The following is a 56,322-nucleotide window of genomic DNA, read 5'->3' as shown; positions in this document are numbered from 1 at the left end:
GCGCCGCCAGGACCAGGCCGGCGGCGTCACGCCGATGTCCACCGAGGACGAACGGCACTACGCCCGCGCGGTCATAGCCCAGATCCTGGAGGAGTACGCCCGCGCCGAGATCAACGCCGGGCGTACGCCGCTGGACGCGGAGACGGAGGAGGCGTACGCCGCCGCCGTGCACGCCGCGCTGTTCGGCGTCGGGCGGCTCCAGCCGCTCCTCGACGACCCCGAGGTCGAGAACATCGACATCAACGGCTGCGACCACGTCTTCGTCGGCTACTCCGACGGACGCGAGACGCGCGGCGAGCCGGTCGCCGAGACCGACGAGGAACTCATCGAGCTGATCCAGATCCTCGGCGCCTACTCGGGCCTGTCGTCCCGCCCCTTCGACTCCGCCAACCCGCAGCTCGACCTGCGGCTGCCGGACGGTTCGCGTCTCTCGGCGGTCATGGACGTCGCCCGGCGCCCCGCGCTCTCCATCCGCCGCGCCCGCATGGGCAAGGTCTTCATCTCCGACCTGGTCGGCAACGGAACCCTCGCGCCCGAGCTGGGCCACTTCCTGGCCTGCGCGGTCCGCGCCCGCAAGAACATCATGATCGCCGGTGCGACCAACGCCGGAAAGACGACGCTGCTGCGCGCCCTCGCCAACGAGATCCCGCCGCACGAGCGGCTGATCACGGTGGAGCGCGCGCTGGAACTCGGCCTGGACACCTTCCCCGACCTGCACCCCAACGTGGTCGCGTTCGAGGAACGGCTGCCCAACTCCGAGGGCCAGGGCACCATCAGCATGGCGGAACTGGTCCGCCGCAGCCTCCGTATGAACCCCTCCCGCGTCATCGTCGGCGAGGTGCTCGGCGACGAGATCGTGACCATGCTGAACGCGATGTCGCAGGGCAACGACGGCTCGCTCTCCACGATCCACGCCAACAGCTCGCACGAGGTCTTCAACCGCATCTCCACGTACGCCCTCCAGGCGTCGGAGCGGCTGCCGATCGAGGCCAGCCAGATGCTGGTGGCCGGCGCGGTGAACTTCGTCGTGTTCATCCAGCGGCGCAACAACTTCCAGAGCGGCGGCCGCCTCCAGCGCGTGGTCACCTCCGTCCGCGAGGTGAACGGCGTCGACGGCCGCGTGCTGTCCAGCGAGGTGTTCGCCGAGGCGCCCGACGGCCAGGTCGTACCGCACGCACCCATAGCCTGCCTGGAGGAACTCATCGCCTACGGCTACCGGCCCAACGGAACGTGGGGGTGACGCGGCGATGCAGATGAACACCCTCGCGGCCCTCGACTCGCTCGGCTCCATGGGCGGCCTGTTCTCCACCACGGTCCTCTACTCGATCGGCTGCGGAGTCGCCGTCGGCGGCGGCCTCGCCCTGTTCCTGGTCGCCGTACGCGGACTGCCCGTCAAGCCCGAGCACGAGAAGCGGCAGGCCAGCGAGCGGGTCAACGAGCTGATCCGCTGGGCGGGCCGGCGCGGCTCGGCCGCCGCCATCGTCGGCCTCGTCGTCCTGCTGCTCACCCGCTGGGCGGTGCTGGGCATCGCGGCCGGCGTCCTCGTCTTCTTCTGGGACCGCCTCTTCGGCGGCGCCGCCGAGGAACGCGCCGCCATGAAGCGGGTGGAGGCGCTCGCCTCCTGGACCGAGTCGCTGCGCGACACCATCGCCGGAGCGGTCGGCCTGGAGCAGGCCATCCCCGCCTCGGCCCGCGCCGCCGCGCCCGTACTCCGCCCCCACCTGGACTCCCTGGTCGACCGGTTGCGCTCGCGCACCCCGTTGCCCGACGCGCTCCAGCACCTGGCCGACGAGATCGACGACGCGTCCGCCGACATCATCGTCGCGGCGCTGATCCTCAACGCCCGCCTGCGCGGCCCCGGTCTGCGGCAGGTCCTCGGCGCGCTCGCCAAGTCGGCGCGCGAGGAGGTCGACATGCGTCAGCGCGTGATGGCGCAGCGCGCGTCGACCCGCCGCTCGGTGCAGATCGTCGTCGCGGTGTCGGTGCTGTTCGTCCTCGGCCTGTCCGTCTTCAACCGTGACTTCGTCGAGCCGTACGGTTCGCCCGTCGGCCAGCTCGTGCTGGCCTGCGTGTGCGGGCTGTTCGCGCTGGGCTTCTGGTGGCTGCGCAAGCTGTCGACCATCGAGACGCCGGAGCGCTTCCTGGTCCGGGACGGTTCGGATGTGCAGTTCGTACGTCCGCGCACCACGGGTCAGCCGGGTCCGCAGGGCCACCCGGGTCAGCCCGCGCAGCGACTGCCGCAACCGGCACAGCCGTCGCAGGCGTCTGGGGACGAGGGGGTACGACGATGAACCTGACCATGCCGGTCCTGGTCGGCGCCGTCATCGGCCTGGGCATCTACGCCCTGGTCCGCGCACTGATGCCGAGCAGACGCAGCCCGATCCAGCAGGTCGCCCGCATCGACGCGATGCGGGCGCGCGGTGCGGCGTACGGGTCGTCGCGGGCGGCGCAGGACACCAGCCGCCTCGGCTCGCTGCGGGCCCAGGTCGGCGCGCGCGTCGCCGAGCTGTACCTCCAGCAGGGCTGGGAGCAGCGCTCGCTGCGCGCGGACCTGGCGGTGCTGGACCGCAGCTGGGAGAAGTTCCTGGCGACGAAGGCGCTGCTGGCGGCGGGCGGTCTGTTCTTCGGCCCGTTCCTCTTCGCGATCGTATGGACGCTGGGCTTCGGCGACAGCCCGATCATCCCGGTCTGGCTGGCCCTGCTCTGCGCGGTGCTCTTCTTCTTCCTCCCCGACCTGGAGGTACGCAGGGACGCCGCGGAGAAGCGCCGTGACCTGCGGCGCGTCATCGGCGCCTACCTGGACCTGGTCTCCATGAGCCTGGCCGGCGGACGCGGTCTTCCCGAGGCACTGATGGCGGCGGCGGAGGTGTCGGACGGCTGGGCGACCCACCGGATCCGCAACGCCCTGGCCGACGCGCGCATCACCGGCATCAGCCAGTGGCAGGCGCTGGGCCAGCTCGGCGAGGACCTGGGCGTCGAGGAACTCAAGGACCTCTCCGCCTCGCTCGCCCTGGTGGCGGACGACGGCGCGAAGGTCCGGGAGTCCCTGGCCTCCCGCGCGGAGACCATGCGCCACCGCGAACTGTCCGAGATCGAGGGCAGCGCGGGCGAGAAGTCCCAGTCGATGCTCGTGGCGCAGCTCCTGCTGTGCGCCGGGTTCCTGGTGTTCCTGATCTACCCCGCGGCGATGCGGGTGTTCCAGGTGTGACGCCGGCGAAGCCAGTGACGCCAGCCGCAGGCCACTCCGGGCCGCATCGCTCCCAGAACCGACACGAGAGGACAGACTCACCATGAACGGACGCAACCTCCGCACCGGCACCACCGGCATCGTGCCCGTGGACTTCCTGATCACCTTCCTGCGGGCCCGCGTGGACCGCGCCCGCTCCGGCGAGCTGGACCGCGGCGCGTCCGCGGTCGAGTGGGTCATCATCTCCGCGGTCGTCGTCGCGATCGTCGGCGTGGTGGCCGCCATCATCAACGCCGCGCTCAGCGACGGCGCCAACAAGGTCGGCGACTGCATCAAGGGCGCGGACGCGGGCAAGACCTGCTGACCGGCCGACGTACGGCGCTGACGGGGACGATGTGACGGGACGGACGGGGACGGGGATGCCGGGTGCCGCGCGCGGCGTACGCGGCGTGCTCGGCGGCGCCTTGGGGGGCGTACGCAGACGGGTGGGCCGCAGGGTGGAGACGGCGCGGAACGCGGCGGCCACCCGCGGCGACGACTCCGGCATGACCGCGATCGAGTTCGTGCTGCTCACGCCGGTGCTGTTCTTCATGATCTTCGCGACGGTGCAGTTCGGGCTCTACTTCTTCGCCGACCACGTGGCGCAGGCGGCGGCCCAGGCGGGCGCGCGCAAGGCCCGCGCGACGGCCGACGCCCAGCCCGGCGGCTGGCGCGGCGAGGCACAGGACGTCGTCGACAGCTACATCCGCCAACTCGGCCCGCAGCTGGTCCTGTCGCCGGACGTGAAGCTGCTCCAGCCGGAACAGGACACGGTGGGCGTGGAGATCACGGCGCGCATCCCGACGGTGTTCCCGGGCCTGGACCTGACGGTGCACGCGCAGTCGATGGGCCCGGTGGAGCGCTTCGTGCAGGAGGGGGAGAACTAAATGGACGCGACCCCCTTGGCGGGACCGGGCCGCCGCCCTGGCGGCGACGAGGGCCTGTCCACCATCGAGGTGGTCATTCTCGCCCCCGTGATGATCCTCTTCATCCTGGTCCTGGTCGCCTTCGGTCAGTTGGTCGACGGCCGTGGCGCGCTCGACGGCGCGGCGCGGGACGCCGCCCGCGCGGGCTCGATCCAGAAGGACCACGGCACGGCCATCGCGGAGGCGAGGAGGGCGGCCGAGTCCAACCTCACCGACGTCTGCTCCGGCCCCGTCTCGGTCGTCCAGAAGAGCGCCGGCTTCGAACCGGACACCCTTTTCACGGTCGAGGTGAGCTGCGAGGTACGCGGTCTGGCCTCGATCGGCCTGAACGTCCCGACGACCCTGTCGGCGACCTTCAGCTCCCCGCTGGACCCGTACCGGAGGACCGCGTGAGATCTCCCGTACGGCAGTGGCTCGCCGCCCGGCGCGCCCACCTGGACGACCGCGGCTCGGGCGCCGGCGCGGTCATCATCTTCGCCCTGGTCTTCCTCTCCCTCTCCGCCTTCGTCATCGACGGCGGCATGTCCATCTCGAAGCGCGAACGCGCCGCGGACATCGCCGAACAGGCCGCGCGCTACGCCGCCCAGGACATCGACCGCGAGGCCCTCTACGACGACGTGGGCGGCCCCGCCCCCATCAACTACGAGAACTGCGACGCCCGCGTGAAGGCCTTCGCCGCGGAGATGGACATGACCGGCGCGGACATCGCCGCGACGTACTGCGTCACGGCCGACGCGGCCCAGGTCGAGGTCGAGGTCCAGCTCACGTACTCCCCGGTCTTCACCGGCATGTTCTACGGCGGCGACGTGGTGGTCCACGGGCAGGCGGTGGCGGAGAACGAGGTGGGGTGAGGGGACGGGGCGCTCTCAGTCGGGCAACGGGAGCCCTTCGGCCCGCGCGATCTCCAGCGCCTGTTCGACACTGACCTCCGGGGCCGAGAAACGGAGCGAAACCGCGCGCCGGACGAGTTCCGCCGGCGGCGCCACGTGGTGCTGTCGGACGTGGTCCGACCAGGCCAGGGACCAGACCCAGCGGCCGTCGGTCATGATCCCGACGCGTACTCGCATGCTCGCCGAGTCGGAGAACGGATCTGGCAGAGTGCCCGGTGAGATCAGTACGGGTTCAGCCTCTTCCAGGAATCTGGCCAGAGACTCGGCCAGCCCGTCAGGGAGCGTGCCGGGAGAGAAGTCGGCTTCCAGCTGTGGCTCGCCGACGAGATGAGGCACCTGAACCCTGGCCATCCGTTACTTTTCGCCGCCCTTGCCGCCCTTCCCACCCCGCTTGTCCTCCGTCTTCACGGCCTTGTTGACCTGCTTGGTCAGCTCGTCGTCGAGCTTCTTGAACTCGCGGACCACGGCGTCCGACATGTCGCCGAGCGCGTCGAGCTGCTGGGTGATGTCCTCGCGGCCGTCCTCCCAGTTGGACTCGAAGTCGCCGAGGGCGTCGTTGACGCTGCCGTCGCCGATGTCGTCCTTGTACGACTCGAAGAGCTTCTTGGTGTGGTTGAGGCGGGTCTTGAGTGACCGCAACTGGCGCCCGTAGTCCTCCAGCTCGGTCAGCGGGATCGCGAGGTCGCTCTTGGCCATGCGCGAAGTCCTCTCTGCGGTCGGGTCAGACGAACCGGAACGTGCCGGTCACAGCGTCGAAGACGTCGTGGAACGCCTCCGCGAGATCCAGCACCGGGCTGGCCCCGGAGACGAGCACGACCTGGTCGGTGGTTCCCGGGACCGGGATGTACGTCTGCGTCAGCACCATACGAAGGGTACGACTGTCGCCCTGCGCGACGGGCACGTCCTCCACACCGTAGGTCCGGGCGGCCGGCCCGACATCCGGGATGTCGACGGTCGTCACCTTCCGCCAGGCGTCGCCCTCGCGGCGGGGGGTGACGGTGCGCAGGCTTTCGGCGATGGCGCGGGGGTCGGTGGACAGGGCGGCGCCATGGTCGCTCTTGGCCCCGACGATGGACACCGTGACGGTCGCGGACAGGGGTACGGCCTCGAAGTTCTCTGCCATGCACCCCATGTACTGAGCGCCTGATTCGTGTGCGTCGTTGGCCATCTTGCGGAGCATCGTGGTCAGATCGGCCCGGTACGGTGCCAGCTCGGGAAACATCCGTGAGCGCTCGTCGACGAGTCTGCGAATGGTTGCTTCACGGCCTTCTGGGCGAATATCGAACTCCCACCACGTATCCGGAACGGAAAGAGAGAATCCGTCTGGCGGACTTGACTTTGAGGTCATGGCTGCTCTTCTACTGGAACGGTGATGGATCAGGAAAAGAACTTCCGGATTTCAGCCGGTGCCTTACCTTGCTTCCTCCACTGGGAGACGAGGTGTGCTGCCAGCAGCTTGAAGTCCTCGACTGCGAGGGAAGTGGATCCGGCCGGGTTCTTCTCGCCCGCGAGCTTGAATTGACCGCCCGGAATCGACAACTGCATGCCACCCGAGATATTTCCATCCCGATCTGCGAGGTCCACGGTTGCAGACTCCTCGTTCAGGATGAGGAAGGCTTCCGTGGTGCCGTCGACAAGCGCCCGGTAGAGATGCGGAGACGTTCCGTCTGACGTCAGCTTCAGTTGGAAAGAGTGAGCCATCGTCATTCTCCTAGTCCGACCGGTCGCCCGTGACCGTCACGGGCTGCGGCTGCTTGGTCCCAAGTGTAGCCAGCATCGATCGTGGCTTTGTGGGCAGTGCTGTAGCTCTGGTTTCCGGTGTCCCGCATGTAGTTGGACTCGTGTAGCTCGTGCCGCAGGAGATCGATGTCAGCAGGGTGCGGATTGCCGCTGTCGAGTCGTTGCCAAGCCTCTGCAATTCGTGGATTGGCGTCGAATCTCGCCGTGAAGGCGTCGCCGTAGCTGTCGAGGAGATGCTCCTCGTGAAAGAGATGATTCTTGATCTGTTCGACCTCGGATCGGGAGAACCCGTGATCGGCCGCAGTCCTGGCGATGTTGTCGATGTCGTCGGAACCACGAATTACATCGTATGCTTCATCCGCCCAGTCGGTGACGAAGTCCACGTCGCCACGTACGCGACGCAGGGCTCCTCCCGTTTGTAGGAGACGCTCGACTTGTACCAGCCGCGTGACTCCATCGCGCATTCCCCGGAGTGAGGCCGCCAAGTTCTTGAGGCCGCCGATTCCGCCCATGAATCCGGCGCCGAGTGCCTTGAGCCCGCCCGCCTTCCACAGCTTTCCCAGCTTGGCGAGGCTGGTGAAGCCCTTCGTGGCAGGTATGCAGTCCAGGGCGGCCCATAGGAGATCGCCCCAGCCCGCCTCGCCCTTGATGACTTTTCTTATCGTGTCCGCCATCACGACGAGCGCCGCCGCGAAGACCAGCCACCCCAGCGGGCCCCCGACGATCATCACGATGATGCCGACGATCGTGACGACCCACTTGCATATGGTGACGATCTCGTCCCAGTTGTCGGTGACCCAGTCGCCGATCTCCTCCCACCAGTGCCGGTTCGGAATTCCGGCGTCGGAGGCTTCCCGGAGTTTGGTCACGGTCCGCCGGGCGGCCTCCTCGCGCAGGCCCTTGGCCTGACCGGCGAGCTTCTTGGCCGCGTCCAGCGCGGTCTGGGCGCTCTCGACGTTGCGCTCGGCCGCCGCATGGCGGGCCTTCGCGTGCTGGGCGTCCCGGGTCGCACGGCGGACGTCGGCCTCGTCGGGCTTGGGGACGTCCTTGCCGCCGTTCTTGGCGGGGTCGTACGAGTCGGTCTTCTCCGTCGCCCTGCGGACCCAGTCGTCGGCGCCGGTCAGCGCGGTCTGGGCGGTGGTCAGTTCCTCACGTGCCTTGCGACCGTCGCGCAGCGCCTTGTCGGCCTTGTCCTGGGCGTCCTGGAGGTCGGGGTAGAACGTCGTCAGCGCGTCGCCCGCCAGGTTGTACGACTTCTTCAGCTTGCGCAGCTTCTTCGGCGCGTCCCCGAACTCCTCCGCGAACACGGCCGCGGTCTTGCCCGCCCAGGAGAGGATCTCCTCCTCCTTGGCGATGCCCTTGAGATCGCGCAGTACGTCCCCCACGTCGTCGGCGAAGTCGTGCAGCGTGCCGGCGAGTTTGCGTATGCGCTGCGGATCACCCGGCGTCGGGTCGCTCTCCAGGTCGAGTACGTGCCAGTCCGTGGGCCTGTGCGACACCGTGTTCTCCCCCGTACACGTGCGAGGCGTTGCGTTCAGAACGCGCGTATGAACTTAGCGCACGTGTTTGTGGGGGGGTCAGGTGGCCGGTGTCTTGAGGCTCCGCACGAGCGCGGTGAAGGATGCGAGCGGGACGGTCAGGGTGCCGTGGGAGGGGTTCTTCGAGTCGCGTATCGCCACGCGGCTGCGCAGTGGGGCGATCTCCACGCAGGTGTTGCCGTCGCCGCCCCCGGAGAACGACGACTTTCGCCAGCGCGGAGTTTCGGTCGTGGATCGCCTCATAGTTCCTTCGTCAGCCGGTGGATGAAGTCCCGCGACGCCGTGGGGCTCAGCGACGCCTGCTCCACCTTACGGAACAGTGTTCGAAGCTGGTTCAGGTGTGGTTCCGCATCGATGAAGGCGGTGCCGGTGGGGGAGTCGCGGAGTGCGGTATCCAGCTGGGGCACGGGGCCGCAGGCCTGCATCATCGACGCCTCGGCGCCCGCGAAGCCGTCTTGATCGGCTGGAATGACCCGTACGTTCGCGTGACCGTCTTCGATCTGCGCGAGGATTTGACGCAGCTGAGCGTGTGCCACCGGACGGTCGGCCACGCGGACCCTGAGTGCGAATTCGTGCACGATCGTGTCGTACGGAGTCGGCTTGTCGCCCTCGATCACGGATCGCCGCCGCATCCGGTGCTCCACACGGGGGAGCAGCTCGCTGTCGGGCAGGCCCGGCATCATGTACGTGTAGACCGCGCGGGCGTAGTCGGGGGTCTGGAGCAGGCCGGGTACGTGCGTGATCACAATCTCGCGCAGCGCCGTCGCATGATGTTCGACCTCGGCCGTGTCCAGGAACACCGGGGGAAGCACGCCCCGGTAGTCCTCCCACCATCCACGGGTTCGGTCGGTCGCCATGGCCTCGAGAGCCTCGATCAGGCCTTCGTCCGTGCAGGCGTAATGGGCCGCGAGCCGACGTACGCGTTTCGCGCTCACTCCGGCCACCCCGGACTCGATCTGACTCATCTGGACCGAGTCGGCACCGAGCAGCTCGGCGGCCTCTCGGGACTTCATGCCCATGGCCTCGCGGAGTTTGCGAAGTTCAGTGCCCAGTCGCACCCTGCGGGCCGTGAGATGTCTCTTCGGCGGCAACCCGACGCCTCCTGGCTTCAACTGTCCCAGCCGCGTAGCTCGTTCGAGGGGCAGAATACGGCAGCGGCTTGCACCTTCCTAAAACTAGGAAATACCGTCGGTGACGTCGCGCACACCGTGTGACGTTGACGAGTGCCGGAAGTGCACCGCTTCGTCCTGCCCTGACGAGCGGCGATGCCACCGGTCGACGCCCCCTGACCCTGCAGGAGTTCACGCATGCCCGAAGCCGATCCAGTCGCCCCGGCCGCCCCCTGGGAGTACACCCTGTACATCCCGAACGACCTACGTGCCGTCACCGTCTGCCGCCGCACCCTCCGCCTGATCCTCACCATGCACGGCCTCATCCGCCTCGTGGACACCGCCGAACTGCTCGCCACCGAGCTGGTCTCCAACGCCGTACGGCATACCGAGGGGCCGGCGGCGCTGCGCGTGCGATGGGTGGCCGGCGTGCTGCGGATCGGGGCGTGGGATGCCGATCCGGGGCCGCCCGAGCCGCCGGTGCCCTTCGAGGCGCTCGCGGACGCGGAGGAAGGGCGTGGGCTGGCGCTCGTGCGGGCGTGCGCCGACCTGTGGGGGTGGCAGCCGCTGGCCAGGGGCGGAAACCGGGGCAAGTACGTGTGGTGTGACCTTGTCGCGGCGTAGCGCGTTGATCGCTGCGTACAGGAAGGAGAGCTGATGGTCAGCTCGTCGCACGAGGCGTTGCACTGGGTCTTCCAGAAGGACCCGGCGCTGCTGACGCGGGCGTTCCAGAACGTGCTGCGTGTTCCGTTCCCCGAGCCGCGTGACTTCGCGGTGCTGAACACCGATGTCACGGAGATCGAGCCCGTCGAGCGGCGGGTGGACACGCTGATGCGGGTGGAGACGGACGAGGGGGCGTACCTCCTCGTCGTCGAGGCGCAGGGGAAGAAGGACGAGGAGAAGCGGAGCAGTTGGCCGTATTACCTCTCGTACCTGTACGCGAAGTACCGCGTCGAACCCGTCCTCCTCGTGATCACGCAGAGCAGCGCGACCGCTCGCTGGGCGGCGCAGCCCATCCGGCGGGGGCTGCCCGGCTGGGATTCGCTGACGGTGCGGCCGTTGGTGATCGGTCCGGACAACGTGCCGGTGATCGCGAGTGAGCGGGAGGCTGAAAGGGACGTCCCGCTCGCCGTTCTGTCGGCCATGACGCACGGGCGAGGGCCACAGGCCGCCGCCATACTGGAACCGTTGGCTTTCGCCCTGCGGACCGTCGACGGCGAGAGCGCGGCGGTGTTCGGACAGCTCATCGAATCGTGCCTGGGCGATCCCCGGGCCAAGGACCTCTGGAGGGACCTGATGTCGGAGATCCGCTACTTCTTCAACAACCCGGTGGCCGAGAAGGTCCGTGAGGAAGGCCGTGTGGAGGGTCGTGAGGAAGGGCGGGCCGAGGATCGTTCCGAGATCACGCTGGAGATTCTGGAGTGGCGGGGCATCCCCGTGTCCGGCGCCGTGCGGGAGCGTGTGCTCGCCTGCACCGACCTGAGGCAGCTCAAGGTCTGGTCCCAGCGGGCTGTGCAGGTCACGCGGGCAGAGGATCTGTTCAGCGAAGGGCGGGCCTGATGCCCAGGGAAACCGCTCCTGGGCGCGTGCCCTGAGCGGCGTCACGGTGGAGTCGGCCGAGGGTGCCTTCAGCGGTTGATGGACTGGATTTCCTGGACGTTCATGTCCTGCGTGGTCTCGAAGGTGCCGTCCGGCAGGTCGCCCACCGCCCCGCCCGTGCCTTGCCAGGAGATGTCCCAGGTGATCGACGCCTTCAACTGGTACGGCTCGCCGTTGGAGGCGCGCAGGTAGCGGATGCCGCAGGGCGGGGTCTCGTCGGACTTGCCCTTGGCGTACGGCGTGCCGATGGAGCCGTCGGCGTTGATCTCGCAGTCGCCGGAGGCGGGGAAGGTCTCGGCGTCCTTCGTGCCGGGCTCCAGGTGGAGGGCGACGGGCTTCGCGGTCGTTTCCGCCCACAGGCCCGTGTTGGGCAGCTCGGCGCGGACCTTGACGTCCTTGAAGGTGCCCTTGTCCAGCCAGACCCACGTGGGCAGGTTGACGGTGGACTTGGCGGCCGGCTTCGCCTCGATCTTGGTGGCGGGGACCTCGACCTTGTCGTAGGCGTACTCCGCGAGGGTCCGCGGTGTCGGGGCGTTCGGCACATCGGGGATCTGGCCGGCGTCCTGCCAGAACATCAGCCGGTTGCACAGCGACGTGTCGTCGAGAGCAGACAGGCTCGGCGCGACGCCGCGCCAGAAGTAGCCCTTCTCGCCGAGGTTGTAGTCCTTGTAGCCCTTCGCGGACGACGGAGTGCCGAAATAGTTGGGCGCGTCCTTGCCGTCCTTGAAGTGGTCGGTCCACAGCTTGGAGCCGTACCAGCCCTGGCGGATGCTGACGTCGCCGCCGCCGTCGTTCTCCGCGAAGTCCTTCAACTGCTCGGGAGTGAACACCGGCTCGTACCAGCACGGCGGGGGCTCCCAGTTGACGTCGGTCGCGCTCAGGCTTCCCCGCTTGCCGCCCGTGGGGCCGCTCACCTGTGTGACCTTGATGCTGGTGTGCTGGGCCGAGGCCGTCAGCTCCTTGCCCTCGGCCTCGCCCCTCGTGTCGGAGCCGCCGAAGGCGTTGGCGGGTGCGGTACAGCAGAGTGCCGTTGCCACGGATGAGGCGAGCACGGGCAACGCCTTGTGTCGAGCCCTCACTTCGCGCACTTTCCCCTCTCCGAGCGGACGGACGCGTTCTGCCATACCCCCTGGCTGCTCTTGCGCAGCGTGACCAGGTAGTAGACCTCGGGGTCCATCTCCGGGGGGTTGCCCTCGACCTTGCCGGTCTTCCGGTGCTCGGTGCGTGCCTCGCTCTCGTCGGTGCAGTAGCCGAGGGACGCCGTGGTGCCGTCCTCGAGCAGGGTCACCTTGGGGTCGAAGACCGGCAGCTTGCCGATGACCGTCACGTTCTTGTCCGTGTACGACTTGATCCACTTCTTGCTCTGCGCGCGGCCGGAGTCGGTGTCGTAGAACGAGACGGCTTCACTGTCCGGATCGTTGGCGATGATCGCCGCGTATCCCGCCCGCAGTTCTTCCTTGGCGTCGTTGAGTACGGTCTGCTCCTGAGCGTCTCCGCTCGTCCAGCCCTCGAAGGTCAACTGGAAGCTACTGGGCAGCTTGACCACCGGGCGGTCCACGCCGGGCGGCGTCGACGAGGACGCCGACGCCGAAGCCGAAGGACTCCCACCCCCCGCCCCCTTGATGTCCTCCGGCGAGGACTCGTCGCCCCCGCCGCACGCGGTCAGGAGCAGGGCGGCCGTCGTGGTGAAGGCGGCGGTGGTCATGGTGACGGCTCTGCGGGCCACGGTGTTCCCCCTGGGTAAGGCGTTGCGACAGGGAACGAAGCTATCAGTGGGGCGTGCAGGGGACCTGACCGGTTTCGGGGGTTTGTGTGGGGGATGTGAAGAGGCGTGCGACGAAAGGGCGTAAAGGGCGCGGAGCGGGCGGAAGTTGTTCCTCCCTCTTCCACAGGGCCTTCGACGCTGTCAGCGGCAGTCCATAAGATCTCTGTAGGCTCAGCACACCCCTCATACCAACGCCCCGGCGGGCCTCGCCGCCCTCGACCACGACCCAGGACTCCGCCCATGCCGCGACGCCGCACCTCAAGCTCCTCCAGCAGCTCGACGGCTCCCTCGGCTGCCCCGGCGGCGCCGAGGAACCGCACGCCTCAGCCGGTGCGGGTGCGGCGGCGGTCGTTCGGGGACTTCGTCAAGGCGTTCCTCGCCTTCGTCGTGCTGCTCGCGCTCGTCGTCGGGGTGCCGCTCGCGCTGGCCGTGGCGATCGGCTGGCCGCTGCCCAACGGGGCGCCCGGCCTCGACTGGCTCCAGCGCGAGATCACCGTGCAGACCTTCCTGCACATCCTCACCGTCATCGTCTGGCTCGCCTGGGCCCAGTTCACCGCCTGCGTGCTCGTCGAGGTCAAGGCCGCGCTGTCCGGCGTAGGGGTGCCGGGGCGGGTGCCCGGATCCGGGCCCAGCCAGCTGCTGGCCCGGCAGCTCGTCGCCGCCCTGCTCCTCGTCGGCGCCACCGCCGCGAGCCTCACCCCGGGCCTGTCCCAGCTCGGCCAGAGCCTGGAGGGCAACCAGAAGCCGGCCGTCGCCGCCGCCCAGCAGACGCCGGGACTCTTCGCCCAGCAGCAGGAGCAGGCCGCCTCCACCGCGAACGCCCTCGCCGAGCAGGCCGGACAGGCGGGGCAGGACGCGGCCCGTGCCGACGGTGGTGGCTCCGCCGCGCACGGCGACACGAAGTACTACCGGATCCAGCCGCCCGAGGGACGTCACCACGACTCCCTCTGGGAGGTCGCCGACCGGCACCTCGGCGACGGACGCCGGTACAAGGAGATCTTCGAGCTCAACAAGGACCGCGTGCAGCCCGACGGGTCCAAGCTGTCCGAGGCGTCCCTCATCCGGCCCGGCTGGATCATGGAGATGCCCGGCGACGCCCGCGGCGGCGAGCTGGTCGAGATGCCCGACGAGGCGCCGAACGTCTCGGAGCAGGTGCAGCAGCAAATCAGCGACTACGCCCGGACCGGCGGCGACCGCGCCCAGGGAGGCGGCGGAGCCCAGGGAGGCGGGGACGCCCACGTCTCGCTCCCCGAGCAGCGGCCCGCGCCCACCCCCGCGACACCCGTCACCCCGGCGACCCCGGCACCCGGCCCCGCCACCGGCGGGCAGCACGCCACCCCCGCCGCCGAGGAGTCCGGGCGCTCCTTCGGGCTCCCCGAGGCCCTGCTCGCCGCCCCGCTGCTCGCCGCCGGTCTGCTCGGCGCCCTCGGCCGCCGGCGCCGGCAGGCGCTGTGGCACTCGGCGCTCGGAGCCGTCGGCGGACGGCGCGGCATGGAGCCGCCCACCCCGACCGGCGACGCCCAGGACGCGCAGGACGCGCTGCTGGTCGGCGCCGACCCCGACGGCGTACGCCTCCTCGACCGTTCGCTGCGCGGGCTCGCCGCCTCGCTCGCCGCCGAGTCGCGCGCCCTGCCCGTCGTCTACGCGGCCTGGATGGGCGGCAACGGCGACCTCCACCTGCAACTGGCCCAGCCGGCCGGGAAGCCGCCGACGCCCTGGCAGGTCGGGCAGGACCAGACCTTCTGGATGCTGGCCCGCGCCGACGCCGAGCGGTACGAGGACGCCGAGACGGCGGCCCCGTACCCGGGTCTGGTCAGCCTCGGCACCATGGACGACTCCCGGCTGCTGCTCAACCTGGAGGCCGTGCCCGGCCTCGTCTCGCTGAGCGGCGCCGAGGCCGACCGGGCCGCCGTGTTCGCGTCGGTCGCCGCCGAGCTGGCCACCAACGGATGGTCGGACCGCATGACCATCACGCTGGTCGGGTTCGGGGACGACCTCACCCCGCTCGCGCCCAACCGGATACGGCACCTCGACGGCTTCGAGGACCTCTTCGAGACCATGTCCGCCGAGACCCGGCAGCGGCGCGGCGCGCTCGGCGCCGCCGGGCACGACTCCGTGCTCACCGGCCGTACCGGGCCCGCCCAGCACACGCGTTGGGCACCGCACCTCGTCCTGCTCGCCGCGCAGCCCTCCGACGAGGACGCCCTGCGGCTCGCCGAACTCGCCGCCGACGCCGGCCGCCTCGGCATCGGCTACCTCGTCGGCACCGAGGGCACCGACCTGCCCGGCGCCGCCTGGGAGATGGAGATCACCGGGGACGGGAAGCTGCTCGCCCCGCTCCTCGGGCTCGAGCTGGAGGCGCAGCTGCTGCCGGCCGCGCAGCAGCGGGCCGTGGTCGAGCTGTTCACCGACGCCGACCCCGAGCGCGGGCCCGGCGGACCGGCCAACACCCCGCCGTTCCTCGTCGACATCAGCGAGCAGGGGCGGCCCGCGGTGTACGCGCGCCTCGTCGGGTCGTACGAGATCATCGGGCTTGACGCCCCCGACGGCGACCGCAGCGCCCAGCTCCACGAGGCGCTGGCGCTGCTCCTGCTGCACCGCGAGGGCGTCCACCCGCGCGTGCTGGCCTCCGCGCTCTGGCCGCGCGGTGTGACGGAGGACGTGCGCGACGCGCTCCTGGAGCGGCTGCGGGCCTGGCTGGGCACCGACCCCGACGGCACGCCGAGGCTCGGCACCGACGCCACCGGGCGGCTCACCCTCGCCAAGTCCGTCGTCTCCGACCTCGACGTCCTGCGCTCCCTCTACTACGAGGCCACACAGGGCCGCGGCGTCGACAGCCGCCAGGTCCGCGGCCGGCTGCTCACCGACGCGCTGGTGCTGGTGCGCGGGCCACTGCTCGCCGACCGTCCCGAGGGCCGGTACCGCTGGCTGACCCACGAGATCATCGACGCCCAGCTGCCGCTGCTGGTCGCGGACACCGGGCTCGCGCTCTCCGAGTTCCACCTGGAGCGCGGCCGCGCGGAGAAGGCCATCGAGGCGCTGAACGCCGCGCTGCGCACCGCCCCGGCCGACGAGCGCCTGTGGCACGAGCTGCTCCGCGCCACGCACGCCACCGAGGACGCCGACCGCCTGCGGGCCCTCGCCGCCGACCTGATCGGCCGCAGCGGGGCGCGCGGTCTGCCGCCGCGCACCGAGGCGCTGCTCGACGAACTCCTGCCGACCTGGCGCGACGGCGTCGCGGCAGCGGGCTGACCCGGGCGACCGGCGTGCTCCGGACGGACATCGGCATGGACCCCGGCCTCCTGGCCGTCCTCGTCGCCGCGCTCTGGGGCGCGGCGACGGGCGCGCTGCTGCCCCGGGCCGCCTACCGGTTCTCCGCCCCGTCGGGGGAGGCATGGCGCGAGCGGTGCCCGCGGGAGCATCCGGTGCGCGGCTGGCTGGGGCGGGCCCGGTGCGGGCGGTGCCCGGCCGACGAGCCGTCCTACGGCCACCGCGCCGTGCCCCTCGCCCTCGTCACCGCGCTCGTCTGCGCCGCCCTCGCCGCCGCCACCGGCACCCGGCCCGAGCTGGCCGTCTGGCTGCTGCTCGCGCCGCCCGGCGTGCTGCTGGCCGTCGTCGACCTCCGGGTACGGCGGCTGCCCGACCCCCTCACCCTGCCGCTGGCCGGCGCCGCCGTCGCCCTCCTGGGCCTCGCCGCGCTGGTGCCCGAGCACGCGGGGGAGTGGACGACCGCCCTGCTGGGCGCCCTCGCCCTCGGCGCCGGCTACCTCGTCCTGTTCCTCATCAACCCGGCCGGCATGGGCTTCGGCGACGTGAAGCTGGCGCTCACCGCGGGCGCCGTCCTCGGCTGGTACGGCTGGCCCACGCTGATGCTGGGCACCTTCGCCGGGTTCCTGCTCGGCGCGTTCTACGGCGGCGCCCTCCTCGTCGCACGCCGCGCGGGCCGCAAGACGGCGATCCCGTTCGGTCCGTTCCTGATCGCGGGCGCCTTCCTCGGCGTACTGGCCGGGGCCTACGCGGCCTGAGCGCGGACGCCCGAAGGCCCTGGCGTACGCTGGTCAGGTCTGTCCACAACCCTTACGAACCTTGCGAAAGGGACGCCGGTGACCGAGAAGGCCGACCTTCAGCCCATCCTCGACCGCGCCGCCGCCGGTGGGCGGATCACCCCCGAAGAGGCGCTCGACCTCTACCGCGACGCCCCGCTGCACGCGCTGGGCGCCGCCGCCGACGCCGTACGCAGGCGCAGGTACGCCGGTACCGAGCACATCGCCACGTACATCATCGAGCGCAACATCAACTACACGAACGTGTGCGTCACGGCGTGCAAGTTCTGCGCCTTCTACGCGGCCCCCAAGGACACCAAGAAGGGCTGGAGCCGCGACCTCGACGACATCCTGCGCCGCTGCGCGGAGACCGTCGAGCTGGGCGGCACGCAGATCATGTTCCAGGGCGGCCACCACCCGGACTACGGCGTGGAGTACTACGAGAAGCACTTCGCGGCCATCAAGGCGGAGTTCCCGCAGCTCGTCATCCACAGCCTGGGGGCGAGCGAGGTCGAGCACATGGCGCGGATCTCGAAGGTCTCCGTGGAGGAGGCGATCCAGCGCATCCACACCGCCGGTCTCGACTCCTTCGCCGGCGCCGGTGCCGAACTGCTCCCCGAGCGCCCCCGCAAGGCGATCGCGCCGCTCAAGGAGTCCGGCGAGCGCTGGCTGGAGATCATGGAGATCGCGCACGGTCTCGGCGTGGAGTCGACGTCCACCATGCTGATGGGCACCGGCGAGACCAACGCCGAGCGCATCGAGCACCTGCGCATGATCCGGGACGTGCAGGACCGCACCGGCGGCTTCCGCGCCTTCATCCCGTACACCTACCAGCCCGAGAACAACCACCTGAAGGGCCGCACCCAGGCGACGCTCTTCGAGTACCTGCGGATGATCGCCATCGCCCGCCTCTTCATGGACAACGTCGCCCACATCCAGGGCTCGTGGCTGACCACCGGCAAGGAGGTCGGCCAGCTCTCCCTGCACTACGGCGCCGACGACCTCGGGTCGATCATGCTGGAGGAGAACGTGGTGTCGTCGGCCGGCGCCAAGCACCGCTCCAACCGGCTGGAGATCATCGACCTGATCCGCAAGGCCGGACGCGTCCCCGCGCAGCGCGCCACGACCTACGAGCACCTGGTCGTGCACGACGACCCGGCCAACGACCCCGTCGACGAGCGCGTGGTCTCCCACATCTCGTCCACGGCCATCGAGGGCGGCACCGCCCACCCCGAACTGAAGCTCCTCGCGCCCAACTGAGGCCGCCGTGCTGACGATCCACGCGGCCGACCAGGTCCGCGTCACCTGGGACTCGGTCCCCGTCGAGGACGGTGCCGTCGCCGTCGAGGGCTCCCGGATCGCCGCCGTGGGACCGCTGGCCGAACTGGCCGAGCGGTTCCCGGCCGCGCGGGTGCGGCGCTGGCCCGGCGTCCTCGGCCCGGCGCGCGTCCACGAGGGCCCGCTGCCGGACGCGCCCACCCCGCGTGAGCAGGTCCACGCCGTGCTGAAACTGGGCGCGGTGGCGGTGCTGGCGGAGCACGCCGATGCGCCCGGACTGCGGGCCGCGGCCGAGCGCAACGACGTCGTGGTGCTGACCCGGCCCCGCGCGGCCGCCCTCGCCGACCTCGGCCGGGCCGACCTCGCGGTCCTGGACGACGGCGGTGACTGCGTCGCCACGGTGTGCGCCGGGCGCCTGGTGCACCGCCGGCGCTGAGCACCGCTCCTCAGCCGCCGAACGCCGCCCCGAACGCCCCCGCCTCCTGCGCCACTCCGCTGCACTCGGTCGCCGCGTCGCCGGTGCCGTCCGTGCCGGTGCCGTCCGCGCACGGCTGGTCGCGGAAGGTCGCCCACACCGACACCCAGGCGATCCCCTTCTCCGCCGCGAAGGCCCGTACCTCGGCCGCGTCCGCGAGCGTGAACGTCTCCCCGGCGACGTCGTTGACGCCGAGCATCGACGTCAGCGCCATGCCCCGCCAGGCGTCCGCGTCGGAGGTCCCGAAGACCTCGCGCAGTTGGGCGTGGGCGGCCCGCGCCGAGGCGAGGGCGTAGTCGCCCATGTCACCGGTGTACGACTCGCCGTAGTTCATGGTCATGAGGTTGACCGCGCCGACCCGTACGCCGTGGTCGTTGGCGGACGCCAGCAGCGCCAGGGAGTCCGAGTCCAGGCCCGAGGGCATCACCGGGAGGGTGAAGGAGACCTCCAGGTCGCTCCGTTCCTCCTGGAGCAGCGCGATCGCCTGTGAGCGCAGCGCGACGGAGCCGGCGTCGGTCAGTTCGTCGCCCTCGATGTCGAAGTCCGCCCGCGTGGCCCCGGCCGCGTCCAGCGCCTCGCCGTAGGCCCGCGCGAGGTCGGAGGCGTCGTCGCAGGCGGCCGCCAGCTCCGTGCCGGAGGCGCCGCCGAAGGAGACCCGGACGGTGGCGCCGGACTCCGTGAGCTTCTGGGCGCGGGCGGTGGCCGAGGCGTCGTCGATGTCCTGGACACCGTTCCAGCGCGGGACGCAGTCGTCGCCCGAGGAGAGGACGAACGCCAGGTTGTACGTCGTCGGGTCGCCCGCCGTGTCGTTGGCGGACGCGGTGGTGGCGCTGACGTAGGGGGCGTAGGCGGTGCCCGGTGCCGAGGACCCGGACGGAGCCGCGCGGGCCGCGTCCGTCGTGCCGTCCTGTCCGGCGCACCCCGTGGTGGCCAGGGCGATCAGCAGGGCGCACCCGGCCGCCGCCTTCCGGTGAGCCCTCATGCGCGCACACTCCCGTTCTCGTCGTCGGACGGGTGAACGTCTCACGCCTTGCTGGGCCTTTCCTGAGGAAAGAGCGCGGTTTCCCGCCGTCCCACAGGACGCGGACAGGCTGCGCCGCATTTCACCGGGACCTCACAAGCAGCTCCGAGTTTCCGACAGGCAAAGCTCCCTAGCGTCCGGGTAATGCACTCCGAGCCAGACTTCGCCCCCGCCGCCGCCGTGCGTGGCCGCCGTCGCAAACGCGGCACCGCGCCGGCCGCCGGGCCCGTGTTCGTCGACAACTCCGGGCGCCGGGCCAGGCTGCTGCGCCGGCTCGGCCTGCTGATGGGGGCGGTCTGCGTCGGCTACGCGGCCGTGCTGGGCCTGGCCTTCATGGGCATCGGCACGTCGGTGAACCCTTCCTCGCTGCTGCCCTTCGCGGACGGCGGGGGCCAGGGCGGCCCGGGGCCCGGCGGAGGTGGCGCGCGTCCCCAGGGCGGCGTCGCCCCCACGGACAGCCCGCCTAGCCCGGCCGGCCCCGCGCGCCCCACCACCTCCGCTTCGCCCGCCGCCGCATCCTCTCCCTCTCCCTCCGCTTCCCCCGCCACCGCCACCGACTGACCGGACGCCCCCACCTCCATGACCACGCCCACGCCACCCCCCGCCCCGCCCGCACGGGGCCGCCGCCGCGCCCCCTCCCGCATCGAGCGGGCCGCCGGCCGCGCGGCCGCGCTGCAACGCCCGCGCGTCCTGCTGGCCCTGCTGCTCCTGCTCGCGCTGACCTGCGTGATGCTCCTCGACGGCTATCTGCGCGCGGAGGTCGGCGGCGACCAGCGCGTCCGTACCGGCGCGAGCGCGAGCGACGTACCCGACGACGTCCTCGACGGCGGGCCGATCCTCACCTTCCCCGGCGGAGAGGCCACCACCGTCTCCGTCCCGGACAAGACGATCGTGCTGACCTTCGACGACGGCCCGGACCCCACCTGGACGCCGCAGGTGCTGGACATCCTGGAGGAGTACGACGTGCCCGGCACGTTCTTCCTGGTCGGCTCGATGGTCGCGCGCCATCCGGACATCGTGCGGGACCTGGTCGAGCAGGGCAACGAGGTGGGCGTGCACACCTTCACCCACATCGACCTCTCCTACCAGAGCGAGGCCCGTGTCACGCGGGAGATCGAGCAGACCCAGCTGGCCCTCGCGGGCGCGGCCGGCATCACCACCACGCTGTTCCGGGCGCCGTACTCCTCGCAGACGGACGCGATCGACGACTACAGCTGGCCCGTATACGAGAACCTCGGCGAGGACGGCTACACCAGCGTCTTCATCGACACCGACAGCGACGACTGGAAGCGGCCCGGGGTCTCGAACATCGTGAAGTGGGCCACGCCCGAGGACGGCGAGGGCGCGTCCGTCCTCTTCCACGACGCGGGCGGCGAACGGTCGCAGACGATCGAGGCGTTGCCGAAGTACATCGAGAAGATGAAGGCGAAGGGCTACACCTTCACCACGGTCAGCGGAGCCATGGCCGGACAGCGGCCCACCGACGGGCCCGCCGACGGTCTCCAGGCCGCCCATCGCAAGGCCACCCTCGCCACCCTCTACGAGGGCAGGGCACTCGTCGCGGCCGTCGCCGTGGCCGAGTGGACGGTGCCGGCGCTGTCGGCCGGGCTCGTGGTCGTGGGCGTCGCCGTCCTGGGCCGGTTCGCGCTGATGCTGGTCCTCGCCCGCCGCCACCGCCGGCAGCGCAACAGACCCCGATTCCGCTGGGGTCCGCCCGTCAGCGGGCCGGTGAGCGTGATCGTCCCCGCGTACAACGAGAAGGAGTGCATCGAGGCGACCCTGAGATCGCTGGCCCGCAGCACCCATCCCATCGAGATCGTCGTCGTGGACGACGGTTCGACGGACGGCACCGCCGAGATCGCCGAGTCCCTGGCCCTGCCGAACGTCCGGGTCGTCCGGCAGGCCAACGCGGGCAAGCCCGCCGCCCTCAACAACGGTGTCCGGCACTCCCGGTACGACATCGTCGTGATGATGGACGGCGACACCGTCTTCGAGCCGGGCACCGTGGGGCATCTGGTGCAGCCCTTCGCCGATCCGACCGTGGGCGCGGTCGCGGGCAACGCCAAGGTCGGCAACCGGCGCACCCTCATCGGCGCCTGGCAGCACATCGAGTACGTGATGGGCTTCAACCTCGACCGGCGCATGTACGACCTGCTGCGCTGCATGCCCACCATCCCCGGCGCGATCGGCGCGTTCCGCAAGGCGGCCGTGGAGCGGGCCGGCGGCATGAGCGACGACACCCTCGCCGAGGACACGGACATCACCATCGCCCTGCACCGCGCGGGATGGCGGGTGGTCTACCAGGAGCACGCCCGTGCCTGGACGGAGGCGCCCGGCTCGCTCCGGCAGCTCTGGTCGCAGCGCTACCGCTGGTCCTACGGCACCATGCAGGCGCTGTGGAAGCACCGCCGTTCCCTGACCGACCGGGGGCCCTCGGGCCGGTTCGGCCGGGTCGGCATGCCGCTGGTCGTGCTCTTCCAGGTGGTCACGCCGCTCTTCGCCCCGCTCATCGACGTGTTCACCGTCTACTCGATGGTCTTCGTCGACTTCCGGGCGGCGCTGCTCGCGTGGCTGGCGGTGCTGGGCGTACAGCTGGGGTGCGCGGCGTACGCCTTCCGGCTCGACCGGGAGCGGTACCGGTACCTGCTGATGATGCCGCTCCAGCAGCTCGCGTACCGGCAGATGATGTACCTCGTCCTCATCCACTCCTGCGTCACCGCGCTCACCGGCGGCCGGCTGCGCTGGCAGAAGCTGAAGCGGACCGGCGAGGTGGGGACACCGGCGGGGACCGGGTGATGGGCGCGCACAGCGGGAAGGCCGTGGCGGGCCGGGACCGGTACTTCGACGCCCTGCGCGCCCTCGCGCTGGTCCGGGTGGTCGCGTACCACGCGTTCGGCTGGCCGTGGGCGGGACTGGTCCTGCCCTCCATGGGCGTCATGTTCGCCCTCGCCGGCGCCCTGATGGCGAAGTCGCTCCGGCGGCCCGCGACGGTGGTGGTCCGGAGCCGGCTGCGCCGCCTGCTGCCACCCTTCTGGTGCTGGGGCCTGTTCGTGGTGGGCGCGATGCTGGTGCACGGCTGGATGCCGGGCCGGGAGATCGTCTTCTGGGTGGTGCCGCTCGGCGATCCGCCGGGCAGCGCGTGGGGCGAGCAGGTCTGGGAGATCCTCTGGTACCTGCGGACGTACCTGTGGTTCGTGCTGCTCTCGCCGCTGCTGCTGCGGATCTTCCGGCGCGCGCCGGTCCTCGTGCTGGTGCTGTCCCTGGCCCCGGTCGTCGCGCTCCAGTACGGCCCGCAGCCCCCGGAGAACCGGTTCGGGTCGGCGCTCACCGACCTCGCCACGTACCTGTTCTGCTGGATCGTGGGCTTCGCCCTCCAAGAGGGCGTCCTGGAACGGCTGCGGCCGGCCCCCGTCGTCCTGGCCGCGTGCGCCGCGTCGGCGTACGGCGCCTGGTTCGCCCTCACGCACCAGGCCGAGTACGGCACCTACGACCTCGACGACATCCCGCTCGCGCAGGCCTTCTGGTCGGCCGGGTTCGTGACGCTGCTGATGTACGCGAAAGCGCGGCTCGGCATCGGCCTCGCGGGGCTCGCCCGGTTCCCCCGGCTCGACCGGCTGGTGACCCTGCTCAACGCCCGCGCGGTGACCGTCTACCTCTGGCACGAGCCGGCGCTCGTCCTCGCGGTGCTGGTCGTCGACTGCTTCTGGGAGATACCGGCCTTCGAGGCGTATCTGCCGCTGGAGAGCCAGTGGTTCCTGCTGGGCGTGGCCTGGGCGCTGATCGCGGTGTTCGTGCTGCTCTTCGGCTGGGTGGAGGATGTCGCCGCGCGGAAGAGGCCCCGACTGCTGCCGTACGGCGGTGCTGCAAGAATGGGCCCGTGACCCGCGCCTCTCTGAACAAGCAGCCGCACGAAGTCGCCTCGATGTTCGACCACGTCGCGCGACGGTACGACCTGACGAACGCCGTGCTGTCGCTCGGCCAGGACCGGGCGTGGCGCAAGGAGGTCGCCGCCGCCGTCGACGCCCGCCCCGCGCAGAAGGTTCTGGACCTCGCGGCCGGTACGGCGACCTCGTCGCTGCCCTTCGCCCGCACCGGCGCGTACGTCGTCCCCTGCGACTTCTCCCTCGGCATGCTCCAGGTGGGCAAGGAGCGGCACTCGTGGCTGCCGTTCACCGCGGGCGACGCGACACGGCTGCCGTTCGCCGACGACGTCTTCGACGCCGTCACCATCTCCTTCGGGCTGCGCAACGTGCAGGACACGGACGCGGCGCTGCGCGAGATGTACCGGGTGACGCGGCCCGGCGGCCGGGTGGTCATCTGCGAGTTCTCGCACCCGACCTGGACGCCGTTCCGGACCGTCTACACCGAGTACCTGATGCGCGCCCTGCCGCCGGTGGCCCGCGCGGTGTCGTCCAACCCGGACGCGTACGTCTACCTCGCCGAGTCGATCCGCGCCTGGCCCGACCAGCCGGCGCTCGCCCGGCGGCTGGGCGAGGCGGGCTGGTCGAAGGTGGCGTGGCGGAACCTGACGGGCGGCGTGGTGGCGCTGCACCGGGGCTTCAAGGCGAGCTGAGGGCCGCGCAGTGCGGCGCGGGGCCGGGCGGTGTCCCGCCGGGTTCGCCCGGTTCACCGTCCGGCTCGGCCAGCTCCCGCCGGAGCCCGCCCAGCGGCGGCCGCGGCACCCGTGGCTCGCGGATGCCCCCGCCGCCCTCGCCCTCCCCGAAGTCGAACCACACGTACACCGTCGACTCCCGCGGCACCCGCGCCCCGGGCTGCGGAAACTGGCGTACGACGTGGTCGACGACGGCGAGTCGCACATCGGGCCGGTCCGACGCGTACAGGGACAGGCCCCACGCGCGTGCCGTCTCCCGCGCGTCCACGGCCATCAGGCCGACCAGGCGCGGTACGTGGACATCGGGTTTCTCGGGTACCAGGCGCACGGACGTCACCCCCAGCGGTACCCGGCAGCGTAGCTCCGCCGCGCACCGCCCGGAAGCGCCAAGTGGCTTTCTGTGACACTTGATTACACTGAGTCACGCTCCGTGGAGGGGGAGGCGGTAGCAGTGGCCCTGCCGGTCGGAGCCGGGGATGGTGAAGACCTCGGCGAGCCGCATGCCCAGCCGTTCCGTGACCGCGATGGACCGGGCGTTGCGCGCGTTGACCATCGCGACCACCTCCGCCACGCCCGCACCGCGCACCCGCTCCAGCGTCTGCCGGGCCGCCTCCGTGACGTACCCCTTGCCCCAGTGCGCCCGCCCGAGCCGCCAGCCGATCTCGATCTCGCCCTTGGGACCCCACTCGCCCGGCCAGGGCTGGGCGCCGGTGAAACCGATGACCTGCCCGGACTCGTCCACCATGGTCCACAGGCAGAAGCCGCGTTCGGCGTCGTGCCGGCGCTGGCGCGCGGTCAGCTCCTCGTAGACGGACAGTTCCGCCGCCCGGCCGCCGTGGAACTCCATGACGTCCGGATCGGCGAAGATCCGGTGCCAGGCGACGGCGTCCTCGTCGGTGGGGACGCGCAACCGTACAACGGGCACAGCTCGGTTCACTGGGCAGCCCTTCAGCCGGGTGATCGGTGACGCTGAATAGACTGCCCATGTCCAGTGCCCGTCGGCACGCAGATTTCGAACTCTGGGGAGATCCCGCCGTGACCGAGCCCCTCTCCGAAAACACCGCCGATGTGATCGTCGTGGGCGCGGGGCCAGCCGGCTCCACGGCCGCGTACCACCTGGCCAAGGCTGGGCTCGACGTCCTCCTGCTGGAGAAGACCGCCTTCCCCCGGGAGAAGGTCTGCGGCGACGGACTGACCCCGCGCGCGGTCAAGCAGCTCGTCGCCATGGGGATCGACATCTCCGAGGAGGCCGGCTGGCTGCGCAACAAGGGCCTGCGCATCATCGGCGGCGGCTCCCGCCTCCAGCTGGACTGGCCGGATCTGGCCTCCTTCCCGGACTACGGACTCGTCCGCAAGCGCGACGACTTCGACGAGCAGCTCGCCCGGCAGGCCCAGAAGGCCGGCGCCCGCCTGTACGAGCGCTGCAACGTCGGCGCCCCCGTCGTCGACGACCGCACCGGCCGCATCACCGGCGTGCACGCCAAGCTGGGCGAGGACAAGCGCGAGGTCACCTTCCACGCGCCGCTGGTCGTGGCCGCCGACGGCAACTCGACGCGGCTGTCCCTGGCGATGGGCCTGCACCGCCGCGAGGACCGCCCGATGGGCGTCGCGGTCCGCACGTACTTCACCTCGCCCCGCCACGACGACGACTACCTGGAGTCCTGGCTCGAGCTGTGGGACCGGCGCGGCCCCCAGGACCGCCTGCTGCCGGGCTACGGCTGGATCTTCGGCATGGGCGACGGCACCTCCAACGTCGGCCTGGGCGTGCTGAACACCTCCGCCTCCTTCAAGGACCTCGACTGGCGCGAGATCCTCAAGGCCTGGTGCGCGTCCATGCCCGAGGACTGGGGCTACACCCCGGACAACATGACCGGCCCGATCCGCGGCGCCGCCCTGCCCATGGCCTTCAACCGCCAGCCCCACTACACCAAGGGCCTGCTCCTGGTCGGCGACGCCGGCGGCCTGGTGAACCCCTTCAACGGCGAGGGCATCGCCTACGCCATGGAGTCCGCCCAGATCGCCGCCGACGTCATCGTCCAGGCGCACGCGCGGGCCACGCCGGCCCAGCGGGAGATCGCCCTCCAGCGCTACCCGCGCGTCCTGAAGGACACCTACGGCGGCTACTACACGCTGGGCCGCGCCTTCGTGAAGCTCATCGGCAACCCGAAGGTCATGCAGATCGCGGCCCAGCGCGGCCTCACCCACCCCGTCCTGATGAAGTTCACCCTCAAGATGCTCGCCAACCTGACGGACCCGACGGGCGGCGACGCGATGGACCGCATCATCAACGGACTGAGCAAGGTCGCGCCCAAGGCGTGATCAGCCCTCGGGCCCCTCGTCGAGGGCGCGGGCGTTGACGTCCCGGCGCGCGAAGACCTCCGCGCGCCGGTCCGCCGACTGCCGCAGCGCGGCCTTCCGCTCCCGCGCGGAGAGCCGGTCCAGGTACACCTGCCCGTTCACGTGGTCGGTCTCGTGGGCGAGGCAGCGCGCGAAGTAGCCGGTGCCCTCGACGAGCAGCGGCGCCCCGTCCTTGTCGAGGCCCCGCACGACGGCCCGGTCGGGCCGCGGTACGGCCATGACGGCACCCGGCACCGACAGGCATCCCTCGCCCTCGTCGAGCAGCCGCCGGTCGGCCGGGTCCAGGGGCTCAAGGACCGGGTTCACGATGTGCCCGACATGTCGGACACCGTCGTCGTCGGGGCAGTCGTAGACGAACAGCCGCAGCGCGACCCCGACCTGATTGGCCGCCAGCCCGGCCCCTTCGGCGACGTACATCGTGCGGAACATGTCGTCGATGAGCGCGGCCAGGTCGGGACCGAACTCGGTGACGTCCCGGCAGGGCTTGTGCAGCACTTCCTCACCGACCTCGGTCACGCGCCGCACCGACCCGCGCCGGGCCTCGGGCGCGAGCGGCGGATACGCGGCGGTGGGCCGCCCCTGTACGAACACACTCGGCATGACGTTCTCTCCTCCGGCTCGTGAACGGACCGACGGGACCGCCGACCCGCGCCCGAGCATGCCAGGAGGCGCGGCGGGGCCGCGCGTGATCCGGACGGGGGCGGGGTGCCGGGGGTGCGCGGCGGAGGGGGTCTGAGTGGCCGGGGTGAGCGGGCCGGCCGGGGGGCGTCGGGGTGCGGCAGGGTGGCGGGGCGCCCAGGGGGCGGTGAAGTGCCACTGGGCGGCGAGAGTGGCCGGGAATGGCGCGAGGCCGGGGGCGTCCGGGGACGCGGGAGGGCGACGGAGTGCCCAGAAGGGTGCCACGGGGGCGAGGGAACGCCGGGCGCGGGTCGCCGGCAGGCGACGGGGCGCCGAGCGGAGCCGTGGGGGCGGTGGCGAGCCGGCATCTGGCGGCGGGCGCCGAGGAGGACGTGAGGGGCGTCGGGACGTGGCGAAGGGCCGCAGCCCCCGAGCGGCTGCGGCCCTTCGTACGGATGTGCCCGAGTGCTACAGGACGCGGACCGCGCCGCTCGGCGGGTCGTAGTCGAGGGTCTGCTTGACGACACCCGTGGAGGAGTTCTGCGCGCCGACGAACATGCCGTCGCCGACGTAGATGCCCACGTGGTACGCGCTGCCCGCGCCACCCCAGTACAGGATGTCGCCCGGCTGGAGGTTGCCGAGGCCGACCTGGGTGCCGGCCGTCGACTGGTCCTGGGAGACCCGGGGGAGGCTGATGCCGACCTGCTTGAAGGCGGCCTGCACGAGACCGGAGCAGTCGTAGGCGGACGGGCCGGTGGCGCCGGAGACGTACGCCTTGCCGACCTGCGCCTGCGCGAAGGCGACGACCGCGGCGGCCGAACCGGTGGCGGTGGACGTGCTGGTGCCGCTGTCCGAGCTGCTGGCGGTGCCGGTGTCCGCGGAGGCGCTGAGCGTGGTGCGCTCGGCGCTGCGGGCGGCGCGCTCGGCGGCCTCCTTGCGCTCGGCCTCCTCGGCCTTCTTCTTGGCCTCCGCGGCCTTCTTCTTGGCGTCGGCGAGGTCGGCCTTGGCCTGCTTGGCGGCCTTGGCGGCAGCCGCGTCACGCTCGGCACGCAGCTCGTAGCTCGACGCCGCCTGCTGCGTGACGTCGGCGGACTGGGCGACCTGAGCGGCCAGGTCGGCCGTCAGGGTGGGCAGTTCGAGGGTCTGCGTCACCGGTTCGGCCGCGTTGGCCGACCCCGACGCACCGGCGACTGCCAGGGTGCTGAGGACGCCACCGGCAACTCCGGCCCGCATCGCGATTTTCGACGCGCTGCGGCGGGGCTTCCGGTGGCTGCGTATGTGAGCGGTGTGGGACATAGGGACAACCGGTATCAGTAGCTCCTCCATACCTTCAAGAAACGTGTGCTGCGCCACAGTTGTTCAATCGAGCCTCCGAACGTCGGGCGTGTCGCTCTTTATTGACGCCGTAACGGACATTGCGGACGGCCCATATCAGGGCTGTGATCACGGTCTTTGATCATTACGCCCGAATTGCCCCGCACCTACCACTGGTTGGTTCAGTTGGCCAAGCCCGCTTCTCATGGGCCTCTCATGAATGTGGCGCAGGTCACGGAACGGTTACCCCGGCGCCTGCGTCTCGGCGCGCCCGAGTGCTCGTGAACGCGTGCACGTGTCCACATCGCACCCCGCGCCTCCCTCCGACGTGTGAACGCGTCCTCTATCAAGCCATTCCGTCCAGCGCCAATTTGCATGCAAGGGAAGCATCTTGATATGGAGACGCCCCTCGGAGACCCGCCCTGGCCAGCGGCGACGATCGAAAATGTCACCTCTGGTGATCAGCTGAACGCTTCTTGTGTGAAGATCACCGCTCATCCGACTTCATGATCGTTCGTCAGGTGGTGGAGATCACAAAGCTTGTGCAATACCCCGTGTCGCAGATCACAGAGCGGCGGGCATAGGATGCGAGGCAGTTGGGCTTGTGACCTGCTTCACATGTTCGCGATCTTCGCCGGGACGAGCGGGGCTCGTGGGGCTGTTGGGGCGGCTGTGAGTCCAGTGCAACCGCCAGCAGTCAGTGCCGACTGAGAGGAGCGAGGAGCGGTGAACGCGTATGCGCCCATCCTCGTACTGGGAGCCCTCGGGGCAGGCTTTGCGATCTTCTCCGTGGTCATGGCCACGCTGATCGGTCCGAAGCGGTACAACCGGGCGAAGCTCGAGGCCTACGAGTGCGGCATCGAGCCGACCCCCACGCCGGCCGGCGGCGGGCGCTTCCCCATCAAGTACTACCTGACGGCGATGCTCTTCATCATCTTCGATATCGAGATCGTCTTCCTCTACCCCTGGGCCGTCACCTTCGACGCCCTGGGGATTTTCGGGCTCGTGGAGATGCTGCTCTTCGTGCTCACCGTCTTCGTCGCGTACGCGTACGTATGGCGGCGCGGCGGCCTGGAATGGGACTGAGGGGCCTTTGACATGGGACTCGAAGAAAAACTGCCGAGCGGCTTCCTGCTGACCACCGTCGAGCAGGCCGCGGGCTGGGTGCGCAAGTCGTCCGTCTTCCCCGCCACGTTCGGCCTCGCCTGCTGTGCCATCGAGATGATGACCACCGGCGCCGGCCGCTACGACCTGGCGCGCTTCGGCATGGAGGTCTTCCGCGGCTCGCCGCGGCAGGCGGACCTGATGATCGTCGCGGGCCGGGTCAGCCAGAAGATGGCGCCGGTGCTGCGGCAGGTCTACGACCAGATGCCGAACCCGAAATGGGTGATCTCCATGGGGGTCTGCGCCTCCTCGGGCGGCATGTTCAACAACTACGCCATCGTCCAGGGCGTCGACCACATCGTCCCGGTCGACATCTATCTCCCCGGCTGCCCGCCGCGGCCCGAGATGCTGATGGACGCCATCCTCAAGCTCCACCAGAAGATCCAGAGCTCCAAGCTCGGGGTCAACGCGGAGGAAGCGGCCCGCGAGGCGGAGGAAGCGGCGCTCAAGGCCCTGCCCACCATCGAGATGAAGGGGCTGCTGCGGTGAGCGACGCCAACGACACCCCGGGTGACGCGAACGGGGTGAACCCCGAGAAGGACCTCTCCGCGGAGAACCTGCCGGGCCAGCGCGGCCAGGGCGGCGAGGAGATCCGCGTCCAGCGCGGCATGTTCGGCGCCAACAACGGCGGCGACACCTCCGGCTACGGCGGCCTGGTCCGCTCCGTCCGCCTTCCCGGACCGGCGAGCAGGCCCTACGGCGGCTGGTTCGACGAGGTCGCCGACGAACTCGAGGGCGCGCTGGAGGAGCAGGGACTCCTGCCCGACAACGCCATCGAGAAGACGGTCGTCGACCGCGACGAGCTGACCTTCCACATCGAGCGCGAGCACCTGGTCCGCGTCGCCCGCACCCTGCGCGACGACCCGGCCCTGCGCTTCGAGCTGTGCACCGGCGTCAGCGGCGTGCACTACCCGCACGACAAGGGCCGCGAGCTGCACGCCGTCTACCACCTGCGCTCGATCACCCACAACCGGCTGATCCGCCTCGAAGTCAGCGCCCCCGACGCCGACCCGCACATTCCGTCGCTGGTCGCCGTCTATCCGACGAACGACTGGCACGAGCGGGAGGCCTACGACTTCTTCGGCATCGTCTTCGACGATCACCCGGCCCTGACGCGGATCATGATGCCGGACGACTGGCAGGGCTTTCCGCAGCGCAAGGACTATCCCCTCGGCGGCATCCCCGTCGAGTACAAGGGCGCCCAGATCCCGGCTCCGGACCAGCGGAGGTCGTACTCGTGAGCACTTCACACGCCTCCCCCAGGGAGACCACCGAGGGCACCGTCTACACGGTCACCGGCGGTGACTGGGACGAGGTCGTCCAGTCCGCCGCCCGCGCCGACGACGAGCGCATCGTCGTCAACATGGGTCCGCAGCACCCGTCCACGCACGGCGTGCTCCGCCTGATCCTGGAGATCGACGGCGAGACGGTCAGCGAGGCCCGCTGCGGCATCGGCTACCTGCACACCGGCATCGAGAAGAACCTCGAGTACCGGACCTGGACGCAGGGCACCACCTTCGTGACGCGCATGGACTACCTGACGCCGTTCTTCAACGAGACGGCGTACTGCCTGGGCGTCGAGAAGCTGCTCGGCATCGAGGACCAGATCCCGGACCGGGCCACGATCATCCGCGTCCTGCTGATGGAGCTGAACCGGCTCTCCTCGCACCTCGTGTGCATCGCCACCGGCGGCATGGAGCTGGGCGCCACCACGATCATGATCTACGGCTTCCGCGATCGTGAACTGGTTCTCGACGTCTTCGAGCTGATCACCGGCCTCCGGATGAACCACGCGTACATCCGCCCCGGCGGGCTCGCCCAGGACCTGCCGCCCGGCGCGGTGGACCAGATGCGCGAGCTGGTGAAGAAGATGAAGAAGAACCTCCCGGAGTACGACAAGCTCGCCACCGGGAACCCCATCTTCAAGGGCCGCATGCAGGACGTCGGCTACCTCGACCTGGCCGGCTGCATGGCCCTCGGCGCCACCGGCCCGGTGCTCAGGTCCACCGGCCTGCCGCACGACCTGCGCAAGAGCCAGCCGTACTGCGGCTACGAGACGTACGACTTCGACGTCCCGACCGCCGACACCTGCGACTCCTACGGCCGCTTCCTGATCCGGCTGGAGGAGATGCGCCAGTCGCTCAGGATCGTCGAGCAGTGCCTGGACCGGCTGGAGCCCGGACCGGTCATGGTCGCCGACAAGAAGATCGCCTGGCCCGCACAGCTCGCCCTGGGACCGGACGGACTCGGCAACTCCCTCGACCACATCAAGAAGATCATGGGCACCTCCATGGAGGCCCTGATCCACCACTTCAAGCTGGTCACCGAGGGCTTCCGGGTGCCGCCGGGACAGGCGTACGCGGCGGTCGAGTCGCCCAAGGGCGAGCTGGGGGTGCACGTCGTCTCCGACGGCGGCACCCGCCCCTTCCGGGTCCACTTCCGCGACCCGTCCTTCACCAACCTTCAGGCCATGGCGGCGATGTGCGAGGGCGGCCAGGTCGCCGACGTCATCGTCGCCGTGGCCTCCATCGACCCCGTGATGGGAGGCGTCGACCGGTGACCACCTCTTCTTCGGAGCGGGGCGTCAGCCTGGGCATGCCGGAGCTGCCCGCGCCCGCCTACCCGGACGACGTCCGGGCCCGGCTGGAGACCGACGCGCGCGAGATCGTCGCGCGCTACCCGGACTCCCGGTCCGCCCTCCTGCCGCTGCTGCACCTCGTGCAGGCGGAGGAGGGGTACGTCACGCGGACCGGCATGCGGTTCTGCGCGGACGTGCTGGGCCTCACCACCGCCGAGGTCACCGCGGTCGCCACCTTCTACTCCATGTACCGGCGCCGGCCGAGCGGCGACTACCAGGTCGGCGTCTGCACCAACACGCTGTGCGCGGTCATGGGCGGCGACGCCATCTTCGAGTCCCTCCAGGAGCACCTGGGCGTCGGCAACGGCGAGACCACCGAGGACGGCAAGGTCACCCTGGAGCACATCGAGTGCAACGCGGCCTGCGACTTCGCACCGGTCGTGATGGTCAACTGGGAGTTCTTCGACGACCAGACCCCGGCGAGCGCCCGTGCCCTCGTCGACGACCTGCGCGCGGGACGGCAGGTGACGCCCACGCGCGGGGCGCCGCTGTGCACCTTCAAGGAGACGGCCCGGATCCTGGCGGGCTTCCCCGACGAGCGGGACGGCGCCGTCGCGGCCGGCGGCAGCGCGGGCCCCGCCTCCCTGGCCGGCCTGAGGCTGGCCAAGGGCGAGACGTCCGCCGCGCGCGTGGTGCACCCGCGGGACGGCGGGCCGCACGACGCCGCGCCGGACCGGGACGTGCACGAGCCGTCACCGACGGAACACCTCAGCTCGCACGACGCGCCGCAGGACACGTCGGCGTCCGACCCGGCCAACCCGGCAGGGCCTACCGCCGAGGAGGGTGAGTGATGACCGTGGCCGCCGAGATCAAGGGCAGCAGCCCGGAGAAGCTGCTCGCACCCGTGCTGTCGGCCTTCTGGGACGAGGACGAGTCCTGGACTCTGGACGTCTACCGGAGGCACGAAGGGTACGAGGGGCTCCGCAAGGCCCTGGCGATGGCGCCGGACGACCTGATCGCGTACGTCAAGGAGTCCGGTCTGCGGGGACGCGGCGGCGCCGGCTTCCCGACGGGGATGAAGTGGCAGTTCATTCCCCAGGGTGACGGCAAGCCTCACTATCTCGTTGTCAACGCCGACGAATCGGAGCCGGGGACCTGCAAGGACATCCCGCTCCTCTTCGCGAACCCGCACAGCCTCATCGAGGGCATGATCATCGCGTGCTACGCCATCCGGTCGTCGCACGCCTTCATCTACCTGCGTGGTGAAGTCGTCCCCGTACTGCGGCGGTTGCACGAGGCCGTGCGCGAGGCCTACGCGGCCGGCTTCCTCGGCGAGAACATCCTGGGCAGCGGACTCGACCTCGACATCACCGTGCACGCGGGCGCGGGCGCGTACATCTGCGGTGAGGAGACCGCACTGCTCGACTCGCTCGAAGGCCGCCGGGGTCAACCGCGGCTCCGTCCCCCCTTCCCCGCCGTCGCGGGCCTCTACGCGTGCCCGACTGTGGTGAACAACGTCGAATCCATCGCTTCCGTTCCCGCGATCCTGAACAAGGGCAAGGAGTGGTTCAGGTCGATGGGCAGCGAGAAGTCCCCGGGCTTCACGCTGTACTCGCTCAGCGGCCACGTGGCGGGCCCCGGCCAGTACGAGGCCCCGCTCGGCATCACGCTGCGCCAGCTCCTCGACATGAGCGGCGGCATGCGGCCCGGCCACCGGCTGAAGTTCTGGACACCGGGCGGCTCCTCGACGCCGATGTTCACCGACGAGCACCTCGACGTCCCCCTCGACTACGAGGGAGTGGGCGCCGCGGGTTCCATGCTCGGCACCAAGGCGCTCCAGTGCTTCGACGAGACGACCTGCGTCGTGCGCGCCGTCACCCGCTGGACCGAGTTCTACGCCCACGAGTCCTGCGGCAAGTGCACCCCCTGCCGTGAGGGCACGTACTGGCTCGTGCAGTTGCTGCGCGACATCGAGGCCGGCAAGGGCGTGATGTCCGACCTCGACAAGCTGAACGACATCGCCGACAACATCAACGGCAAGTCGTTCTGCGCCCTCGGCGACGGCGCCGCCTCGCCGATCTTCTCCTCGCTCAAGTACTTCCGCGAGGAGTACGAGCAGCACATCACGGGCCGCGGCTGCCCCTTCGACCCGGCCAGGTCGACGGCCTGGGCCGACCACCGTACGGAGGTGAACGCATGACTGTGACCACCAGCGCTCCCTCCGGCGGAGGAGAGGCTGCGGTCCCGCCCGAGGACCTCGTGTCGCTCACGATCGACGGCGCCGAGATCAGCGTGCCCAAGGGCACCCTGGTCATCCGGGCCGCCGAACAGCTCGGCATCGAGATCCCGCGCTTCTGCGACCACCCCCTCCTCGACCCGGCCGGCGCCTGCCGGCAGTGCATCGTCGAGGTCGAGGGCCAGCGCAAGCCCATGGCGTCCTGCACCATCACCTGCACCGACGGCATGGTGGTCAAGACGCAGCTCACCTCGCCCGTCGCCGAGAAGGCCCAGCACGGGGTGATGGAGCTGCTGCTCATCAACCACCCGCTGGACTGCCCGGTCTGCGACAAGGGCGGCGAGTGCCCGCTTCAGAACCAGGCGATGTCGCACGGCCAGTCCGAGTCCCGCTTCGAGGGCAAGAAGCGGACGTACGAGAAGCCCGTGCCCATCTCCACGCAGGTGCTGCTCGACCGGGAGCGCTGCGTGCTCTGCGCCCGCTGCACCCGGTTCTCCAACCAGATCGCCGGCGACCCGATGATCGAGCTGATCGAGCGGGGCGCGCTCCAGCAGGTCGGCACCGGCGAGGGCGACCCCTTCGAGTCGTACTTCTCCGGCAACACCATCCAGATCTGCCCGGTCGGCGCGCTCACCTCGGCGGCCTACCGGTTCCGCTCCCGCCCCTTCGACCTGATCTCCTCGCCGTCGGTCTGCGAGCACTGCTCCGGCGGCTGCGCGACCCGCACCGACCACCGGCGCGGCAAGGTCATGCGGCGTCTCGCGGCCAACGAGCCCGAGGTCAACGAGGAGTGGATCTGCGACAAGGGGCGCTTCGGGTTCCGGTACGCGCAGCAGCGGGACCGGCTGACCACCCCCCTGGTGCGCAACGCGGAGGGCGACCTGGAGCCGGCCTCGTGGCCGGAGGCCCTACAGATCGCCGCGCAGGGGCTGCTCGCCTCCAGGGGCCGCACCGGCGTGCTGACCGGCGGCCGGCTCACCGTCGAGGACGCGTACACGTACAGCAAGTTCGCGCGCGTGGCGCTCGACACCAACGACATCGACTTCCGCGCGCGCGTGCACAGCGCCGAGGAGGCCGACTTCCTGGCCGCCCGGATCGCCGGCCGCGGCCGCGACCTGGACGGTACGGGCGTCACCTACACCGCGCTGGAGAAGGCGCCCGCCGTCCTGCTGGTCGGGTTCGAGGCCGAGGAGGAGGCGCCCGGCGTCTTCCTGCGGCTGCGCAAGGCCTGGCGGGGGCACGGGCAGAAGGTCTTCTCGCTGGCCACGCACGCCACCCGGGGCCTGGAGAAGGCCGGTGGCACGCTGCTGCCCGCCGCTCCCGGCACCGAGACCGAGTGGCTGGACGCCCTCGCGAGCGGCGTCGGCCTTGAGGAGGGCGGCGGCCAGGCGGCCGAGGCGCTGCGCGCCGAGGGCTCCGTGATCGTCGTCGGCGAACGGCTGGCCTCCGTGGCCGGGGGTCTGACCTCCGCCGTACGGACCGCCGCCGCGACCGGCGCCCGGCTGGTGTGGATCCCGCGCCGGGCCGGGGAGCGCGGCGCGATCGAGGCCGGCGCGCTGCCGTCGCTGCTGCCCGGCGGCCGCCCGGCGACCGACCCGCGCGCGCGTGAGGAGGTCGCCGCGGTCTGGGGCCTGGCCGACCTCCCGCACCGCTTCGGCCGGGACACCGGCGAGATCGTCGAGGCCGCGGCCCGGGGCGAACTCCAGGCGCTGCTGGTGGCGGGCGTGGAGGTCGCCGACCTGCCCGACCCGGCACGCGCGCGTGCGGCGCTCGACGAGGCCGGTTTCGTCGTGTCGCTGGAGCTGCGGCCCAGCGAGGTCACCGAACGCGCCGACGTGGTCCTGCCTGTCGCCGCGGTCGCCGAGAAGCCGGGCACCTTCCTCAACTGGGAGGGCCGGGTGCGCTTCTTCGAGGCGGCGCTCAAGCCCGACCAGATGACCCGCCGCCTCGCGCCCACCGACGGCCGCGTCCTTCAGATGCTGGCCGACGCCATGGACGTCCACCTCGGCCTGCCGGATCTGCGCACCACACGCGCGGAGATCGACCGGCTCGGCGCCTGGGACGGGCCGCGGGCCGGCGAGCCGCTGCAGACCGCGAGCGCGCTGCCGCGCCCGGCCGCCGGTGAGGCCGTCCTGGCCGGGCACCGGCTGCTGCTCGACCAGGGCCTGCTCCAGGTGGGCGACGAGGCGCTGGCCGGCACCCGGCACGCCGCGCACGCACGCGTGTCGGCCGCCACGGCCGCGGAGGCCGGTGTCGAGGACGGCGACCTGCTGGCCGTGACCGGACCCGCCGGGGCCGTCGCCCTCCCGCTCCAGGTCACCGAGATGCCCGACCGGGTGGTCTGGCTCCCGCTGAACTCGGCCGGCACCGGCGTCGCCTCCGACGCCGGGGTGCTGCCCGGGTCCCTCGTCCGCATCGGTCCGGCGGCGTCCGCCGGCGAGGCCCCCAAGGAGGTGGAGGCATGAGCCCGTACCTCGCCGCTGAAGACCTCTCGATGTTCGGCACCGACCCCTGGTGGCTGGTCGTCGTCAAGGCGGTGTTCTGCTTCGCCTTCCTGATGGTGACCGTGCTGTTCTCCATCGTGTGGGAGCGCAAGGTCGTCGCCTGGATGCAGCTGCGCATCGGGCCGAACCGGCACGGCCCCTGGGGCATGCTCCAGTCGCTCGCCGACGGCATCAAGCTGATGCTCAAGGAAGACCTGATCGTCAAGCGCGCCGACAAGGCGGTGTACGTCCTCGCGCCGATCGTCGCGGCCATCCCGGCCTTCATGGCGATCGCGGTGATCCCCTTCGGTCCGGCCGGCAACGAGGTCTCGATCTTCGGTCACCGCACCGCGATGCAGCTCACCGACCTGCCGATCGCCATGCTGTTCATCCTGGCCGTCGCCTCGGTCGGCATCTACGGCATCGTGCTGGCGGGCTGGAGCTCGGGATCGACGTACCCGCTGCTCGGCGGACTGCGGTCCTGCGCGCAGATGATCTCCTACGAGATCGCGATGGGCGCCGCGTTCGCCTCGGTCTTCCTCTACTCCGGGTCGATGTCCACGTCGGAGATCGTCGCGCAGCAGGGCGACCGCTGGTACATCGTGCTGCTGCCGGTCTCCTTCATCCTCTACGTCGTCACGATGATCGGCGAGACCAACCGCGCCCCCTTCGACATGCCGGAGTCCGAGGGCGACCTGGTGGGCGGCTTCAACACCGAGTACTCGTCCATCAAGTTCGCGATGTTCATGCTCGCCGAGTACGTGAACATGGTGACCGTCTCGGCGGTCGCCACCACGCTGTTCCTGGGCGGCTGGCGGGCCCCGTGGCCGGTCAGCACCTTCTGGGAGGGCGCCAACCACGGCTGGTGGCCGCTGCTCTGGTTCGTCGTCAAGGTCCAGTTGCTGCTGTTCTTCTTCATCTGGCTGCGCGGCACGCTCCCGCGTGTCCGCTACGACCAGTTGATGAAGCTCGGCTGGAAGGTCCTCATCCCGGTCTCCCTGGTCTGGCTGATGCTGGTCGCGACCGTGCGGGCCCTGCGGAACGAGAACTACGACTTCGCCGACATCGCCCTCTACGTCGGCGGCGGTGTCCTGGCCCTGCTGCTGTTGTCCTTCGCCGTGGACATCTTCCGCGACAAGGGCAAGCGGGCCGAGGTGCCCCCCGAGGAGCCCGCCGCCTTCGACCCGATGGCCGGCGGATTCCCCGTACCGCCGATGCCCGGACAGGAGTTGCCGCCGGTGCCACGACGCCGCCCGCGCCGGGAGCGGGAGCTGATTGTCAGTGGTGGGCCCGATACTCAGAGTGACGGACCTGCGGGCGGATCTACGGATGGAAAGGAGGCGTCCGATGGCTGAGGAACCCAAGGAGACCAACCCCGGTTTCCAGAACCCCGTGGCCGGCTTCGGCGTGACCTTCAAGGCCATGTTCAAGAAGCGGCTGACCGAGCAGTACCCGGAGCAGCAGAAGACCACCGCTCCGCGCTTCCACGGACGGCACCAGCTCAACCGCCATCCGGACGGCCTGGAGAAGTGCGTCGGGTGCGAACTGTGCGCCTGGGCCTGCCCCGCGGACGCCATCTACGTGGAGGGCGCGGACAACACCGACGAGGAGCGCTACTCGCCGGGCGAGCGGTACGGCCGCGTCTACCAGATCAACTACGCCCGCTGCATCCTGTGCGGCCTGTGCATCGAGGCGTGCCCCACGCGCGCGCTGACGATGACCAACGAGTTCGAACTGGCCGACTCCAGCCGCGCCAACCTCATCTTCACCAAGGACCAGCTGCTGGCCGGCCTGGAGGAGGGCATGGTCGACTCGCCCCACGCCATCTACCCGGGCACGGACGAGCAGGACTACTACCGGGGCCTGGTGACCGAGGCGGCCCCCGGCACCGAGCAGCAGGTCGCGCACTCCAAGGGCGAGGTCGTCCAGGAGGGCGACTCGACCTTCGGCGGGACCGAACCGGCGTCGGAGAAGGTGATCCGCGGATGAGCGCGCAGCTCGCCGCCGCGGCGACCCTCTCGGCCGGCACCTCCACCGGGGAGGCCGTCCAGTTCTGGATCCTCGGCACGGTCGCGGTGATCGGCGCCCTGTGCACCGTCTTCATGCGGAAGGCCGTGCACAGCGCGCTCTGCCTCGCCGGGACCATGATCGTGCTGGCGGTGTTCTACCTCGCCAACGGCGCCTACTTCCTCGGCATCGTGCAGATCGTCGTCTACACCGGCGCGGTCATGATGCTGTTCCTGTTCGTGGTGATGCTCGTCGGCGTCACCGCGGCGGACTCCCTGAAGGAGACCATCAAGGGCCAGCGCTGGCTGGCCCTCGTCTCCGGGCTCGGCTTCGGCATCCTGCTGATCGCCGGCATCGGCAACGCCTCGTTGCAGGAGACCACCGGCCTCGCCCAGGCGAACGCGAACGGGAACGTGGAGGGCATCGCGTCCCTCATCTTCACCAAGTACGTCTTCGCCTTCGAGATCACCGGCGCGCTGCTCATCACGGCCGCCGTCGGCGCCATGGTGCTCACCCACCGCGAGCGCACCGAACGCGCGGCGACCCAGCGCGAACTGGCCGAGCGGCGCGTCCGCGAGGGCAAGCACCTGCCGCCGCTCCCGGCACCCGGCGTGTACGCCCGGCACAACGCGGTCGACATCGCGGGCCTGCTGCCCGACGGCACCCCGTCCGAGCTGACCGTCAGCAGGACGCTGCGCGAGCGGGGCCAGATCCGCGACGTGTCGACCCAGGCGCTGGGCGACCTGAAGGCCCTGGAGCAACGGTCCGAGGAGCGCCTGGAGCGTGGCGCGGCCGGGCCGGACAACTCCAAGCGGTCCGAGGAGGCGTCGAAGTGAACCCCGTCAACTACCTGTACCTCGCGGCCCTGTTGTTCACGATCGGCGCCACCGGCGTCCTGATCCGGCGCAACGCGATCGTGGTCTTCATGTGCATCGAGCTGATGCTCAACGCCTGCAACCTCGCGTTCGTCGCCTTCTCCCGCATGCACGGCAACCTCGACGGCCAGATCATCGCCTTCTTCACGATGGTCGTCGCCGCCGCGGAGGTCGTCGTCGGGCTCGCGATCATCGTGTCCCTGTTCCGTTCCCGCCACTCGGCCTCGGTCGACGACGCCAGCCTGATGAAGCTGTGAGGGGCTGAAGTGGAGAACCTGATTGCGCTGCTGGTGGCGGCGCCCTTGCTCGGAGCTGCGGTTCTGCTGTGCGGCGGACGCCGGCTCGACGCCGTCGGCCACTGGATCGGCACGCTGCTGGCGGCCGCGTCCTTCGTGATCGGCGTCGTCCTCTTCGCCGACATGCTCGGCAGCGGCGCCGAGGACCGCACCCTGACGCAGCACCTGTTCAGCTGGATCCCGGTGGAGGGCTTCCAGGCCGACGTCGCCTTCCGGCTCGACCAGCTGTCGATGACGTTCGTCCTGCTGATCACCGGCGTCGGCTCGCTGATCCACCTGTACTCCGTCTCCTACATGGAGCACGACGAGCGCCGCCGCCGCTTCTTCGGCTACCTCAACCTGTTTCTCGCGGCGATGCTGCTGCTCGTCCTCGCCGACAACTACCTGCTGCTGTATGTCGGCTGGGAGGGCGTCGGACTCGCCTCCTACCTGCTGATCGGCTTCTGGCAGCACAAGCCCAGCGCCGCCACCGCCGCGAAGAAGGCCTTCCTGGTCAACCGCGTCGGCGACATGGGCCTGTCCATCGCGATCATGCTGATGTTCCTCTGGTTCGGCACCTTCGCCTTCGGGCCGGTGCTCGGCGGCGAGGGGGAGGCCGGGCTCGCTGGTCAGGCCGGCGAGGGCAAGCTCACCGCGATCGCCCTGATGCTGCTGCTCGCCGCCTGCGGCAAGTCCGCCCAGGTACCGCTCCAGTCCTGGCTCGGGGACGCGATGGAGGGCCCGACCCCGGTCTCGGCCCTCATCCACGCCGCGACCATGGTGACCGCGGGCGTCTACCTGATCGTCCGCTCCGGCGCGATCTTCAACGGCGCGCCCGACGCCCAGCTGGTGGTCGCCATCGTGGGCGCGGTCACGCTGCTCTTCGGTGCGATCGTCGGTTGTGCCAAGGACGACATCAAGAAGGCGCTGGCCGGTTCGACGATGTCGCAGATCGGCTACATGGTGCTGGCCGCCGGACTCGGCCCCATCGGCTACGTCTTCGCGATCATGCACCTGGTGACGCACGGCTTCTTCAAGGCCGGGCTGTTCCTCGGCGCCGGTTCCGTCATGCACGGCATGAACGACGAGGTCGACATGCGCCGCTACGGCGGACTGCGCAAGTACATGCCGGTCACCTTCGTCACCTTCGGCCTCGGCTATCTCGCGATCATCGGCTTCCCGGGCCTGTCCGGCTTCTTCTCCAAGGACAAGATCATCGAGTCGGCGTTCGCCAAGGGCGGCACCGAGGGCTGGATCCTCGGCGGCGTCGCCCTGCTGGGCGCGGCCATCACGGCGTACTACATGACGCGCGTGATGCTGATGACGTTCTTCGGCGAGGAGCGCTGGCGCAAGGCGCCGTCGCCGTCGCCCGCGTCGCCCGACGTGGAGCCGGTCGCCGAGACCCGCGGCGCGTACGAGCCTCCGCACCCGCACGAGTCGCCGAAGCTCATGACGATCCCGATGATCGTGCTGGCCGTCGGTTCGGTGTTCGGCGGCGCGTTCTTCAGCATCGGCGACCGGTTCGTGCACTGGCTGGAGCCCATCACCGGGCACGACCACGGACACGCGCCGATCAGCGCCCTGACGGTCACGGTCTCCACGGTGGCCGTGATGGTGATCGGTGTCGCGGTCGCCTGGGCGCAGTACGGGCGCCGTCCGGTCCCGGCCGTCGCCCCGCGCGGGTCGCTGCTCACCCGGGCCGCCCGGCGCGACCTGCTCCAGGACGACTTCAACCACGTGGTCCTGGTCCGCGGCGGCGAGCACCTCACGCGCTCCCTGGTCTACGTCGACCACACCCTGGTCGACGGGGTCGTCAACGGCACGGCGGCCTCGGTCGGCGGCCTGTCCGGGCGGATGCGCAAGCTGCAGAACGGGTTCGCGCGCAGTTACGCGGTCTCGATGTTCGGCGGTGCGGCGGTCCTCGTCGCCGCGACCCTGCTGATGAGGGCGGTCTGATACCGATGTCCTTTCCCCTGCTGACAGTCACGGCGGCCCTCCCGGCCGTCGGGGCGATCGCCACGGCCGCCGTGCCGGCCGCGAAACGCACGGCGGCCAAGTGGCTGGCGCTGCTGGTCTCGCTGGCCACGCTCGCGCTGGCGATCGCGATCCTGGTCCGCTTCGACCCCGGCGGCGACCGTTACCAGCTCACCGAGTCGCACTCCTGGATCGCGGACTTCGGCGTCCGGTACGAACTGGGCGTGGACGGCATCGCGGTGGCGCTGATCGCGCTGACCGCGCTGCTGATCCCGTTCATCATCCTCGCGGGCTGGCACGATGCCGACCCGCTGGAGACCGGCAGCAGCCGGTGGCGGCCGACGCAGGGCTTCTTCGCCCTGATCCTGGCCGTCGAGGCGATGGTGATCATCTCGTTCGAGGCCACCGACGTCTTCCTCTTCTACATCTTCTTCGAAGCCATGCTCATCCCGATGTACTTCCTCATCGGCGGCTTCGGGGACCGGGCCCACGAGCACGGCGAGAAGACGGCGGCGACGCAGCGGTCCTACGCGGCGGTGAAGTTCCTCCTCTACAACCTGGCCGGCGGTCTGATCATGCTGGCCGCGGTGATCGGGCTCTACGTGGTCGCCGGGAACTTCTCGCTGACGGAGATCGCCCAGGCCCGGGCCAGCGGCGAGCTGGACATGGCGACCAGCACCGAGCGCTGGCTCTTCCTCGGCTTCTTCTTCGCCTTCGCGGTGAAGGCGCCGCTGTGGCCGCTGCACACCTGGCTGCCCAACGCCATGCAGGAGTCGACCGCCCCGGTCGCGGTGCTCATCACGGCGGTCGTCGACAAGGTCGGCACCTTCGCGATGCTCCGCTTCTGCCTCCAGCTCTTCCCGGAGGCGAGCAAGTGGGCGACGCCGGTCATCCTCGTCCTGGCGGTCGTCAGCATCATCTACGGCGCGCTGCTCGCGGTCGGCCAGCGCGACATCAAGCGGCTGATCGCGTACGCGTCGATCTCGCACTTCGGCTTCATCATCATGGGCATCTTCGCGATGACCAGCCAGGGCCAGTCCGGCGCGACGCTGTACATGGTCAACCACGGCATCTCGACCGCGGTGCTGATGCTGATCGCCGGCTTCCTGATCTCGCGGCGCGGTTCGCGGCTCATCGCCGACTACGGCGGGGTGCAGAAGGTGGCGCCGGTACTCGCCGGCACCTTCCTGATCGGCGGCCTCGCGACCCTCTCCCTGCCGGGCCTCGCGCCCTTCATCAGTGAGTTCCTGGTCCTGGTCGGCACGTTCACGCGCTACCCCGTGATCGGCATCATCGCCACCTTCGGCATCGTCCTCGCCGCGCTCTACACCCTCGTCCTCTACCAGCGGACGATGACGGGCCCGGTGAAGCCGGAGGTCTCCGCCATGCCCGACCTGCGGGTGCGCGAGCTGGTCGTGGTGGCGCCGCTGGTCGCGCTGCTGATCTTCCTGGGCGTCTTCCCGAAGCCCGTCACGGACATCGTCAACCCCGCGGTGGAGCAGACCATGTCCGACGTACACAAGAAGGACCCCCAGCCTGAGGTGGAGGCGGCCAAGTGAGCGCAACAGCCGTCCACAGCCTGTGGACAACGGCGGCCGACCCGATCGCCAAGATCGACGCGCCGAAGATCGAGTACGGGCAGCTCGCGCCCACCCTCATCATCGTCGGCGCGGCGATCATCGGAATCCTGGTCGAGGCCTTCGTGCCGCGCAGGGCCCGTTATTACGTGCAGATGTTCGTCTCGGCCGTCGCGCTGGTCGCCGCCTTCGCCGCGGTCGTCGCGCTCGCGGCGGGCGGATACGGCACGACCAAGGCGGGCATCGCGGCGATGGGCGCCATCGCCGTCGACGGACCGGCCCTCTTCCTTCAGGGCACGATCCTGCTGGTGGCGCTGGTCGGCCTGTTCACCTTCGCCGAGCGGCGGCTCGACCCGGAGACGCACGGCAACCGCGTCGACTCCTTCGCCGCGCAGGCCGCGGCCGTACCGGGCAGCGAGAGCGAGCAGAAGGCGGTCAAGGCGGGCTTCACCACCACGGAGGTGTTCCCGCTCCTGCTCTTCGCGGTCGCCGGCATGCTGGTCTTCCCGGCCGCCAACGACCTGCTGACGCTCTTCGTCGCCCTGGAGGTCTTCTCCCTCCCGCTGTACCTGCTGTGCGCGCTGGCCCGCCGCAAGCGGCTCATGTCGCAGGAGGCGGCGGTCAAGTACTTCCTCCTCGGCGCCTTCGCCTCCGCGTTCACCCTCTTCGGCATCGCCCTGCTCTACGGCTACGCGGGCTCCATGTCGTACGGCACGATCGCCCAGGTCGTCGACGGCACCGTGCAGAACGTCACCCCGGCACTCGCCGACACCATGGGCAACGACGCGCTGCTGCTCGTCGGCTCCGCGCTGATCGTCATGGGCCTGCTGTTCAAGGTGGGCGCGGTGCCGTTCCACATGTGGACGCCGGACGTGTACCAGGGCGCGCCGACGCCGGTGACCGGCTTCATGGCGGCGGCGACCAAGGTGGCCGCCTTCGGCGCGCTGCTGCGCATCCTCTACGTCGTCCTGCCCGGCCTGCGCTGGGACTGGCGGCCGGTGATGTGGGCCGTGGCGATCGTCACCATGCTGGGCGGCGCGATCGTCGCGATCACGCAGACCGACATCAAGCGGCTGCTGGCGTACTCGTCCATCGCGCACGCGGGCTTCATCCTCGCCGGTGTCATCGCGACCACGCCGGACGGCATCTCGTCCGTCCTCTTCTACCTGGCCGCGTACTCCTTCGTCACGATCGGCGCCTTCGCCGTGGTGACGCTGGTGCGCGACGCGGGCGGCGAGGCGACGCACCTGTCCAAGTGGGCCGGGCTCGGCCGCAGGTCGCCGCTGGTGGCCGCGGTGTTCGCGATCTTCCTGCTGGCCTTCGCGGGCATCCCGCTGACCTCCGGGTTCTCCGGCAAGTTCGCCGTGTTCAAGGCGGCGGCGGAGGGCGGCGCGGCCCCGTTGGTCGTGATCGGCGTGATCTCCTCGGCGATCGCGGCGTTCTTCTACATCCGCGTGATCGTCCTGATGTTCTTCAGCGAGCCCCGGCCGGAGGGCCCGACGGTGGCGGTCCCGTCCCCCCTGACGATGACGGCGATCGGCGTCGGAGTCGCGGTCACGGTGGTACTCGGCGTGGCACCGCAGTACTTCCTGGACCTGGCCGGCCAGGCGGGGGTCTTCGTGCGCTGACGCGGCGCCTGCCGTGCTTGAGACGGCGGCCCGGCACCCCCTCGGGGGTACCGGGCCGCCGTCGTGCGTGCGGGGCTACTCGCCGCCGCGGCGTGCCTTGATGGCGGTGAGGTCCAGGTCCATCGGGAACGGGGCGCTCAGCTTCATGCGCTCACGGAAGATGCCGACGCTGGTGTAGGCGCCGGTGGTGGGCTCCAGCTCGAAGGCGTGGACGACGGCGAGCCCCTTCTCGTGCTCTACCCGCCAGTAGTGGGCGATGCCGGCGCGCGCGTACTTGAAGGGCTTGGTCTCGCGGTCGCGGGAGACGGACTCGGCGGACACGACCTCGACGGCCAGGGTGACGGCCTCGGCGGGGTAGCGGGTCCGCTCTGGGTCCTCGACCACGTCTGCTCGGACGACGATCACGTCCGGCTCAGGCCGGTTCTGCCTGTCGATGTCGACGGTGACCTCGCGGATGACTTCGAACTCAGCCGGTGCAAGCGAATGAAGCTGCCATTCGAAGAAGCTCACAGCGCGTGAGTGGAAAGTGGTCTGCGGACTCACGAAGACGAGGCTCCCGTCGATCAGCTCCGTGTGCGGAGGCAGGTTCGGAAGCCGGTCCAGATCGTCTGCGGTCCAGCCGCCCTCCGGCGGCATCGGCCAAGCGGGTGTGGACGCCTTCGGTGCGACGCTCATCAGTGCTCCCATGGGACGGAGTCTCGCGGGTGCAATCAGACTATCGGCCGGAAACGGACGAGTCTCCCGCGAACGTGTGAACGACTGTCGTGTCCTTGACGCCGATGACGGTCGTGACGGCGGGCGAGCCTGTGGATAACTCCAGGGCTGTCGGCGCCGCCCCCTATCGTTGAGGCAGTGGTCGGGGCAGGGCGGACCAGGCAGACCAGACGGGCGAGGCAAGACGTACGGGGGACGGGACGATGGGCGGGACGGGTGTGATCGGCGAGATGGCAGAGGCGGCAGAGGCGAGGCGCGTGGACGACGGGGGCAGCGAGGCGCTGGCCACGTTGCACCGGGTCTTCGGGTACGAGGCCTTCCGCGGTGAGCAGCAAGAGGTCGTCGACCACGTGGTCGCGGGCGGCGACGCCGTCGTGCTCATGCCGACCGGCGCCGGAAAGTCGCTGTGCTACCAGATTCCGGCCCTGGTCAGGCCCGGCACCGGCGTCGTGGTCTCGCCGCTCATCGCGCTGATGCAGGACCAGGTGGACGCGCTGCGGGCGCTCGGCGTGCGGGCCGGCTTCATGAACTCCACGCAGGACTTCGACGAGCGCCGCATGGTGGAGGCCGAGTTCCTCGCCGGCGAGCTGGACCTGCTCTACCTGGCGCCCGAGCGGCTGCGCCTGGAGGGCACCCTCGATCTGCTCTCCCGCGGCAAGATCTCGCTCTTCGCCATCGACGAGGCCCACTGCGTCTCGCAGTGGGGCCACGACTTCCGGCCCGACTACCTCGCCCTGTCGCTGCTCGGCGAGCGCTGGCCGGACGTCCCCCGTCTCGCGCTGACGGCGACGGCCACGCACGCGACCCACCGCGAGCTGACCGAGCGGCTGAACATGCCGACGGCGCGGCACTTCGTGGCCAGCTTCGACCGGCCCAACATCCAGTACCGGATCGTGCCGAAGACGGACCCCAAGAAGCAGTTGCTGAGCTTCCTGCGCGAGGAGCACCCGGGCGACGCGGGCATCGTGTACTGCCTCTCGCGCAACTCCGTCGAGAAGACCGCGGAGTTCCTGTCCCGCAACGGCGTGGAGGCGGTGCCGTACCACGCGGGCCTGGACGCGGGCACCCGCGCGGCGCACCAGTCCCGGTTCCTGCGGGAGGAGGGCCTGGTGGTCGTGGCCACCATCGCCTTCGGCATGGGCATCGACAAGCCGGACGTGCGGTTCGTCGCCCACCTGGACCTGCCCAAGTCGGTCGAGGGCTACTACCAGGAGACCGGCCGCGCCGGCCGCGACGGACTGCCGTCGACCGCGTGGATGGCGTACGGACTCAACGACGTCATACAGCAGCGCAAGCTGATCCAGTCCGGCGAGGGCGACGAGGCCTTCCGCCGTCGGGCCCAGTCCCACCTGGACTCCATGCTGGCGCTGTGCGAGACGGTCCGCTGCCGCCGCGGCCAGCTTCTCGCCTACTTCGGCCAGGATCCGGACCCGTCCGGGTGCGGCAACTGCGACACCTGCCTCTCCCCTCCGGAGACCTGGGACGGCACGGTGGCGGCGCAGAAGGTGCTGTCCACGGTGGTGCGGCTGAAGCGGGAGCGCGGGCAGAAGTTCGGCGCCGGGCAGATCATCGACATCCTGCTGGGCAAGCGCACCGCCAAGGTGATCCAGTTCGACCACGACCAGCTCTCGGTGTTCGGCATCGGCGAGGATCTCGCGGAGAGCGAGTGGCGCGGTGTCGCCCGGCAGCTCCTCGCCCAGGGACTGCTCGCGGTCGAGGGGGAGTACGGCACGCTGGTGCTGACCGACGACAGCGGGGCGGTGCTGCGGCGGGAGCGCGAGGTGCCGCTGCGCAAGGAGCCCAAGAAGCCGGCGGCGGCACGCGGGACGGCCTCCCGCGGCGAGCGCAAGGCCAAGGCCGCCGCGGCCGAGCTGTCCGAGGAGCTCCAGCCGGCGTTTGAGGCGCTGCGCGCCTGGCGGGCGGAGCAGGCCCGCGAACAGGGCGTCCCGGCCTACGTGATCTTCCACGACGCCACGCTCAGGGAGATCGCCACGGTATGGCCCACCTCCGTCGGGCAGCTCGGCGGCATCAGCGGCGTCGGTGAGAAGAAGCTCGCGACCTACGGGGAGGGAGTGATCGCCGTGCTCGCGGGACTCGCGGGGGCGGCGCAGGCGGCTCCCCCCTCCGGCGGCGACACCGGGCCCGGCCCGGACGAGTGGCCCGACACCGAGCCCGAGCCGGAGCCCGAGGACTGGATATAGAGGAGTGGATATAGAGGGCCGGACCTGGCTGTAGGGGACGCGGCCGGGCGCCGGACGTCCCGGCCGGTTCTCGGCGTCACAGGGCCCGGGCCGCGTACGCCCTGACGTCGGCGTCGCTGTCGGTGGTCGCCGTGGCGAGGGCCGCCCTGGCGTCCGGCGTGCCGTCCGCGTGCCGGGTCAGGGCCAGGACCGCGGCCTTGCGCACGTCGGCGTTCGGATCGGCGAGGGCCTTGGCGAGGACGGGGACCGCGCTGCCCGGGACCGCCGCGGAAAGAGCGCCGGCCGCTCCGGCCCGGACCTGCCAGGCGGGATCGGACAGCGCGGCGACCGCCCGTTCCGCGAGCGGCGCCGGGCAGCCAGTCCGGGCCAGGGCCGCGAAGGCCGCGCCGCGGACCAGGGCGTCGGGGTCCTCGGTGAGCCGGTCGAGCGCACCGCCGGCACCGGTGGGCGCCCGCAGCGTCCCCAGCGCCTTGGCGACGGTGACCCGGACCTCGCGGGACGGGTCCTCCGCCGCCGGGGAGAGCGACTCCGCCGCGTCCAGGGACACCAGCCCGCGTACCGCCTCGATGCGCACCGAGGGGTCCGGGTCGCCGAGGTACGCGGTGAAGGTGCCGGTCTCGCCCAGCCGCAGAATGCGCAGCAGGTCGAGGGCGGTGGCGCGGACCACCGGGTCGACCTCGGCCAGCGCCCGCACCAGGGGTTCGCCCAGGGCCGGTTCGGGCGCCAGCGTGTCGGCCAGTTCGCGCAGCGAGGCCGCGGCGGCGGCGCGCACCTCGGCGTCCGCGTCGGCCAGGGCGGCGGCCAGGGCGGGGCCGGTGCCGACGGGGGTGGTCTCGGTGAGCACGGTGACCGCCGTGCGCCGTACCGCGGGTTCGGGATCGGACAGGTAGGGGCGGAGGGCGGGCAGTTCGGGTTCGTCGTCGGCGAGGGCGAGCAGTTCGAGGAGGCGGGGGGAGGTCGTCGCGGTGGGCCCGGCGGAGCCGCCGCGCTCCTCGCCGGGGCCCGTGGGCGGCGTCCCCGCGGCGCGGGGCGCCGCGTCGCGCGGGCCGGCCGTCGCCACCTGCTCCGGGTGCACCTCGCCGAGGTGTTGGGAGACACCGCCGACCGGCGTGAACTCGTCGATCGGCACCAGATACGGAGCCACGGGACGGACCGTGAACTCCATCGCGCCGGAGGGGGACTTGTGCAGATCGAGATGGTGGAACCAGGCGTCGTCGTCGCGCTCCGGGATGTCGACGCGCTCGTGGTAGAGACCCCAGCGGGACTCGGTGCGGGCCAGCGAGGCCCGGGCGGCCATCTCCGCGCAGTCGCGGATGAAGGAGACCTCGGCGCAGCGCATCAGCTCGTGCGGGGTACGCGCGCCCATCGACGCGATGTCCGCCCGCATCCGCTCGAAGGACTCCAGGGCGAGCGACAGCCGGGCGCCGGACTTCGGCGGGGCCACGTAGTCGTTGACGAAGCGGCGCAGCTTGTACTCGACCTGGGGCTGCGGCGGGCCGTCGGGGTTGCGCAGCGGGCGGTAGACCAGTTCGTGCGCCTCACGCAGCTGGTCGGACGGCAGTTCGCCCGAGTACGCCGTGTGTCGCGACGCGTCCGCACCCGCCAGGTCGCCGAAGACGAACGCGCCGATCATGTAGTTGTGCGGCACGCAGGCCAGGTCGCCGGCGGCGTAGAGGCGCGGGACCGTGGTGCGGGCGTGGTCGTCCACTCGTACCCCCGAGGCGGAGTGGCCGCCGCACAGGCCGATCTCGGAGATGTGCATCTCGACGTCGTGGGTGCGGTAGTCGTGCCCGCGGCCCGCGTGGAAGGTGCCGCGCGTCGGGCGCTCGGTCGAGTGCAGGATCGACTCCAGCGCGGAGACGGACTCCTCCGGGAGATGGCTGAGCTTCAGGTACACCGGCCCCCGGTCGCCGGCCACCTCCGCGGCGAACTCGGCCATCATCTGGCCCGACCAGTAGTCGGAGTCGACGAAGCGCTCGCCGTGCCGGTTGACCTGGTAGCCGCCGAAGGGGTTGGCGACGTAGGCGCAGGCGGGGCCGTTGTAGTCCTTGATCAGCGGGTTGATCTGGAAGCACTCGATGCCGGTCAGTTCGGCGCCCGCGTGGTAGGCCATGGCGTAGCCGTCACCGGCGTTGGTGGGGTTCTCGTAGGTGCCGTAGAGGTAGCCGGACGCGGGCAGGCCGAGCCGTCCGGCGGCTCCGGTCGCCAGGATCACGGCGCCCGCGCGGACGGTCACGAACCCGCCCGTGCGGGTGTTGAACCCGGCCGCGCCCACCGCCCGGCCCTCCGCCGTCAGGACCCGCACCGGCATCACGCGGTTCTCGATGCGGATCCGCTCGCGCATCTCGCGCCGCCGCAACTGCCGGTACAGGACCTTCTTGACGTCCTTGCCCTCCGGCATCGGGAGCACGTAGGAGCCGGAGCGGTGCACCTGCCGGACCGCGTAGTCGCCGTGCTCGTCCTTCTCGAACTTCACCCCGTACGACTCCAGCCGCTGGACCATGGCGAAGCCGCGGGTGGCGGTCTGGCGGACGGTGGACTGGTCGACGATGCCGTCGTTGGCGCGGGTGATCTCGGCGACGTAGTCGTCGGGTTCGGCACGGCCGGGGACGACGGCGTTGTTGACGCCGTCCATGCCCATGGCGAGGGCGCCGGAGTGCCGGACGTGGGCCTTCTCCAGGAGCAGGACGTCCGCGCCGTGCTCGGCCGCGGTCAGCGCGGCCATCGTGCCGGCGGTGCCGCCACCGATGACGAGGACGTCGCAGGTGAGTTCTTCGGCGTCGGTGAGCGCGGGGATCTCCACCAGAGGGCCTTTCAGGTGCCGAGGGATGTCAGTACGTCGCGCCGCAGCGCCACCCGTGCCGGATCGTCGTGCGCGGCACGCTCCCGGGGCCGGGGCACGTCGCGGACGGCGGTGAGGCGGCCGGCCCCGAGCAGGGCCACCCGGTCGCCGAGGAACAGGGCCTCGTCCACGTCGTGGGTGACGAAGACGACGGTGGCGCCGGTGCCGCGCAACACCTCCACCAGCAGGTCCTGCATGCCGGCACGGGTCTGGGCGTCGAGGGCGCCGAAGGGTTCGTCCATCAGGACGGCGCGGGGGTGCCCGGCGAGCGCGCGGGCCAGCTGGGCGCGCTGGCGCTGCCCCCCGGAGACGCGGTGCGGCAACTGCCGTGCCTGCGCGGTGAGTCCCACGCGGTCCAGCCAGGACGCCGCCTGGTCCCGGCGTCCGGCGCGGGACAGGCCCTGGATGGCGAGGGGGAGTTCGACGTTGGCGCGCAGGGTGCGCCAGGGCAGGAGGGCGTCCTCCTGGAAGACCAGCGCGCGGTCCGCTCCCGGGCCGGTGATCAGGTGCCCGTCCTGTTCCGCCGTCCCGGCCAGTGGGGGCAGCAGCCCGGCCAGGGTGCGCAGCAGGGTCGACTTGCCGCAGCCGGAGGGGCCGACGACGGTGAGGATCTCGCCGGGGGAGACGTCGACGTCCACGCCGGTCAGCGCGGTGGCGCCGGGGCGGCCGAGGACGGCGTCGCGGAGGGTGAGCCGGGTGCCGCGCGGGGATCGGGTGCCGGTGGCCGTGTTCGCACCGGTGGCGTTCTTCGTGCCGGTCGCGGTACCGGTTCCGGTCGCCGTCCCGGCCCCGGTGTCGGTCCCGGCCTCAGTCTCGGACGAGGTGCTCATCGCGTGCCTCCTCGGGTTCGGTGCTCGTGGGCACGGCGGCGTCCGCGGACGAGGATGCCGCGCCGGCCCGCCGTACGGGCCTCGGCCGGGCGGCGGGGACGTACGCCGTGCGGGGCAGCCAGTGGGTCAGGCGGCGGCCCAGCAGTTCGACGGCGGTGGAGGTCAGCCAGCCGAGTACGCCGATGGTGACCATGCCGACGAAGACGCCCGGGTAGTCGACGACGGTGTAGTCCTGCCAGGTGCGGTAGCCGACGCCGTACTGGCCGGAGATCATCTCGGCGGAGATCACGCAGATCCACGAGACGCCGATGCCGACCGACAGACCGCCGAACACGCCGGGCAGGGCGCCCGGCAGGACCACCGAGGCGAGCACCCGCCACCGGCCGCCGCCCATGGTGCGGACCGCCTCCTCCCACGTCGGGGAGAGCGCGCGGACCGCGTGCCGGGTGGAGACCAGCACCGGGAAGAAGGCGGCGGTGCAGGTGATGAAGACGATGCCCTGCTCGTTGGAGGGGAAGAGGAGGATCGCCACGGGGACGAGGGCGATCGCGGGGACGGGGCGGATCACCTCCAGCACCGGGCCGAGCAGGTCCTCGGCCGGCCGCGAGCGCGCCACGAGCACACCGGTCGCCACGCCCAGGACGGCGGCGAGCAGGAAGCCGGTGAGGATGCGGGTGAGGCTGTCGGTGAGGTCCGTCCAGTAGTCGGGTCCCGCCAGCCGGTCCGCGAAGGCGTGGGCCACGTCGGTGACGGTGGGGAACTGCGAGAAGCGCAGCCACAGGTCGACGTCCCGGCTGGTCAGCAGCTGCCAGAGACCGAGGGCGGCGGCGAGCGAGACGGCGCGCAGCGCGTACCGGATCACGACGCCCGCTCCAGCGCCTCGGCGTACGTGACGACGCGGGCTCCGCCGTGGTCGGCGACGTACTCCCGCGCGGTCTCCGGGGCGAGGAAGGGCAGCAGTCCGGAGCCGTCGGCCACCCACACCGCCTTGTCGGCGAACCAGAGGGTGCCGGTGGTGGCGTCGGGGACGTAGGCGGCGCGCACCTCGTCGCGGTGGGCGGCCACGTGCTTCAGCAGGGCGCCGGGGGAGGTGAAGGAGAGGGTCTTGCTCGCTCCCTTCGGCCAGACCTCCCCGGCCGGCTCCGGCGGCCCGGCGGCGAGCCGCTCGGCGTACGCGGCCGGACCGAGTGCCTTCTTGACGTACCGGTCGTCCACGAAGGCGTCCACGTCCACGTCGCCGGTGAGCTTCGCCTTCCGGAGGATCGACACGTCCTTCTTGAGGGCCGCGACGAGCTGGGGCTTGATCGCCGGGTCGAAGGTGGCGATGCCCTGGGCGCCGTTGTAGAGGTAGACGGCCTCGGCGGGCAGGCCGGTGGCCTTCGCGACCTTCTCGGCGGCGGCCACCGGGTGGGCGTCGAGATAGTCGGTCGCCTGCGCCTGGGCCCTCAGGAACGCCTCCAGTACGGCGGGGCGCTCCTTCGCGAAGTCCTCGCGGGCGGTGACGCCGTGGAAGGTGGGCAGGTCGAGCCGCGCGCCGTCGTACAGGGCCTTCGCCTTGCCCTGGTGGGCGAGCAGGCCGGGCCACGCGACGAACTGGGACAGGGCGTCCGCGCTGCCCGAGGAGAGGGCGGAGGCGCCCACCGCGGGCTGCTGGTTGAGTTTCTCGATGTCCTCGGCGGGGTCGAGGCCGGCGCGTTGCAGGGCTCGTACGAGCGTGCCGTCGGCGGCCGATCCGACGCTCGTCGAGACCTTCTTGCCCTTGAGGTCCTTCAGGGAGGTGAGCGAGGAACCGGGCGCGGTCACGATGGTGTTGAGGCCGCCGCGGAGGTTGTAGCCGGTGACCGAGACCAGGCGGGTCGGCTTGCCGAGCTGCTTGCCGCGGGCCGCGTTGATGAGCAGCGGGAAGTCGCCCATCGAACCTATGTCGATCTTCCCGGCGGTCATCTGGGCGGTGATGGGGGCGCCGGTGGCGTAGTCCTGCCAGTCCACCTTGTAGGTGACGCCGTCGCCGAGGGCGTTGAGCTGCCGCTCGAAGTGGCCGAGGGAGCGGAGCAGGGTGCCGGCGGTGACCGTGTTGATCGTCCGGGACTGGTAGCCGACGGTCACGGTGACCGTGGAGCCGTCCCCGCCGGCCGACGCGTCGCCGCCGCAGGCGGTGAGGGAGAGGAGCAGGGTCACGGCGGCCGCGGACGCGGTGGCGGGGAGCGCGGTGCGTTTCGGTTTCATGGGAGTCGGCCTCTCACCGGAGCAGGTAGGGCATGTTGACCGTGACCGCCCCGGTGGGGCAGCGGGCGGCGCACGGGCCGCAGTACCAGCACTCGTCGACGTGCATGTAGGCCTTGCCGTTGCGCTCGTCGATGGCGAGGGAGTCCAGCGGGCACATGTCCACGCAGAGGGTGCAGCCTTCGATGCACTTCGACTCGTCGATGGTCACGGGCACGTCGGCCCGCTGGGGCGCCAAGGGCATGGCTGTCTCCAGGGAGGGTGCGCGAAAGGGGTGTTCAGAGGGACCGGTGCAGCAGGCCGCTCATCGCGATGCGGTCGCCGCGGAAGCGGACGAACTCCAGGTCCACGGGGCGGCCGTCGGCGAGGTGGGTGAGCCGTTCCAGCATGAGGACGGCGGTGCCGCGCGGCGCCTCCAGCACGGCGGCGGTGTGCGCGTCCGCGGTCACCGCCTCCAAGGTGATGTCGGCGTGGCCGAGCGGCCGGCCGGTGACGGATTCCAGGAGGCGGAAGACGTCGGTGTTCTCCAGGTCGGCGCCGAGCAGGGCGGTGCCGATGTCGAGGGGCAGGTAGGTGAGGTCGAGGGAGAGGGGGACGCCGCCCAGGCGGCGCAGACGCTCGATGTAGAGGACGTCGGCGTTGGGCGGTACGCGGAGGCGTTCGGCGACCGGGGCGGGGGCCGGTACGGGGACCGTGGTGCGGACCTCGTTGGTGACGCGGCCCTGTTCGTGCAGGGTCTCCGCGAGGCCCATCAGCCGGTCGAGCCCGTGGGCGTACTTGCGGGCCACGACCACGGTGCCGATGCCGGGCCGGCGGGCCACGAGGCCCTCGGCGCGCAGCAGGTCGAGGGCCTGGCGGACGGTGTTGCGGGTGGCGCCGTAGTCGACGGCGAGGGCGTCCTCGTGGGGGAGTGTGCCGTCGGGGAAGGCGTCGTCCAGGAGTTGGCGGCGGAGCAGGTCGGCGAGCTGACGGGCCCGGTCGGCGCGCAACCGGCGGCGCGCGCGGTGGGCGGCGACGGTGGTCGCGCCCTGGCCGGCGTGGTCGCGGATGCGGTCGGTGGGCGGCATGGCTGGAACCATACCTATCCGGTGGGGTTGGTGGTGTTGCTGGATTGTTGCGCCACCGGGGTCTCCGCCGGGTGGGGGGATGAGCTGGGGTTTTTGGGAGTGAAGGCGGGACTTCTGCCGCCGGTTCGCGGAGTTGCCGGGCGCCGTCGTGGGCCGGGGGTGGGTGCCGTGGGGAGTTACGTGAGCGCCGTCAAGCCCGGGGCGAAGGTGATCAAGAGGGGGACGAGGGGGACCAGCGCGGCCGTTGCCGTGGTCAGGGCGCGGTGGCGCGGGGTCAGGCGGGGCGGGGGCTCCAGGAGGCGGTCGACTCGTTCGCCGAGGAGGCGGTGGCTGGAGGCGCAGGACAGGACGCCGCGGTGCTGGTTCAGCTCGATCAGGGCCAGCGCCGTGGTCAGGTGGCCGCAGCGACGGGAGGCGGTGTCGTCGGCGGACAGTTCGACCAGGCGATGCGTCTGGTCGCAGAAGTGGGCGAAGAGCGGGACGCGCGGGAAGCCGGTGGCCAGCGCGGTGGAAAGGTGCAGCAGCCAGTCGTGGCGGGCCCGGGCGTGGCCGCGCTCGTGGGTGAGCACGGCGTCGAGCTGGTGGTCGGTGAGGCGGTGCAGGGCGCCCGTGGTGACGATCAGCTGGGCCGGGCTGCCCGGCAGCCACCAGGCGTCCGGGTACTCGTCCTCCAGGACCAGCAGCGGCCCGCGGGCGGCGGGGAGGCCGGCGGGCAGGTCGGGGGCGCGCTCGCGCAGGTGCGCGCGGGACCGGGCGCGCCGCCGGCGGGCCTCGACGAGTTCGCGGCCCAGCATCGCGGTCGTCCAGGCGGCGCCGGCGGCCAGCAGCAGGGTGAGGGCGGCAGCCCAGGCCGGCCCGGCGGAGAGGTTGTACGCGGCGGTCACCGCGGGCGGCGCCGGTGCGAAGAGCTGGGCGCGGACGGTGCCGAAGACGGCGGTGGCACCGAGGGCCAGGGCCGTCAGACAGCACAGCAGGACCGTGGCGACCAGGCACTGCCACACCCACAGCGCGACCACGGGGTCCCGCTCCGGCCACGCGGACCGGGTCAGCGCGCGCGGCACCGGCACCGCGGCGGTCACGGCGACGGCGAACAGCAGGAGCAGGCAGACGGTCATGCCACTGGCTCCGGATCCTGG

General features: G+C 71.1%; 55 protein-coding genes (1 of these 55 only partly in view). 33 read left to right on the top strand and 22 right to left on the bottom strand.

Annotation, left to right across the window (positions count from 1 at the left end):
- The 7 genes from ACZ67M_RS15800 to ACZ67M_RS15770 all read left to right on the top strand — a co-directional run.
- Positions 1–1,240 carry the 3' portion of a CpaF family protein gene (locus ACZ67M_RS15800; protein ID WP_122615643.1) on the top strand. Its footprint begins 68 nt before the window's first position, so 1,240 of the gene's 1,308 nt are visible here — the last part of the coding sequence; its start codon lies beyond the left edge, outside the window; the stop codon is at positions 1,238–1,240.
- Positions 1,241–1,289: 49 nt separating this feature from the next.
- The gene (locus ACZ67M_RS15795) at positions 1,290–2,291 is read left to right on the top strand and encodes a type II secretion system F family protein (RefSeq protein WP_392234875.1); all 1,002 of its coding nucleotides are present in this window, start codon (positions 1,290–1,292) and stop codon (positions 2,289–2,291) included.
- Positions 2,288–3,208, top strand: a complete 921-nt coding sequence (locus ACZ67M_RS15790) for a type II secretion system F family protein (protein ID WP_365637880.1) — start codon at positions 2,288–2,290, stop codon at positions 3,206–3,208. Before ACZ67M_RS15795 ends, ACZ67M_RS15790 begins: the two co-directional genes overlap by 4 nt.
- An 82-nt stretch (positions 3,209–3,290) precedes the next feature.
- Positions 3,291–3,551: a hypothetical protein gene (locus ACZ67M_RS15785; RefSeq protein WP_030145342.1), complete on the top strand. Its 261-nt coding sequence runs from the start codon at positions 3,291–3,293 to the stop codon at positions 3,549–3,551.
- 55 nt (positions 3,552–3,606) lie between these two features.
- Positions 3,607–4,113 carry a TadE family protein gene (locus ACZ67M_RS15780; protein WP_469851212.1) on the top strand — a complete coding sequence of 169 codons (507 nt, stop codon included), beginning with the start codon at positions 3,607–3,609 and terminating at the stop codon, positions 4,111–4,113.
- Positions 4,114–4,545, top strand: a complete 432-nt coding sequence (locus ACZ67M_RS15775; protein WP_385794312.1) for a TadE/TadG family type IV pilus assembly protein — start codon at positions 4,114–4,116, stop codon at positions 4,543–4,545.
- A complete protein-coding gene (locus ACZ67M_RS15770; protein WP_361353205.1) occupies positions 4,542–5,003 on the top strand; it encodes a TadE/TadG family type IV pilus assembly protein in 462 nt (153 codons plus the stop codon). Before ACZ67M_RS15775 ends, ACZ67M_RS15770 begins: the two co-directional genes overlap by 4 nt.
- 15 nt (positions 5,004–5,018) lie before the next feature.
- On the opposite strand, the gene ACZ67M_RS15765 is transcribed toward ACZ67M_RS15770, so the two are convergent.
- The 7 genes from ACZ67M_RS15765 to ACZ67M_RS15735 form a co-directional block, all read right to left on the bottom strand.
- Positions 5,019–5,393, bottom strand: coding sequence for a hypothetical protein (locus ACZ67M_RS15765; RefSeq protein WP_469851211.1), 375 nt, complete (start codon positions 5,391–5,393; stop codon positions 5,019–5,021).
- 3 nt (positions 5,394–5,396) lie between these two features.
- Positions 5,397–5,738, bottom strand: a complete 342-nt coding sequence (locus ACZ67M_RS15760) for a hypothetical protein (RefSeq protein ID WP_467319952.1) — start codon at positions 5,736–5,738, stop codon at positions 5,397–5,399.
- 25 nt (positions 5,739–5,763) lie between these two features.
- Positions 5,764–6,390, bottom strand: coding sequence for a hypothetical protein (locus ACZ67M_RS15755; RefSeq protein WP_469851209.1), 627 nt, complete (start codon positions 6,388–6,390; stop codon positions 5,764–5,766).
- Between the two features lie 29 nt (positions 6,391–6,419).
- Positions 6,420–6,743, bottom strand: a complete 324-nt coding sequence (locus tag ACZ67M_RS15750; protein WP_469851207.1) for a hypothetical protein — start codon at positions 6,741–6,743, stop codon at positions 6,420–6,422.
- Positions 6,744–6,745: 2 nt separating this feature from the next.
- The gene (locus ACZ67M_RS15745) at positions 6,746–8,281 is read right to left on the bottom strand and encodes a putative T7SS-secreted protein (protein WP_469851205.1); all 1,536 of its coding nucleotides are present in this window, start codon (positions 8,279–8,281) and stop codon (positions 6,746–6,748) included.
- A gap of 78 nt (positions 8,282–8,359) precedes the next feature.
- Complete coding sequence (locus ACZ67M_RS15740; protein ID WP_392009701.1) at positions 8,360–8,563, bottom strand: DUF397 domain-containing protein; 204 nt, start codon at positions 8,561–8,563, stop codon at positions 8,360–8,362.
- Positions 8,560–9,411, bottom strand: a complete 852-nt coding sequence (locus ACZ67M_RS15735; RefSeq protein ID WP_385794325.1) for a helix-turn-helix domain-containing protein — start codon at positions 9,409–9,411, stop codon at positions 8,560–8,562. Before ACZ67M_RS15735 ends, ACZ67M_RS15740 begins: the two co-directional genes overlap by 4 nt.
- Before the next feature lie 216 nt (positions 9,412–9,627).
- Here ACZ67M_RS15735 and ACZ67M_RS15730 point away from each other — a divergent pair, with 216 nt between their 5' ends.
- Both ACZ67M_RS15730 and ACZ67M_RS15725 read left to right on the top strand, forming a co-directional pair.
- Positions 9,628–10,053, top strand: coding sequence for an ATP-binding protein (locus ACZ67M_RS15730; protein ID WP_469851203.1), 426 nt, complete (start codon positions 9,628–9,630; stop codon positions 10,051–10,053).
- Positions 10,054–10,086: 33 nt separating this feature from the next.
- Positions 10,087–10,989, top strand: coding sequence for a hypothetical protein (locus ACZ67M_RS15725; RefSeq protein WP_469851202.1), 903 nt, complete (start codon positions 10,087–10,089; stop codon positions 10,987–10,989).
- Between the two features lie 68 nt (positions 10,990–11,057).
- On the opposite strand, the gene ACZ67M_RS15720 is transcribed toward ACZ67M_RS15725, so the two are convergent.
- Entirely contained in the window at positions 11,058–12,107 is a 1,050-nt protein-coding gene (locus ACZ67M_RS15720; RefSeq protein WP_469851201.1) for a hypothetical protein, read from the bottom strand.
- Complete coding sequence (locus tag ACZ67M_RS15715; RefSeq protein WP_469851199.1) at positions 12,104–12,754, bottom strand: hypothetical protein; 651 nt, start codon at positions 12,752–12,754, stop codon at positions 12,104–12,106. The genes ACZ67M_RS15720 and ACZ67M_RS15715 overlap by 4 nt, the downstream gene beginning before the upstream one ends.
- A gap of 279 nt (positions 12,755–13,033) precedes the next feature.
- On the opposite strand from ACZ67M_RS15715, the gene ACZ67M_RS15710 reads away from it, so the two are divergent.
- The 4 genes from ACZ67M_RS15710 (at position 13,034) to ACZ67M_RS15695 (ending at position 18,550) form a co-directional block, all read left to right on the top strand.
- Positions 13,034–16,045 (top strand): BTAD domain-containing putative transcriptional regulator, encoded by a 3,012-nt coding sequence (locus tag ACZ67M_RS15710; protein ID WP_469851197.1) that lies wholly within the window; start codon positions 13,034–13,036, stop codon positions 16,043–16,045.
- A 35-nt stretch (positions 16,046–16,080) separates the two neighbouring features.
- Positions 16,081–16,818, top strand: coding sequence for a prepilin peptidase (locus ACZ67M_RS15705; protein ID WP_392009720.1), 738 nt, complete (start codon positions 16,081–16,083; stop codon positions 16,816–16,818).
- A 78-nt stretch (positions 16,819–16,896) separates the two neighbouring features.
- Positions 16,897–18,096 carry a cyclic dehypoxanthinyl futalosine synthase gene (gene mqnC / locus ACZ67M_RS15700; RefSeq protein WP_122615659.1) on the top strand — a complete coding sequence of 400 codons (1,200 nt, stop codon included), beginning with the start codon at positions 16,897–16,899 and terminating at the stop codon, positions 18,094–18,096.
- Positions 18,097–18,103: 7 nt separating this feature from the next.
- Complete coding sequence (locus ACZ67M_RS15695) at positions 18,104–18,550, top strand: imidazolonepropionase-like domain-containing protein (RefSeq protein WP_361353165.1); 447 nt, start codon at positions 18,104–18,106, stop codon at positions 18,548–18,550.
- 10 nt (positions 18,551–18,560) lie between these two features.
- On the opposite strand, the gene ACZ67M_RS15690 is transcribed toward ACZ67M_RS15695, so the two are convergent.
- Complete coding sequence (locus ACZ67M_RS15690; RefSeq protein WP_392009726.1) at positions 18,561–19,571, bottom strand: chitinase; 1,011 nt, start codon at positions 19,569–19,571, stop codon at positions 18,561–18,563.
- Positions 19,572–19,754: 183 nt separating this feature from the next.
- Here ACZ67M_RS15690 and ACZ67M_RS15685 point away from each other — a divergent pair, with 183 nt between their 5' ends.
- From ACZ67M_RS15685 to ACZ67M_RS15670, 4 genes are read left to right on the top strand one after another with little or no spacing between them, the layout of a single operon-like run.
- Positions 19,755–20,171 (top strand): hypothetical protein, encoded by a 417-nt coding sequence (locus tag ACZ67M_RS15685; RefSeq protein ID WP_469851195.1) that lies wholly within the window; start codon positions 19,755–19,757, stop codon positions 20,169–20,171.
- Positions 20,172–20,189: 18 nt separating this feature from the next.
- Positions 20,190–22,406, top strand: a complete 2,217-nt coding sequence (locus ACZ67M_RS15680) for a bifunctional polysaccharide deacetylase/glycosyltransferase family 2 protein (RefSeq protein ID WP_469851193.1) — start codon at positions 20,190–20,192, stop codon at positions 22,404–22,406.
- Entirely contained in the window at positions 22,406–23,491 is a 1,086-nt protein-coding gene (locus ACZ67M_RS15675) for an acyltransferase family protein (RefSeq protein WP_469851192.1), read from the top strand. The genes ACZ67M_RS15680 and ACZ67M_RS15675 overlap by 1 nt, the downstream gene beginning before the upstream one ends.
- Positions 23,488–24,183 (top strand): demethylmenaquinone methyltransferase, encoded by a 696-nt coding sequence (locus ACZ67M_RS15670; protein ID WP_122615664.1) that lies wholly within the window; start codon positions 23,488–23,490, stop codon positions 24,181–24,183. The genes ACZ67M_RS15675 and ACZ67M_RS15670 overlap by 4 nt, the downstream gene beginning before the upstream one ends.
- Here the strand turns inward: ACZ67M_RS15670 and ACZ67M_RS15665 are convergent.
- Both ACZ67M_RS15665 and ACZ67M_RS15660 read right to left on the bottom strand, forming a co-directional pair.
- Positions 24,170–24,550 carry a PASTA domain-containing protein gene (locus tag ACZ67M_RS15665; protein ID WP_361353148.1) on the bottom strand — a complete coding sequence of 127 codons (381 nt, stop codon included), beginning with the start codon at positions 24,548–24,550 and terminating at the stop codon, positions 24,170–24,172. The two genes, ACZ67M_RS15670 and ACZ67M_RS15665, sit on opposite strands and share 14 nt — an antisense overlap.
- A gap of 93 nt (positions 24,551–24,643) precedes the next feature.
- Positions 24,644–25,159, bottom strand: a complete 516-nt coding sequence (locus tag ACZ67M_RS15660; protein ID WP_361353145.1) for a GNAT family N-acetyltransferase — start codon at positions 25,157–25,159, stop codon at positions 24,644–24,646.
- A gap of 47 nt (positions 25,160–25,206) precedes the next feature.
- Between ACZ67M_RS15660 and ACZ67M_RS15655 the strand changes: the two genes are divergently transcribed.
- Positions 25,207–26,541: a geranylgeranyl reductase family protein gene (locus ACZ67M_RS15655; RefSeq protein ID WP_125492822.1), complete on the top strand. Its 1,335-nt coding sequence runs from the start codon at positions 25,207–25,209 to the stop codon at positions 26,539–26,541.
- Here the strand turns inward: ACZ67M_RS15655 and def are convergent, their stop codons facing one another.
- Positions 26,542–27,180, bottom strand: coding sequence for a peptide deformylase (gene def, locus ACZ67M_RS15650; protein WP_469851191.1), 639 nt, complete (start codon positions 27,178–27,180; stop codon positions 26,542–26,544).
- 486 nt (positions 27,181–27,666) lie between these two features.
- Positions 27,667–28,494 carry a C40 family peptidase gene (locus ACZ67M_RS15645; RefSeq protein WP_361353138.1) on the bottom strand — a complete coding sequence of 276 codons (828 nt, stop codon included), beginning with the start codon at positions 28,492–28,494 and terminating at the stop codon, positions 27,667–27,669.
- Positions 28,495–29,238: 744 nt separating this feature from the next.
- On the opposite strand from ACZ67M_RS15645, the gene ACZ67M_RS15640 reads away from it, so the two are divergent.
- Genes ACZ67M_RS15640 through nuoN form a run of 14 tightly spaced genes read left to right on the top strand, consistent with a single transcriptional unit; the run spans position 29,239 to position 45,309 of the window.
- Positions 29,239–29,598, top strand: coding sequence for an NADH-quinone oxidoreductase subunit A (locus ACZ67M_RS15640; RefSeq protein ID WP_003974383.1), 360 nt, complete (start codon positions 29,239–29,241; stop codon positions 29,596–29,598).
- A 12-nt stretch (positions 29,599–29,610) separates the two neighbouring features.
- Positions 29,611–30,165: a NuoB/complex I 20 kDa subunit family protein gene (locus tag ACZ67M_RS15635; protein WP_018528252.1), complete on the top strand. Its 555-nt coding sequence runs from the start codon at positions 29,611–29,613 to the stop codon at positions 30,163–30,165.
- The gene (locus ACZ67M_RS15630; protein WP_361353135.1) at positions 30,162–30,917 is read left to right on the top strand and encodes an NADH-quinone oxidoreductase subunit C; all 756 of its coding nucleotides are present in this window, start codon (positions 30,162–30,164) and stop codon (positions 30,915–30,917) included. Before ACZ67M_RS15635 ends, ACZ67M_RS15630 begins: the two co-directional genes overlap by 4 nt.
- Complete coding sequence (locus ACZ67M_RS15625; protein ID WP_122615670.1) at positions 30,914–32,236, top strand: NADH-quinone oxidoreductase subunit D; 1,323 nt, start codon at positions 30,914–30,916, stop codon at positions 32,234–32,236. Before ACZ67M_RS15630 ends, ACZ67M_RS15625 begins: the two co-directional genes overlap by 4 nt.
- Positions 32,233–33,105: an NADH-quinone oxidoreductase subunit NuoE gene (gene nuoE, locus ACZ67M_RS15620; protein ID WP_385794366.1), complete on the top strand. Its 873-nt coding sequence runs from the start codon at positions 32,233–32,235 to the stop codon at positions 33,103–33,105. The genes ACZ67M_RS15625 and nuoE overlap by 4 nt, the downstream gene beginning before the upstream one ends.
- Entirely contained in the window at positions 33,102–34,454 is a 1,353-nt protein-coding gene (gene nuoF, locus ACZ67M_RS15615) for an NADH-quinone oxidoreductase subunit NuoF (RefSeq protein ID WP_185832416.1), read from the top strand. Before nuoE ends, nuoF begins: the two co-directional genes overlap by 4 nt.
- Entirely contained in the window at positions 34,451–36,955 is a 2,505-nt protein-coding gene (locus ACZ67M_RS15610) for an NADH-quinone oxidoreductase subunit G (protein ID WP_469851189.1), read from the top strand. Before nuoF ends, ACZ67M_RS15610 begins: the two co-directional genes overlap by 4 nt.
- Positions 36,952–38,328, top strand: coding sequence for an NADH-quinone oxidoreductase subunit NuoH (gene nuoH / locus ACZ67M_RS15605; RefSeq protein WP_361353124.1), 1,377 nt, complete (start codon positions 36,952–36,954; stop codon positions 38,326–38,328). The genes ACZ67M_RS15610 and nuoH overlap by 4 nt, the downstream gene beginning before the upstream one ends.
- Positions 38,321–38,962, top strand: a complete 642-nt coding sequence (gene nuoI, locus ACZ67M_RS15600; protein ID WP_361353121.1) for an NADH-quinone oxidoreductase subunit NuoI — start codon at positions 38,321–38,323, stop codon at positions 38,960–38,962. Before nuoH ends, nuoI begins: the two co-directional genes overlap by 8 nt.
- The gene (locus ACZ67M_RS15595) at positions 38,959–39,816 is read left to right on the top strand and encodes an NADH-quinone oxidoreductase subunit J (protein ID WP_361353118.1); all 858 of its coding nucleotides are present in this window, start codon (positions 38,959–38,961) and stop codon (positions 39,814–39,816) included. Before nuoI ends, ACZ67M_RS15595 begins: the two co-directional genes overlap by 4 nt.
- A complete protein-coding gene (nuoK, locus tag ACZ67M_RS15590; protein WP_003974374.1) occupies positions 39,813–40,112 on the top strand; it encodes an NADH-quinone oxidoreductase subunit NuoK in 300 nt (99 codons plus the stop codon). Before ACZ67M_RS15595 ends, nuoK begins: the two co-directional genes overlap by 4 nt.
- A gap of 9 nt (positions 40,113–40,121) precedes the next feature.
- Positions 40,122–42,086 carry an NADH-quinone oxidoreductase subunit L gene (gene nuoL / locus ACZ67M_RS15585; RefSeq protein WP_469851187.1) on the top strand — a complete coding sequence of 655 codons (1,965 nt, stop codon included), beginning with the start codon at positions 40,122–40,124 and terminating at the stop codon, positions 42,084–42,086.
- A gap of 5 nt (positions 42,087–42,091) precedes the next feature.
- Entirely contained in the window at positions 42,092–43,663 is a 1,572-nt protein-coding gene (locus ACZ67M_RS15580; protein ID WP_361353112.1) for an NADH-quinone oxidoreductase subunit M, read from the top strand.
- Entirely contained in the window at positions 43,660–45,309 is a 1,650-nt protein-coding gene (gene nuoN, locus ACZ67M_RS15575) for an NADH-quinone oxidoreductase subunit NuoN (RefSeq protein ID WP_392099018.1), read from the top strand. Before ACZ67M_RS15580 ends, nuoN begins: the two co-directional genes overlap by 4 nt.
- A 75-nt stretch (positions 45,310–45,384) precedes the next feature.
- On the opposite strand, the gene ACZ67M_RS15570 is transcribed toward nuoN, so the two are convergent.
- Positions 45,385–45,984 (bottom strand): Uma2 family endonuclease, encoded by a 600-nt coding sequence (locus ACZ67M_RS15570; protein ID WP_469851185.1) that lies wholly within the window; start codon positions 45,982–45,984, stop codon positions 45,385–45,387.
- 242 nt (positions 45,985–46,226) lie between these two features.
- Here ACZ67M_RS15570 and recQ point away from each other — a divergent pair, with 242 nt between their 5' ends.
- A complete protein-coding gene (gene recQ / locus ACZ67M_RS15565; RefSeq protein WP_469851183.1) occupies positions 46,227–48,224 on the top strand; it encodes a DNA helicase RecQ in 1,998 nt (665 codons plus the stop codon).
- A gap of 76 nt (positions 48,225–48,300) precedes the next feature.
- Here the strand turns inward: recQ and ACZ67M_RS15560 are convergent, their stop codons facing one another.
- From ACZ67M_RS15560 to ACZ67M_RS15530, 7 genes are all read right to left on the bottom strand, one after another.
- Positions 48,301–51,027 carry a fumarate reductase/succinate dehydrogenase flavoprotein subunit gene (locus ACZ67M_RS15560; RefSeq protein WP_469851182.1) on the bottom strand — a complete coding sequence of 909 codons (2,727 nt, stop codon included), beginning with the start codon at positions 51,025–51,027 and terminating at the stop codon, positions 48,301–48,303.
- An 11-nt stretch (positions 51,028–51,038) separates the two neighbouring features.
- Entirely contained in the window at positions 51,039–51,896 is an 858-nt protein-coding gene (locus ACZ67M_RS15555) for an ABC transporter ATP-binding protein (protein ID WP_469851181.1), read from the bottom strand.
- Positions 51,874–52,758, bottom strand: coding sequence for an ABC transporter permease (locus ACZ67M_RS15550; protein WP_392099027.1), 885 nt, complete (start codon positions 52,756–52,758; stop codon positions 51,874–51,876). The genes ACZ67M_RS15555 and ACZ67M_RS15550 overlap by 23 nt, the downstream gene beginning before the upstream one ends.
- Positions 52,755–54,122: an ABC transporter substrate-binding protein gene (locus tag ACZ67M_RS15545; protein ID WP_392234339.1), complete on the bottom strand. Its 1,368-nt coding sequence runs from the start codon at positions 54,120–54,122 to the stop codon at positions 52,755–52,757. Before ACZ67M_RS15545 ends, ACZ67M_RS15550 begins: the two co-directional genes overlap by 4 nt.
- A 13-nt stretch (positions 54,123–54,135) precedes the next feature.
- Positions 54,136–54,363, bottom strand: a complete 228-nt coding sequence (locus ACZ67M_RS15540; RefSeq protein WP_030145386.1) for a 4Fe-4S dicluster domain-containing protein — start codon at positions 54,361–54,363, stop codon at positions 54,136–54,138.
- A gap of 34 nt (positions 54,364–54,397) precedes the next feature.
- Positions 54,398–55,186, bottom strand: coding sequence for a GntR family transcriptional regulator (locus tag ACZ67M_RS15535; RefSeq protein ID WP_469851178.1), 789 nt, complete (start codon positions 55,184–55,186; stop codon positions 54,398–54,400).
- Between the two features lie 176 nt (positions 55,187–55,362).
- On the bottom strand, positions 55,363–56,301 hold the full coding sequence (locus ACZ67M_RS15530; protein WP_361353089.1) for a M56 family metallopeptidase: 939 nt from the start codon (positions 56,299–56,301) through the stop codon (positions 55,363–55,365).
- Positions 56,302–56,322 lie beyond the last annotated feature (21 nt).

The sequence above is a fragment of the Streptomyces sp. NPDC107500 genome, assembly GCF_055582785.1.
Note: the sequence above shows the minus strand (reverse complement) of the source record. Positions and strands in the feature narration are given on the sequence as shown.

Coding starts and splice junctions, on each gene's coding strand:
- ACZ67M_RS15795 (WP_392234875.1), top strand. CDS start 1,290: ATGGGCGGCCTGTTCTCCACCACGGTCCTCTACTCGATCGGCTGCGGA.
- ACZ67M_RS15790 (WP_365637880.1), top strand. CDS start 2,288: ATGAACCTGACCATGCCGGTCCTGGTCGGCGCCGTCATCGGCCTGGGC.
- ACZ67M_RS15785 (WP_030145342.1), top strand. CDS start 3,291: ATGAACGGACGCAACCTCCGCACCGGCACCACCGGCATCGTGCCCGTG.
- ACZ67M_RS15780 (WP_469851212.1), top strand. CDS start 3,607: ATGCCGGGTGCCGCGCGCGGCGTACGCGGCGTGCTCGGCGGCGCCTTG.
- ACZ67M_RS15775 (WP_385794312.1), top strand. CDS start 4,114: ATGGACGCGACCCCCTTGGCGGGACCGGGCCGCCGCCCTGGCGGCGAC.
- ACZ67M_RS15765 (WP_469851211.1), bottom strand. CDS start 5,393: ATGGCCAGGGTTCAGGTGCCTCATCTCGTCGGCGAGCCACAGCTGGAA.
- ACZ67M_RS15760 (WP_467319952.1), bottom strand. CDS start 5,738: ATGGCCAAGAGCGACCTCGCGATCCCGCTGACCGAGCTGGAGGACTAC.
- ACZ67M_RS15755 (WP_469851209.1), bottom strand. CDS start 6,390: ATGACCTCAAAGTCAAGTCCGCCAGACGGATTCTCTCTTTCCGTTCCG.
- ACZ67M_RS15750 (WP_469851207.1), bottom strand. CDS start 6,743: ATGGCTCACTCTTTCCAACTGAAGCTGACGTCAGACGGAACGTCTCCG.
- ACZ67M_RS15740 (WP_392009701.1), bottom strand. CDS start 8,563: ATGAGGCGATCCACGACCGAAACTCCGCGCTGGCGAAAGTCGTCGTTC.
- ACZ67M_RS15730 (WP_469851203.1), top strand. CDS start 9,628: ATGCCCGAAGCCGATCCAGTCGCCCCGGCCGCCCCCTGGGAGTACACC.
- ACZ67M_RS15725 (WP_469851202.1), top strand. CDS start 10,087: ATGGTCAGCTCGTCGCACGAGGCGTTGCACTGGGTCTTCCAGAAGGAC.
- ACZ67M_RS15710 (WP_469851197.1), top strand. CDS start 13,034: ATGCCGCGACGCCGCACCTCAAGCTCCTCCAGCAGCTCGACGGCTCCC.
- ACZ67M_RS15705 (WP_392009720.1), top strand. CDS start 16,081: ATGGACCCCGGCCTCCTGGCCGTCCTCGTCGCCGCGCTCTGGGGCGCG.
- ACZ67M_RS15690 (WP_392009726.1), bottom strand. CDS start 19,571: ATGAGGGCTCACCGGAAGGCGGCGGCCGGGTGCGCCCTGCTGATCGCC.
- ACZ67M_RS15685 (WP_469851195.1), top strand. CDS start 19,755: ATGCACTCCGAGCCAGACTTCGCCCCCGCCGCCGCCGTGCGTGGCCGC.
- ACZ67M_RS15680 (WP_469851193.1), top strand. CDS start 20,190: ATGACCACGCCCACGCCACCCCCCGCCCCGCCCGCACGGGGCCGCCGC.
- ACZ67M_RS15675 (WP_469851192.1), top strand. CDS start 22,406: ATGGGCGCGCACAGCGGGAAGGCCGTGGCGGGCCGGGACCGGTACTTC.
- ACZ67M_RS15655 (WP_125492822.1), top strand. CDS start 25,207: ATGTCCAGTGCCCGTCGGCACGCAGATTTCGAACTCTGGGGAGATCCC.
- def (WP_469851191.1), bottom strand. CDS start 27,180: ATGCCGAGTGTGTTCGTACAGGGGCGGCCCACCGCCGCGTATCCGCCG.
- ACZ67M_RS15645 (WP_361353138.1), bottom strand. CDS start 28,494: ATGTCCCACACCGCTCACATACGCAGCCACCGGAAGCCCCGCCGCAGC.
- ACZ67M_RS15635 (WP_018528252.1), top strand. CDS start 29,611: ATGGGACTCGAAGAAAAACTGCCGAGCGGCTTCCTGCTGACCACCGTC.
- ACZ67M_RS15610 (WP_469851189.1), top strand. CDS start 34,451: ATGACTGTGACCACCAGCGCTCCCTCCGGCGGAGGAGAGGCTGCGGTC.
- nuoH (WP_361353124.1), top strand. CDS start 36,952: ATGAGCCCGTACCTCGCCGCTGAAGACCTCTCGATGTTCGGCACCGAC.
- nuoI (WP_361353121.1), top strand. CDS start 38,321: ATGGCTGAGGAACCCAAGGAGACCAACCCCGGTTTCCAGAACCCCGTG.
- ACZ67M_RS15595 (WP_361353118.1), top strand. CDS start 38,959: ATGAGCGCGCAGCTCGCCGCCGCGGCGACCCTCTCGGCCGGCACCTCC.
- ACZ67M_RS15580 (WP_361353112.1), top strand. CDS start 42,092: ATGTCCTTTCCCCTGCTGACAGTCACGGCGGCCCTCCCGGCCGTCGGG.
- ACZ67M_RS15570 (WP_469851185.1), bottom strand. CDS start 45,984: ATGAGCGTCGCACCGAAGGCGTCCACACCCGCTTGGCCGATGCCGCCG.
- recQ (WP_469851183.1), top strand. CDS start 46,227: ATGGGCGGGACGGGTGTGATCGGCGAGATGGCAGAGGCGGCAGAGGCG.
- ACZ67M_RS15555 (WP_469851181.1), bottom strand. CDS start 51,896: ATGAGCACCTCGTCCGAGACTGAGGCCGGGACCGACACCGGGGCCGGG.
- ACZ67M_RS15545 (WP_392234339.1), bottom strand. CDS start 54,122: ATGAAACCGAAACGCACCGCGCTCCCCGCCACCGCGTCCGCGGCCGCC.
- ACZ67M_RS15540 (WP_030145386.1), bottom strand. CDS start 54,363: ATGCCCTTGGCGCCCCAGCGGGCCGACGTGCCCGTGACCATCGACGAG.
- ACZ67M_RS15535 (WP_469851178.1), bottom strand. CDS start 55,186: ATGCCGCCCACCGACCGCATCCGCGACCACGCCGGCCAGGGCGCGACC.
- ACZ67M_RS15530 (WP_361353089.1), bottom strand. CDS start 56,301: ATGACCGTCTGCCTGCTCCTGCTGTTCGCCGTCGCCGTGACCGCCGCG.